Below are 57671 nucleotides of genomic sequence, written 5' to 3' on the forward strand. Positions count from 1 at the left end.
GACGCGACCGACTCTTTCCCACGGGTGATTTGCTTGAGCGACCCACCATCCGGCGGAACCGACCACAACTGAATCACACCGTGGTCATCTCGCATTAAAAAACAGACTTCGCTGCCATCCGGTTTGCTTCGCGGCCAATGCCGCACATCCGTTGCCACGCCTGGATACGGCCGGTCGGTGGTGCGGGTCAAACGCCGCTGCACCGTTCCGACTGGCGGTGCCGGCCGCGTGGTCGCGGTGCCCTGCAAAGGCTCCGATCCCGCAACCGAACAATCAACCGGCAAATCCACCACAAACAATTCCGGAACCGTCTTCCGCAGATGCTCTTGCGCCCCGAGCGCTGCCCCTCCTCTTTGCATGGAGTCCGTCTCAATGACCACGTCGCCTAAAAACGCCAAGGCCTTTGCTGAGGTCTTGCCGCTTGGGACCTGACCTTTCTTTTTGGCCACCCAAGCGTCTTCGTAGGCTTTGCAAATCTGGTCGGATCCTGGTTCGGGTCGATCGTGTGTCCGTGTCGCCAAAACACTCCAGAACGCCCCCTCGTGATTGCGGGGATGCGTGCTCGGCACCGACACAGGCTGGTGCGGAATCGACACCCCCACATTGCGTTGATTCTTCTGACCGCCGGTTGGCTCCATCGCCAACACATGGTCCTCATAAGTGAAACTGACCCACTGGCCTTCATCGTCAAAGACGTGCACGTGACTGCCGCCACGAAGTGCACCCGGCGTGAAAGGATCCACGATGTCGCGAGCGTCTAAGTTTTGCACCGACGAAGCTTGCCCGGGACACATCACGACGCCACGGCGATGAGAAGCCGAGTAATTCCAATCCGATGTGGGATCCTCCGGCCCGTGAATGAAAACGAGCCTGTCTTCCGTGGGACTGGCGGTCGCGACGCCAACGCAGGCACCATGCGAGGCTTCGTACACGACTTCCACTTCGCTGGTCTTCGTGTTGACACGCTCAATTCGCGGACCATCGAAGACGGCCCCGTCGGCATCACTGCGAATGTCGTAGTAGACCCATCGCCCATCCCAAGACCAAACATGCGTGTTGGTCAGATGATGATGCTGTTGACGATGAGTGAGCTGGGAAATCATGCCGCCACCCATGACTTGCATTGCCATGAGCCCAATTGTTTCGCCTGCTTTGAGTCGGTCGTCCATGCATCGACTTCAGCACGCTCATAACGCTGCCTGTCATCTATAGACGCATAGGACCGATGTTGCCTCGCTGTTAGAATGAGTGACCCGATCGCGTTCCGACGCATCGGCCCCGGATCCATCTCGTCCCTCCCCACACCCACTCCACGACAATGACTCCAGGGCGTCACCAAGTCGAAACGCACGCCAGCCGTGCCTATCATCATCTGCGTCAAAAGCTGATCTCGGGTGAATTCAAACCCGGCACCAGATTGCTGTATGGACCGATCGGCAAAGAAATCGGCGTGTCGGCAACCCCGATTCGAGAAGCCGCCGGACAGCTCGCGACGGAGGGCATGGTCGAATTGGTGCCTCAAATCGGGGCCGTCGTGCGATCGATCAACGAACCGGAAGTGCAAGAGCTTTATGAGGTTCGAAATCTGATCGAACCCTTCGCTTCCGCGCGTGCTTCGGAACGCTCGACGTCGGAAGACATCCAGCTGATCGCGAAGGAATACAACACCATGCGGGAGTTGGTGGAACGCCAGAAGCAAACCGACTCGCCGGAAGAAAGCCAGGAAATCGCCTACCAATTCAACCAGGCGGACCACAACTTTCACTTGCGAATCGTCGAAGCGACCGGCAACCACACACTCGTTCGAACCTCCACTCAGTCCAACATTCTGACTCGCGTGTTTGGTATTTGGATGCACCGCCAAGGTGCTGACGTGATGGAGAACACTTGCAACGAGCACGAAAAAATCTTCACCGCCATTCAAAACGGGAATGCAGAAGCGGCGCATGAAGCGGCATCGAATCACATCTTGAAGGGACTTCAACTTTCGCTCCAGTCCTTTCGCGAAGCCTGATCACCCGTCAGACCGATCGTCGTGAACAGCAATCCCAAACCGATCATCAAGCATGGGCCCACCACGATCGTCATGAATTTGTCCATCGGGTTGGCATATGTCTCCCATGCTGCGGGCCAGACACTGGTTTGAGAAATCGTCATCCAGGCGATCGCCAAACCACCAATCGCGAAAGCGGTGATGGCCGGCGCCCCGTGCAAACGCGGCACCGTGATTCCGAGCAAGAACAAACCGACGATCCCGGCGCCCAACACACCCGACAACGTCCACCAAACATCCAGGGTGCTGTCGGTCAATCGAACCAGCGCCAGTGCCATCGCGGTTCCCATGGCTCCCCAAGCAATGGTCGACAATCGCAACACACCAATGTTCTGGGCGTCCGTCGAATCCCGCCGAAACAACCGCCTGTAAAAGTCGCTCATCACCAACGTCGCTGATGAATTGAGCGACGTCGAAACAGTGCTCATCGCGGCCGCGAAAACGGCTGCGATCAACAACCCACGAACACCTTGTGGCAAGTGAGCCGCGATGAAGTGTGGGAACACCCGATCGCCCAAGTCACCTTCGGACAAACTCGAAGACATCTCCGTCAACTGCGTCGAATAATCTGGGGCGTCCAGGGAGACACCTGCCTGCATCAGTTTTTGTTCGGCAACAATCCTCCGGACTTCATCCAGGTCTTGAGGATGCCCTTCGTAGTAGGCGTACAACGACGATCCAATGAACAGAAACAACGCGCTGACGGGGACATACAACAACGCGCCCACCCAAACGCTCTTGACCGCTTCGCGATCCGACCGAGAAGCGATGTAGCGCTGCACGTAACTTTGATCGATGCCAAAGTTACGCAGGTTGTCGAACAACCCAAATGCCAACACGACCCAGATCGTCGATTCTGACACCAGGAAAGAACTGTCGCCCAAAGAGAATTTGTGGTTTTCGTTCGCAACCGACAACACTTCGGCGGGTCCACCTGGCATGCCCAGCAACAAGATTGCCAACGCCAAAATCGCTCCGGCCAACAACACGATCGCCTGGATCGCATCCGCCCAGATCACGGCGACGATCCCGCCCACAAACGAGTAAATCGTGACCACCACTCCGGTGCACGCAATGACCAATCGGATGTCCCATCCAAACAGTACCGCCATCGGCAACGCCATCAGGTACATCACGACACCGATCCGAGCGATCTGAAACAGCAGGTAAAACCCGCTGGCAAAGAGCCGAGCCCAAAGCCCAAAACGCCGCTCCAACAGCGAATACGCGGAGACTTCACCGCTCTCTCGGTAAAGCGGCAAAAACCAACGCACCGCGATCGCAGCCGCGATCGGAATCGCCAGCGAGTACATGAACGCATTCCAGTTGTCGACAAACGCTTTGCCGGGCAGCGCCAGATAACTGATGCTGCTCAAGTAAGTCGCGAAAATCGACAGCCCACACAACCAACCGGGAAGGGATCGACCACCGGCGGAGAAATCATCCGCCGATCGGTTGCGGGCCCAGAAGTAAAACCCCATCGCCATGATGGCGACGAAGTAAACAACCAGGACCGTGTAGTCCAGGCCCGTGAACGCCATCGCCGCAATCATAGGATTCCCAAGTCACGCAGGACCGCGGCCACTTTCTCCCGCTCGGGTTCAAAGAAGCGATGAAATGGATCGGCGGGAAGATCGCTGCAGATCCCCAATAACGACGCAGCGCACTTGGTGGCTTTGATATGACGTGACGCATACTTGCCAACGTCATAGATGTCTTGGAAACGCCGAATTTTGACCATCGCCGCTTCCGTCTTGGCCGCGTCATTCGTTGTCAGCCCTTCGTAACAATCCACGAAACAACGTGGCATCACGTTCGCTCCCCCCGACACACCACCATCACCGCCCAATTCATGAGCCTCTGGCAGCAGGGCTTCGGGGCCCAGCAAGACCGACCAATCATCGCGGACTTCGTTTCGCAATTCGCACAGACGGCGGAAGTAATCCAGATCACCGCTGCTGTCTTTGACACCCACGATGGACTGAATTTCTGAAAGCTTCTTCAAGGTTTCAATTTCGTACCAAACCTTGGTCAATCCAGGCATGTTGTAAAGCATCAACGGCAACGGAATTTCAGGAGCGATGTTCTGAACATACGCCGTCAGTTCCGTCTGGCCGGCTGGGAAATAGTACGGCGTGGTCAGGACCGCCGCATCCGCTCCCGCATCCGCCGCATGACGAGCCAGTGCGGTCGATTCCACAAACGCGGTGTCGGTCACTCCCACCAACACAGGCACGCGTCCGGCGACCAACCGTGTGGTCATGGTGATCAAATCACGCCGCAATCGATAGCTCAGGCTGGGTGCCTCACCGGTTGTTCCCAGGATAAACACCCCCGAAACGCCACCGTCGATGACATGCTCGATCAAGCGTTCCAATCCCTCCTGGTCCAGCTCGTCACGAGCGCTCAGGGGGGTGATCAAAGGAGGCACGATGCCTTGCAAGCGATTGCCTGCAGTGAACAGACGGGACATATCGCGAGCGGCAGAATGGGAGGGAGATTTCATCTTGTGGGGACAGACGAAAAGCGGGGGGATGGAGGCGGGGTTGGGCACGACACCCAAAAGTGAACGACCGTCCAGAAACGGCCGGTCGTTCACGAATTCGTTTTTTTATCTTTCACGAACCAAATGGAATCCGATCGGCGAAAGAGGGCAACAGTCTATACGGTCGTGCGGGCCGCCGCATCCACCGACCAGCCCTCGCGGTAGTTTTTGCTCAACAGCGAGGTGGCCTGCTCGTCGCCCGTGCAAACCATGTCCGAAGCATTGAATTTCAACTCCCGCCCGCATTGGTGAGCGACGGTGCCCAGCAAAACCGTTTCGGTCAACGGTCCGGAATAATCAAATTGGCAAAGCGGAGTGCCCTGCCCTCGGATCGCTTGCATCCATTCCATGTGGTGACCGATCGAATCAGCAATCCGCGGAGCCGCTGGTTTGAAGTCCGCGAACTTGTCTTTGGGAAGCAGCGTGTAACTGCCGTATGTCGCGATCATCATTCCCTTGTCGCCCACAAACAGAACGCCACTGCCTGGCACCGAGATGCCTTCCAGTTCTTTGGGCGAACGGTCACCGTCGTACCAAGTCAGATCCAACTCGTCATGCTTGTCGGTTGCATCGAAGTGATAGCGGACCTTCAAACCGGTTGGGCAGTAGTCATCCGATGGGGGTGGCCCATCCGCAACAACACTCGATGGAAGATGCAAACCCAATGCCCAGAATGGCAAGTCAACGTAGTGACACCCCATGTCTCCGAGTGTGCCAGCACCGTAGGCACGATAACGGCGCCATGAAGCAGGGTGCAAACCTGGCGTGTAGGCGATTTTGGGTGCGGGGCCAAGCCACAGATCCCAGTCAACGTTGTCGGGTGCTTCACCTTGAGGCACGGGCAACTCAGTCGCGCCCCAGCCCTTGCCAACCCACACGTGAACTCGAGTGACGTTGCCGATCACCCCGTCTTGGATCATCTCCACCACACGGCGGTAGTTTCCACCGGCATGAATCTGCGTTCCCATTTGAGTCACCACCCCTGCTTCCTTGGCCGCCAGTCGAATGGCGCGAGCCTCAGCAACGGTGTGAGTCAAAGGCTTTTCGCAATAGACGTTCAGCCCTTGCTCAATCGCTCGAATGGTTGCGGGTGCGTGATGATGATCCGGCGTGCTGATCACCACCCCATCCAGCTCGGTTTCTTCCCGAAGCATTTCGCGGTAATCGCGATACAGCTTGGCTTTTGGGAATCGTTCTCCGCCCGCCTTCAAATAGTTTGCATCAACATCACAGAGCGCGACCAAGTTCTGAGACTGCACCCCAGCCACGTTGGCAGCACCGCGATTGGCGATCCCAATGACGGCCAAGTTCAACGGCCGGTCGGGGTCAATGTCCTTGGCGGCTTTCGCCACCGGTGCACTCAGGTGTGACGTGGCGGCCAGTCCCATGGTGGCCCCGGTCCACTGCATCCATTGACGACGATCGACCGTCGCTCCCAATTTCGGCTGTGATGGCGTGGGGGTGGCGGACGAGACGACAGAGCGGGCGGATTTCATCGGTGATCCTCGTGTGTCAAATGCATTGAGTCAGCCGGAACGAGCACCTTCAGCGCGTGCCTGCCCCGGACCGAACGAGCCGACATTGTAATGTGTCATTTGAGCATCTGTGACACTCAGACCTCCGACTCCCCCTTCCTGGGCGACGAAGGCGTCTGAGAAGACATTAACACCCCACGCCGGATCAAGATGGGTTCTTTATCGCCCCAATCGACGCGACACGGCTCGCTGGTCGCCACTTCCGAATCGCACACCCCGAGCGCCAAACGCATGATCCGGCGGTGCTGACGTTGATCATCGACCAGCGGGATACTGCGGTCAGGAACGACCGGCAAAGCAATTTGTTCATCCCGGTGGTAGCAAGCAATCCGGTGCAGCGTCACGACTCGCAACCAATGCCAAGGTCGTTCAACACGAACGTGATCGCGGCACCAACGCCAATCCGCAAAACGAAGCAATTCATCCTCCTGGAACAGGAAGCAACGGATGCATTCTTTGCGAACCACATGGCGGTCCTCGCACGTCATGCAGAACAACCAAACCTTGCGGGGCATGGAGGAGGTCGCGAGCCATCCGGTCAGAATGCTGGCAGCGTCATTCAGGATCTCGAATCCGACTCGACCTTCCGTCGGCACGATCGGTGCGTTCAAGGTTGTCGAACGAGCCAACTGACGCAGTGTCTCCCGAGCGGAAGGATTGTCGTAAGCATCGTCGATCGTTCGCCTGGGAGCAACGTTGCGAAAGACCAACTGCACCGTCCCATCTTCCTCATCGACCGGCAATAAATAGTGGGCCTGAAAGAGCAGTTCGTCCGAATCGCCACGACGAAGCCGGTCCAGGTATTTCAAACGCTTGCGAAACAGCACCCACCAACTGATCGCGATTCCCAGCAGAACGCCCACCGCTTTGCCAAACACTTCGGGGACGACACGTTGCCACTCCATCTCGGAGAGCCATTCCATCAACGCTTCCATTCAAACCAACCCCGCAAAGGCATCAACCAACAGCAAACCCAAACAAGCAATCTGGTTGCACAAGTTAGCACAACCTCAACCGAACACTGGCGTCACGTGCTCCTGAGGGGACACTCGTCTACGATTGGTTCTGCGCCGCATCCAAACGGGTAGCCCCAGCCACAACCCAGGGCGTTGCCTGGGCTGATAAAAATGAAATCAACCAGGCGGTTTGGGCGGTTTTCAATGAATGGTATTGATACGACGTTTGTCGTTATTGAAAAAGTCAAAGTGTAAATTGACAATTGTAAAATGCCGGAATGCGTGGATGAAATCGCATCAATTTGCATTTTTCAATTGTCAATTTAACTTTTTCAGTGAGTTGCATTCGGTTCGCACACTTACCACCCTACCAACATTTCCATCAGCCCAGGCGTTGCCCTGGGCTGGCATAGGGCTGCCCCGTTGGGGCGAAGTCGAGGAACAAAACCTGCGCAGTTCAAAGCGGTGTCAAAACCAAATATTTCGCAGCCCAGGCTAACGCTGGACTGGCCAAGGTTTGGTGCTGACGCTCCGATAGCGGATGCAACTTTCCTTCCGGCTCGCTGTCTTTCTTCACAACTCCTTTTTGAATGCCATCACTTCATGTCAGCCACGTTTCGCGTCGACGTCTCCAAAGAACAATTCATTTTCTCCGCTGCACACTTCATCACGTTCGCGGGCGACATTTGCGAGCGCATTCATGGGCACAATTACGGCGTCCGAGTCAGCGTGGAAGGGCCGCTGGATGAGAACCGTTACGTCGTCGACTTCATCGCCCTGCGCGATGCCGTGCTGAAGCAAACCCAGGCACTCGACCACCACGTGATCCTGCCACGCGATCACAAAGAGATCTTGATCACGCAGGACGAGACCGAAACCACCGCACGTTTTCGAGAACGACGCTGGGTCTTTCCCAACGAGGACTGCATCCTCTTGCCGGTGATCAACACCACGGCAGAGGAGATCGCTCGTGTGATCGCAGAAAACGTTCGCGAACAAACACGAGAACAATTCGGCGATGCATTGTCATCGATCGAAGTCGCCGTCGATGAAAACGCTGGCCAATGGGGCATCTGCAAACTGCCCTGGAACGAATGAGAAATCATTCAGCAGTCAGCGTCCCTCGGGCATTTGTCTCCTCAAGCACTTGGTGAGGTGGCACCGTCCCGGGCGACGGCATCCCCAATCGCTGGAACCACAATCTGCTTGGCAGGTTTCCCGCCGGGCAAGTCGTATCGCTGATTGATGGGGACCACCACGCCGCAACTGACGATGAACTGCAAGGCTTCGTCGATTGTCAAATTCAAGTCGATCGCTTCGCTGCGGCGAACGCTGACCGTGAACCCGGTCATCGGCATCGGACTGGTTGGCATCAACACGCTCAACATCGGTTCGCCAGCCGCTTCGGAAACCTCACGCATGCCATTGCCGGTCACAAACCCGAGCGACCAGATGCCATCGCGCGGGTACTGAATCGCGACCACGCGATTGAACTCGATTTGCCGATCGTCAAACGCGAAGTCCGTGATCTGCTTCACGCTTCCGTAGACCTTGTTGACGATGGGGATCCGCAGAATCGCGGCATCAAACGTCGTCACGAACCATCGCCCAATTCCCCCGGTGAACAAACGCCCGAGGAAATACAGCAGCATGAAGAACACGATCAAGAAGACCGGGACGACCACCGATCGCGGCATGTACTGAAGCTGGACGAAACGATCCCAGTACCCCATCGCACTGTTGGGTGGAACCGCAGCGGGTCCAAACGCATCGATCTCCGAATCAACTCGCTGGACAACGTACCCCGGCAGGAAACGTCGTCCGGTTGGATCGGGAACGTACGACAAACCTTTGTAAGTGAAGCCGCGTTGATTGAGTTTTCCCTGGGATCCGTCCGGCGAATCATTGATGATCGAACCTTCCGGTGGCTGTTCGTATGTCTCGCTCACCGCTGGAATCAGCACGAAGCGTCGAATGCCAGTCTCGACCGGCAACAACACGTAGTTTTCGATCGCATTCCAAGCCCAAATCAAGACCACAATCGTCAACAGGGGAGGCAGAACAACCCCCAACCCGCGAACGATCGCGCGGCGGGCACCACCTTTGTGGTGTCCGGAGGTTTCGCCTTGGCTTTCGAGAGAAGTGTCGGTCGATTCAGTCATCGTGCGGGAAAACCGGATGAGAAGATCATTGGGACGATCGCTCGCCAAAAGGACTTCGCCCAACAGGAAGAGAAGTCATCGTGAAATGGGACGTTGTTTCCGCCGCCGCGTCCAACCGCACGACAGACTTTAACACGGAATGTCGATCCACGAACCCGCATACTCGCCCCAACCAACCCAATCGGCAAGGAAGGATACGCTCATCGATTCATTTTGGTGCGTCACGAATCGCACGAGCAACCACCAGCAAATCCACTCGAGCAGCACCAGCATCCAACAACACCCGAGAGATTTCATCGGCGGTCGCGCCGGTTGTCATCACATCATCGACCAAAAGAACATCTCGCCCCAGCAGTCGTTTTCTCCAGCGTCGTCGAACCTGAAACGCTCCCCGCACATTTTCACGACGAGCCATGTCGTCCAGGAACGCCTGCTTTTGTACTGCACGCGTGGTTTCCAACAGCGATCCAAACGAGAAATTCATCTCTCGAGCGAAGCGACTGGCCAGCGAACCGGTCCCGACACCGCCCCGCCGAAACTGACGCCAAAACGGGCTGGGCACATGCGTCACGACCCGCGAACGCCCTGATTCCGCCCGCGCCTTCGCCCCGGGCACCTCGGGGCTGAGGACTCCTGGGCCGCCGGCTTCAGGCTCGGGGGAGCCAGACTTGTCCGCCAATCGGCGGGATTCTCCCACACGGTAGCGATCCGCCAACCGGACCGCCAATTCGCGAGCGATCGCTGTGTTGCGAGGGTACTTTGCCGCGATGATCGCTTGGCGAACCACCTCGTGATACCGGTAAACGGCCGTGGCGGACGCGAATGCAAACGGCGATTCTCGTCGCACACATTCTGGGCACGGCAACTCGCCCTGCCCCGAATCGCCCTGCCCCGAATCGCCCTGCCCCGAATCGCCCTGCCCCGAATCGTTGTGTCCCGAAGCGGGCCAGGCACACCGCAGGCAAGCCGACTGCATCGTCGGAGCGGACTGAACCAGCGAGGTTTCGCAGAGCTGGCAAAAGGACGCGAATCGCCGCCTTGTGACAGACGAATCCACTGAGGAATTCCTCCGCACCGAAGCCGGTCCGGTCAGCTCGCCACACAACACGCAGACCGGTGGAAACAGCAGCGGGGCCAGCAATTCGCCGGTATTTCGCACGCCTTCGATCAAAAAGTTGGTGCTTTTCACAAAATAACTTTGTGTTCCCGCGAACCTTCTGCTGAAATAAAGCTCTAACCAGTCAGCGACATTCCGCCCCGTTGAGACGGGGAAGTTGCATGAAGCGTTCGGCCCTGGGTAACAACCCGTTGACCGATTCGCGATTGTAACGAATTCTGATGTCCTTACTTTCCGTTTTTGAGCTCCATCACCGCACCGAGAAAATCGGCGCAGGGAGGATTCGATGCGTAACCTGATCTCGACTCAACGTGTTGTCCGCATTTCCCACATCGTGGGTGTCATGCGTACCAATGCTGCCGAGACTCTGTGCGTCGTCATCCATTCCTGCTCATTGCAGTGGGAGGGCCTCGGTTATCCGGGGTCCAGCGCCCCGGAGCCTCTGGCAGCCAGTTTTGCGGCAATAAAACCCTGGCGGTTTTCTTTTGCCACCGACCAAACGTGTCACAGGTCCATGCGATAAGGCTCCCGCCTTTTCCTCGCATTGAACTGAAGCACGCCGCGAAAAGTCTCTGGCACGCCTGACCCATTGGGTCACGCCGTTGATTTTTCGTATGCCGCCCATCGCGTTTCGCGTCGGCAGCGCCCCGCTCGGATCAGAACCTCGCCTGCACCCACGTCCATCGCTCACACCGATGGCAGAAGTCTTCCTCACAGACCTCTGACAAAAACGTCGTGCATCGCTGAAGTTCTCGCTTCCGTCCACGGGGCTCGCTGACGAAGTTGATTCATCGATCGGGTTTTCCAACTGGTTTGAAACAATTCAGCAGGCAGCCGCTTGGCTGACCTGAACAGGAAAGTATTCCCGGAACCCCGGGAGGATGGACACCATGAAGATCACCCCTGATTTCACGACCACCGTTTCGCCGACTGACGGCAACGCTATCGTTCGCAACTCCGCGTCCCCATCTGCCTCGGGTCAAACCGTGGCCCAATTGGTGATCGCCGCTCAAGGCGGAGACCAATTGGCATTTGGTGACTTGTTCGAACGGTACCGACCCATCATCGTCGCTTTGGCGATCAGCCGCGTTCGCAACTTGCACGAAGCCGAAGAATTGACCCAAGACGTGTTCATCCAAGCGATGCAAAAACTGGATCAACTTCGCGTGCCAGAAGCGTTTGGTGGATGGTTGCGTCAGATCGTGCACCGCATGGCGATCAATCGGTTCAGCCGACAACGAACCGCCACCGCGTGCGATCCAGAAACCCTGGAAGCGACTTGCGTCGATGACACCACGCCTGAAAACGTGGCGCAAGATCGAGAGCAAGCTGCGGCGGTACGAAGCGGGATCGCACGCCTGGGAACCTTGGACCGTCAAACGCTCAATGCGTTTTATCTCAATGGACAATCGTTGATTGAGATGAGCGACGCGTTCGATGCCCCGGTCGGAACGATCAAGCGTCGTTTGCACACCGCGCGACGTCGACTGGCAGAAACGCTGCAAGACGAAATGGCTTTTGGGGATTCGGCGGACGACCGTGCCGACGAATCCCCGGCCGTCTTGCCGATGCCATCAGCCCGCGACCGGTCGGATGACACCCTCGGTGACTCCGCCCTGATCGCGCAAGCGGTCTGACTGGCCCGGACGCCTCTCTTGGTAGCTGGATTCGCCAGAATTCAGAGGCACGAACTGGTGAGCCTCCGAATTCTTGGCGAATCCGGCTACAGTCTTGCAACTACGTCAGCTTGTGACGGACGCGTTGCTGCTCGTAGGCCAGGTCCCACCTGGCACTGGCTCTTTGCCAAACAACATCACTCTTGTGATGAAAGCTTGCCCGGACGCCTCGCTTGGTTCCCAAGCATCGGCTCGGTGCCAGGTGAAACCTGGCCTACGTCTTAAGAACCCCGCCCGTTGCAAACGGGAGGGGTCGGAAAGCGAGCGTTCAGCGAGATTTCCGGGGGAGGGCATCCCCTGCGGCCACAACGTCCTACCGAAGAACGAATTCACCCTCCTGGCAGGAGGGTCAAGCGAAGCGAGGGGAGGTCGAACGCGAACACGCGGGTCCATTGAAAAAGTAAAATGGACAATCACAAACATCCACCTCACCCAGCCTCAGCCAATCCCCTGGTTTGCATCGCCCCAGCGAATCGGGCAAACTGGAAGTCTCCCAGCGGGGGGAGGCCCCGCTGAGAACAAGTCCCGGTTCACTGAGAACAAGTTTCCGCGGAGTCAAAACGCTCGACTTGTTCTCACCGCCAAACCGGCAAGAACACCGCTCAAACACCTCTTCTCAGTCGGTACAACTGCTGAGAAACAAGTTCGGCCAATCAAATCCTCTGAATACGTCATATGAAAATCAGGATCTGCATCCTCGCGATTTGTGCAATCCTGGTCTTGGGTTGTCAACGGAATATCACGGTCAGCAACCCAGACGGGGATACTGCTAGTCTTGGGGGATTCTGGCTCGCACCAATGTTGATCGTTCAGTGGGTGGCTCCACTCGCATACTTGATTTTAGCGGCGGCGGCATTCGTCGCGTGGAAACGCTATCGAACCACTGTTCTGTTGGTCCTTTGCCTTGCCGTTACTTGCATGCTTGTTGGTACTGTCGGTAGCGCGGCCGCAGAGAGCCCTATGAGAGGCGCAACAATCGACGAGTTGCGTTCCGGAACTGCACTGCCCATCGCTTGGCTGCTAAACCTTTCCAACTCGCTGATTGCCGCCGGTTATTCACTTGCTGTACTTGGGGGAGTGGTATCATTGCGGTATGTCATGCGAGCCGGAAGTATCGGCAGCGAGGCAGAACCATGAAATGCACGGGAGAACGGGTGGTCCGTTTTCTCGTCTGCTTGCAAGTCGTTCGCCCGTCCCCCGTGATTTCTACCGTTCTGCCAATAAAAGCCATGACGCAATTACCACTCATCCCAGACTCAGATGGCGGCATTGTGCTTGAAGGCTTGGACGCGAACGGAGAGTCATACGAGCAGTTTGTATTTCCTACCTCTCAAGAACGAGTGACAATTCGCAACTGCTCATTTGTCAATTGCTGCACAACCATTGGAACTTGCCAAATTGATTTTGGCACACGAATTGAAAACGTCGTCTTCGAGAACTTCGCGTGCGGAGATGCCATTCACATTGATCGCAGTGTACACCTGAGCAATTTGATCATTCGCGGAAAGAAGCCGAGTAAGGTATTCGTGAAACCGACTGGTAACGAGGGGCAGGCAGTCGCCAATCACGGCCCTGATGCAATTGCACTCGACATCTCGGGCTATCAAGGTGATGTTGAGGTACTGGGCCTGCCGGCAACCACTGTGCTTCACAATCCAGAGAGACATATTTGTGTTCATGGCAACTGGAACGAACGGTCAGGTGAATGGAGAGCTGCTGGCGTAGGCCCCTTGAGTTATTTGGGCATTTGCCTGAAGAAGGTCACGCTCGGCGGTCACGAATGTGGCTTCTTTGGATTGCCCAAGCGTCGGAGCAAACTGTACGAAGAAGTGACGACAGAGATCCAAATACTCACCGACGAACTAGGCCTATCCTTCGGCTGACCGACCTAAGGCAGAACAAAGCGATGAACCGAAGTCGCGGAGTTGCCGTTTTTGACAATTGAGAATCAATCGCCGCGACTCGGTTATCGCGGTCGTTATTTGATTGAAGTTCAAGATGCATGATTGCCGTCGCTCGATTTACTACCGACGTTGACGTTGTCGACATTGTCCGCCGCATCAGTGCCGCTTATCCCGGAACCGCTACCGTGTCGGACGATTATTACCGCGACCGCATTGCATCGGCCGAAGCACTGGCCACCGAAATTGGTTACGACCAAAATTCACGTCCGTTACAATGCTTGCGAGATGTCGCTTCGCGAGTTGGATTGCAATACCATTTGCGGATACCACTTACACGCAACACTTGGGTAGATGCTAGAATTGACGGCAAAGGCGCACTCGTAACCGGCGACGGCGGCATTCCAGACTCGTTGAGAATCAAACTGCTTGACCTACTTGCTGCGATTCCAGCGACAATTGACACTGACTGACGCTCGTACGGCAAATAACCATGACATGCACGGGAGAACAGCTTGCGTGTTTTTTGAAGTGGAACGTCTTCCGTCCGTTCCCCGTGATGTCTACCGTTGAATTCAATTGCCCCCTCCGGTGCAGTCACTGAACAATCCTCCTGAACCGGCGATTTGCTCCTGCCGGCATGGCACGCATCATTGCGTGAACCGGTGTTGGCTCCCTTGCCAACTTGATTCCGCCAAAGGGATTAGGCCTCGTTGATGAGCCAGTGCCCGGCAAAAGTCTCTGGTCCCAGGACTGCTCCCTCCGGTAGCCACCAGGTGAACTGGCCTGCGAAACGCCCAAGATGTTTTCCACCCAAACCGCAGAGCGGTGACATTTGCTAGCCTCGGGTTTCAACCCGAGGTCCCTGTTGACCCTGCACCGGCTCCGAGCCGCGGAGCGGCGACAGGTGGGTTCGCACTTGTTGCCAACTGTCGTCGCTCCGCGACTGGGGCTGTGTTTCTGGTCCGAATGAACCTTGGGTTGAAACCCAAGGCTGTTCCAATGCCGTCGCTCCGCGACTCAGAAGCGCCGGTTCGAGACCACCTGGAGTCGTATTTCGCAGACTCGTTCGAGCGACCGGGAGCGTCCCGCCCGCTCGGTTGCCATTCGACTCAGCGAAAATTCGCTGCGTGGAACTGCATGAGCTCAACACATCGCTGCTCGTAGATTTTCAATCCCGAGTGTGGCACCTCTGGGACAACGATACGTTCAAACGGGATCCCCAGCGAGGTCAGAAACTTCATGTACTCCAGATTGTTCTGGTAGTTGAAACCTTTGGTCCCAACGTAAATCATCCAATCCACCTTGGGCGTCTTCGTTTTGGAATAGGCTCGTGCCAAATCCCAAGTGTTGTCGCCTTCTGCAAAAACAAGAGTCGCTGACTCGCGACCTCCTGACTCGCTGATTTTGCGTTCGGTTTCATAACCGCCACCACCTGCCGCCGCACTGCAAAACAATTCCGGGTGACGCAGCGACAATCGCATCGTTCCGCGCCCGCCCTGCGAGAACCCTTCGATTCCACGGTGCTCACGGTCAGCGATCGTTCGATAAGTTGCATCGATGTGCGGGATCAACTCTTTGATGAACACGTCCGCACCCTGCTTGGCTGGTTCACCAGGGATGTTGTAGTGGCTGACCGGCCCACCATTGACGAAGACGTAGATCATGCCCGGAACCTGCTCTGATTCCATCGCGGAATGGATCAACGGAACCAACGCGAGTGACTTTGTCTCGCTGCCTGGCCGTCCACCATGCAAGTAATAGACAACGGGAAAACGCTTGGCCGATGCGCCACTGGAATACCCAGGCGGCAACAAAACCGCGTACCCCACGTCTCGCTTCAACGATGGACTTTGGAACGTTCCATGCTTGAGCGACGGGTGTTGCCTTTGCTTCGGAATCGGATTCACCCAAGCAAACGGCGCCGGCTTCTTCTTCGCCTTCTTGGGCGTTGCCTTGTCATCGGCTTGCACCACAGGCGATTCAGCGAACAAGGAGGTTTCTGCCAGCAATGACAAACAGGCTACCAAGCAAATGACGCGGTGCATGGGCAATCTTCTTGGGGGACGGGATTGAGTGGGAATGCAACACTATACTCATCCAATGCGTGACCAACGCCGCGCTGCCGTTGCCAATCCCTTTGCTCCCTGTCACCACCGAGCGACCCAAAGATGGATCCGTTCTTACAAGCCGCGTTCGATGAAGCACACCTCGGCCTCCAAGAAAATGGGATCCCGATTGGCTCCGTGCTGGTGATCGACCATGAAATCGTTTCGCGTGGCCACAACCGACGCATCCAAAGTGGCAGTGCAATCTTGCACGCCGAGATGGATTGCCTGGAACGTGCCGGTCGCCTGACCGCAAGTGACTACTCACGATCCACGCTGTACTCGACGTTGTCGCCGTGTGACATGTGCAGCGGCGCGGCCCTGCTTTACAAAATCCCGCGAATCATCGTCGGCGAGAACCAAACCTTCCAAGGACCGGAATCCTACGTCCGCAGCCGTGGCGTCGACTTGCAGATCGTCAATGATCCGGATTGCATTGAGCTGATGCAGAACTTCATCCGAAACCGCCCAACGCTCTGGAACGAAGACATCGGCCTGCCAACGGAAGATTGACATCACGCACCGACCTCTTGTTCAACCTCCGCGCCTGCCCCACATTTTTCACAGGCGGGCAAGAGCGAGTGACGGACGCCGCCGCATTTCTGACAGGCGTGAAAGAGCGTCGTTTCGCAACTGGGGCAGGTGTAAGGTTGGTCGAATGTGGCCGCATCGCCGTCGACCGTGACGGGAGTGCGTTTCTTCAAACTCCGCCGCGTCCACACCGCGAATTTCAATGGCCCACGTTGGATCGGGTGGTCGCATATCGGGCAGAAGAAGTGAGCGTACGCTTCCCGGTACTGACGCAGCAACCAATCGCGACTGGGTCGGGCGATCAGTCGCAGCAACCGCACCAAGACTCCCGTCGCAATGGCCAGCGACAACAAGATCAAAATGTACTTGAAGTAGATCGTAGGAAAGTGATCGTGCATCACCAGCAAAACACGAGCGGCGACGGCGCCACTGAGTGCATACACCAGCATCGCGTACGTTCCGCCGGCTTGACGCACGAACAACCAACTGCAGAGAAGCAACATTGGAATCAACAACGCAAGCTTGTACGCCGCCAGTTTCCATTGATGTTGTTCCGCAAGCGTTTCGTACTCGTCCGCAATGGGCCGACTCTCACGCGTGATCACTTGCTCGTTCTCTCGCCGCAACCGCTCCACATCATCCAACTGATCGTTGAGACCAGACAGCTCGGCATTCAGCGTTTGTGTTTGACTCTGATTGGCCAAAAACAATTGCAAGCTGTCTGTCAAAGCCGTCTGCTGACCATCGCTCAGTGACGTTGCGTTCTCATCCGCATTGCGTTTCAGTTCCAACAGTTGATTGATCGTCTGCTGCGAGTCGCGGGTCGTTTGCCCGGTCAGTTGTCGCCGTCGTTCGGCCGAAGCGATCTGCTGCTTCAAATCCGCCAACTGCGCCGCGAGCAATTGCCGCTCGTCCTGCAATTCCTGTGGCAAACCCTCGTCGAGCATCTGGCTGTAGTTCGGCCCCTGCACACGATCGATGTCGCGAACGATGTAGCCGAGCAACCAAAACGCCAGCAAACCAACCGCGACGCTGAATCCAAAAACCATGAAGCGAAGCATGAACGATCCGCGGTGTTTCTTGGTCTTCATTTGTTCGCCTCAATGCCAACGTCGGAGAATGGAATTCCTTAACCTAGAGCCCACGCTTTCAATATTCTTCGCGAAAATCCCACTTTCAAACGTTCAGAATAGCGGTCCTCTCACTACCAATGGATGTGAGCGGAACCTTTCAGCTTTTTGCTTGGTGTACACTGGATCGTAGGAGGAGCAAACATGTCGCTCGAAAATATGCTGTCAGCCTTGACGCCCAACGAAAAAATCGCCGCAATGGACATCCTGTGGCGGGATCTGTCTGCTACATCGACGCAAATAGTATCGCCCGATTGGCACGGAGACGTTCTGGCAACTCGGAGCCAGAACCCGTCTTCGGAACCACCATTGGGACTGGATGCCGCATTTGACGACGTCAGGGATCGGCTCGATGCACGTCGAACTCAGGGCTGAAGCTAGAATTGACCTCGTGGACGGGGCCGAATTTTACGAAAACATCTCCCCTGGGCTAAGTGAGCGTTTTCTTGATTGCGTGCGTGAAGATTTGGCGTTGCTAGGATCCACGGCGGGCATGCATGAGTTGTACCGTGGATTTCACCGCGCACTCGTGAAACGCTTCCCGTTTGCAATTTACTACCTCGTCACGTCAGATGCAGTGCACGTGGTCGCCATACTCGACTGTCGTGTTGCCCCCAAGTCAACAGACGAGAGACTGAGACGAACCGTGTGAATCGGGCTCCGTGTCGTCGTGCCTACTCGCTTCGCAAAATGGCCAGGCACAGGGCGACCATCACGCTGAAACTGGCGATCAATCCGAGGAAGCCCAGAATGCTGACTCGCTGGATCCCAAACATTGGTTGATCGGGGAACAAGACCGGTGAGACCTCGTAAGACAGCATCAACGCGGAACCCAAGAACACCGCGCTTGTCATCAGCCCCACCACCAAGCGGTTGACCACCGGGGCAAAGCGTTTGGGCTCCAAGCGAATTTGCAATTGCCCAAGTCGAGCTTGGTTCATCAACGACAGCAACTGCTCCGGCGCGTTCTCCATGAAGGCTTCGCTCTCCAGATAAATCCGCCGGGCCTGCCGGATCCGGCGTGCCGGGGTCAAGCGGCGGATCATCACCCGTCGAAGGTACGAGCGAACGATATCAAGTGAATCAAACCCGACGCCCATCTCTCGCAAGGTTCCCTCCAACGAGATCAACATTTTCAACAGCAGCGCGGATTGATTCGGCAAGCCGATCCCGTGGCGGTGAAGAATCTCGCTGAGTTGATTCAACGCCCCAGCGAGATCAAAACGATCGAGTGATTGACGACCGTAGGTGTCGATGAAATCAGCCACATCGATTTCCAACGCCGACTGATCCAGGTCCACTCGCGGGTTGCCCACCCGACGAATCAATCGCGTCAGCCGTCGACTGTCACCGGCGTTGATCGCCGCCAACATTTCTTCGATCGACTCACGCATCGATTCGTCGATGCGCCCCGTCATGCCGAAGTCCAGAATCGCCAAGCGACCGTCTCGCAAGCAGAACAAGTTGCCCGGGTGCGGATCGGCGTGGAAGAATCCATCCTCGAACACCATTCGCAAATAGGTTCGAGCCAGCGTCCGGCCCAACTCGGGTGGCAGGTCCGCACGAGTCATCTCGGTCGACTCGCCGGTGGGTTCGCGATCATCTCGCTCAAAGATTTTCGCCAGCGGTTCGCCGATCATCTCTTCCATGACCAAGATGCGCCGCGTGCACAAGGGATCCAACACGGATGGAATGACAATCTCAGCTTTGTCCGACTCAAGAATCTGAGCGAACTGTTTCAAGTTGCTGCGTTCGCGATGAAAATCGAGTTCGCGAAGGATCATCGGCATCAATTGCCGGACCATGTCCGAGGGGCCCCACACGGCGAGTGCCTCCACGTGATCCGCCCACTGGGCCAATCCTTCCAGCACATCCAAATCCTCACGCATCATCTTTTCGATGCCGCGGCGTTGGACCTTCAAGACCACCCGTCGTCCGTCCATCAACTCCGCCCGGTGGACTTGTCCAATCGAGGCGGTCGCCAGCGGCACCGGTTCGATGAGCCGGAAGTGCTCGCGGAAGTTCGGACCAAGCTCTTCTGCCAGCGTTGCTTCGACGACTTCCATGCTGTCGGGCGAGACTTCGTTGCGGAGCTGTTTCAGCTCCTCGGCGATCTCGTTGCCGACGAGGTCAGGACGAGCCGCGAGGACCTGGCCGACCTTGATGAACGTGGGCCCCAACTCGGTGATTGCCATCCGGATTCGCTGGGACCGTGTGTACTGGGTCAGCGGGACGCCCGAGCGATCTTTGATCCAGTTCTGCAGCGGCAACCGACGGGTGCGACTGATCCAATCCGCCAGCCCGTACCGGCGCAGCACCCTCAGGATCTCGCGTCCTCGGCGCAGATTGCGGTACAACTGGGGGATCGATGTCAGCTTCATGAGTTTCCGTGGAGGTGGTTGGTCGCACCATTGTGATCGCCGGTTCGGCAAATCGTCGAGCAGGACGAATTTTCGGCCTCGAAAACCTTCCCTTTATGCCCAATATTCCGCTCGCAGCGTTGGTTCCGCCCGGATTGCCGGCCCCCGATCCGACATTTGCCGATGATTGGGCGACCGCCATCACCACGACGATCGAGCTGATGCTGGTGTCGGCTGGAATCGCGATCTTGATCGGGGTGCCCACGGCATTTTTCGTCAGCCTGCTGCGACCGAACCACTGGCTGGTTCGAACCTGGACCTTTTTCGCGTTCGTGACCTTGGCCATGCCGCTGATCTTGCTGGCGGCAGCCTGGGAATCCACCGCTGGCAAATTTGGTTGGTTGGTCACCACCATGACGGGAGGCAACCTGGGCTGGGTCGGGTGGATCCATGGGATGCACGGAGTCGCCCTGGTGTCGCTGGCAACCGTTTGGGCGACCCGCCGCATTTCTCCCATCGCCATCCAACAGGCCAGCTTGGATTTTTCGCCCAGCCAGAGTTGGTGGCGTGTCCGGTTGCCGATCGCGATGCCCTGGATCGTCGCGTCGGTCATCGGCGTGATGGTGCTCGCATCGACCGAAATGAGCGTCGCGGATTTGCACAGTGTCCGCACCGTGGCCGATCAGTTCTACCTGTTCTACTCCGTCGATCCCAACACAACCTCGGTGCTGGTGTCGACGTTGGTTCCGATGGCGGTCGGTGGCGTCCCGGCGCTGCTTTGGTTTTGGTTGCGACGTCGTCGCTGGAACGTTGCATCCGACAGAGGCCTGGAATCCACCCCCACGTCAACCAGCTCAAAGAATGCTGCTGGGGAAAACGCAGCAACGCGAGGAATGAACACCATCGCGTGCGTCGGCGTGAGCCTCTGCACGTTGCTGCTGTTGCTTCCACTCGCTGGATTGGTCGTTCAAACGGGACACTCCGTCGAAGTGGTCGACGGCCAACGGCAAGCCACCTTTCAATGGCAAGCCTCCCTTCGGGCGATCACGGAAGCCCCACGACTGTTTCAAGACGAGATCGCCTGGACGATTCAGCTGGCCCTGTTCTCGATCCTCTGGACGCTCCCCATCGCGTTGGGACTGGCTCGTTGGGCGCGTGCCTCAAGCACGGCCGGCGTGATCATCGATGTCTTGGGAACGATGTTGTTTTTAGTACCTGGCCCCGTGATCGGAATGACGGTCGCGGCTTTCTTCCGCCTGCCATTTCCGGGACTGGATTGGCTGGCAACCCACACACTGGTCCCCACTTTGATCGCGGTTGGCGTGCGCAGCGTCCTGGTCGCCTACGCCATTTTGCGGAACGCCTACGGTGGCATCGACGACGCGACTTGGCTGTCCGGGCGGATGGATGGACCCGTCGCTTGGCGATGGTGGCACCTGGAACTCCCCTTGCTGCGACGCGGGTTGGGCATTGCCGCCTTGGCCGTGGCGATCGTGTCGGCAGGAGACGTCCCTGCCGCCATGCCAGCCCTGCCTCCCGGTGTGACAACAACCGGCACCCGACTGTTTGGTTTGTTGCACAGCGGAGCCCGATACCAGGAGGCCTCGTTGGCGATGGTTCACACCGGGATGGTGATCCTGCTGTGCGGAGCGATTCTGGCCATGCGACTCCACTTGCGTCGTTCAAGCAAAGGCGTAGATTGAAGCGTTTCGCCGCGTCCGTGCCCCCGCTTCGGCAATTGCCTTGTTTGTCCCCGAATCCCTGCTCGCGGTGTACTGTGTGCTGATCATCACGGCCTCGGTCAGTGGTGGCTGGTTGCCATCTTTGGTGCGGATGACACACCTCCGCACCCAGCTCTTGATGAGCTTTGTCGCTGGTTTGATGCTGGGCATCGCGATGCTGCACCTGCTGCCGCATTCGCTGCACAAAATCAGCTCCGCGTCCCAGGCCTGCGGAGGCGTCTTGGTTGGCATCATCACGATGTTCATCCTGCTGCGAACGTTCCACACGCATGTGCATGGGCACGGAGAATCGCACGATCACCATCATGCTCATGGGCATCACGACGCCCACGATCACGCTCACGATCACGATCACAGCCATGAAGGGCACGCTCACGACCACGCCCACTCCAATGCCAAACGCGTCAGCAGCAAACCGCTCGGTTGGCTCGGCATGTTGTTTGGTTTGGGGCTTCACACCCTGATGGACGGGGTGGCTTTGGCGGCCAGCATCGCTGCGGAATCCCAGCATTCGCCGTGGCTCGGACTCGCTGGCCTGGGAACCTTCCTCGCGGTGGCACTTCACAAGCCTCTTGATGCCTTTGCGATCACATCGGTGATGAGCAAAGGTGGCTGGACATCGGCTCAGCGAACCATGGTGAACCTGACCTTTTCCATGGCCTGCCCCATCGGCGCGATCGCGTTCTACTTTGGTGCCACACAGTTTGCCAACACGGATATTCTGCTCGGGTGGGGGCTGGCACTCTCGGCTGGGTTCTTCATCTGCATCTCGCTCTCTGACTTGCTTCCTGAGGTTGCTTTTCACGACCACGATCGCCTGAAGCTGACCACCGCGTTGCTTCTGGGCGTCGCCCTGGCCGTTGGGATCGAAAGCCTGCCAGGTCACAGCCATTCCGTGGCTCCGACGGAAACCCCCGTCGTTTCGACCAGCGTGAATCCCTAACCCACTGCCCCAGAACCATTCCCATGGGAAGTTGCGACCACCATCATTCGGGCGACTCGGCTGGTGAATCCGAAAGCTGTGGAAGCTTGCACCATCACGGGCTGACCTCCGCTGGCCAGTTCGACACTGTCAGCGATGCGAGGTTGCTGTGGTCGGTGTTGCTGAATCAATTCCTGACAGTTGCCCAAGTGATCGCGGGAATCTTCTCGGGCAGCGTGGCCTTGCTGTCCGACGCGGCCCACAACTTCAGCGATGCCAACTCGTTGCTGATCGCCTACATCGCTCGGCGAATCGCTCGCAAAGAAGCCAACCAGCGGTACACGTTTGGTTACCGCCGCGCTGAACTGATCGGGGCCACGATCAACCTCACTCTCCTGGCGGTCGTCGGCTGCTACTTGATTTACGAAGCCATTCATCGATTCTTCGACCCGCAACCGATCATCGGTTGGTTGATGGCCGCCGCCGCAGGAATCGCCTTGGTCGTGGATCTTGGGACGGCGTTGCTGCTGTGGGCGATGAGCAAGGGCTCACTGAACGTTCGCGCTGCCTTCATTCACAACTTGGTGGACGCCGCTGGCAGCGTTGCCGTTTTGATCGGTGCTGCGGCCGTCATCTACCTGGACTGGCTGTGGGTGGACGCGTTCCTGACGCTGTTGATCGCGTCCTACATCCTCTACCAAGTCTGGCAGATGCTTCCCGAAGCGACTCGCATTTTGATGGAAGGTGCGCCCGCCAATTTCAAACTGGACGAAATGATTGCTGACCTCAACAAGATCGAAGGCGTCTCCGGAATCCACCACGTGCACCTCTGGGAACTGGACGAATCGCATCGAGCACTCGAAGCCCATGTGGTCATCGAACCCACGAGGTATGAAGACCTCGAACCCATCAAACGTCTCATCAAGACCTATCTGATCAACGAACACAACATCCGCCACTCCACGCTGGAGTTTGAATTCGCGGCCACATCCGACTGCCACGATGCCGATGGCAACCTGATCCACGGCAACTGCCCTTAGAAAACACGGGCCACGCGTCCGGCAGGTACACTGGGAACCCCCACTCCCCCCTGCCTCATCGACACAGATTGCCCCATGACGCGTTTTCTCTCGACAGTGCTCGTCCTCGCACTTGCGGTTCTGGCCTCGGATCCTTCCACCGCCTCAGCCCAGCGTGATCCCAATCGGATGACTCACGGCCCCATGCTAGGCAGGCCGTCCTCGACCGGCGTGGCCGTGTGGGCTCGCACGTCGGACGCGGGTGAGTTCACCGTTCACTTCGGAACACGACCACCCGAAAACCATGGCGGGGATTTGTCGGACCGCGTCAGCGAACCTGGCCGAACACGCATTGAACATGACAACACGGGCGTGGTGATGCTCAGCGATCTCCAACCCGACACGCGCTATCACTACCGCATCTACGTCAACGATCGCCCGCAAGGCGAGCCAGGAACATTCCGCACTCTGCCTGACCAAGCAGGATCTGAATCGGAGCACAATCCTGATGGGCTGTTCAACTTTCGTTTCCAGATTGGTTCGTGCGCCAATCAAAATCCGCTTCACGGAATCGGACACGACAGCCCCACCTACAAACACCTCAATCAAGACTGGGCGGACAAAGTCCACTTTCACATCATGAACGGGGATTGGCTGTACGAAGAACTTCGAGAGTACCCGGCCGAAGCTTGGCGACTGACGCAGGGAATCGACGAGCTCCCGCAAGTGGTGGAAGCCATGCCAACCGTGACCGGCGTTTGGGAGAACTACAAACTCTACCTGACTCGCAACCACGCGCTGTCGACCTGGCATCGCAACGTGCCATCACTGTTCACCTTCGATGACCACGAATTGGTCAATGACATTTGGGGAGCTTCCGAGGCGGGCAAACGCCACCGCCGAACCGTCTTCCGCGACATCGGAACTTACGCCTGGAACGACTACCTGGGCTGGGCCAACCCCGTCGAATCCAAACAGCGATTGCATGTTGGCACAGCGAAACTGACCGCGGGCAGTGACTTGCTCATCGATCGCCAAACCAACTTCCGGCAACTGCCACTGAATGAGATGCTGAACCTGCACGTGCACTGGGGAACCGACACCGCAGGCGTCAATGACATGATCTACGACACCGACGACGGCGAAGCCAACTCGTATGTCTATGACATCGTGGAAGTGGTCGATGAACACACGGTCCGACTTCACATGCCCGCCAAAGCCGACGGCCAAGTCAGCTACTCCATCGGACAACGCAGCTATGGAAAATTCAGTGTCTCCAACTGCGACTTTTTTTTGCTCGACACTCGCGGCGACCGCGACATGCACGATGTTTCGCAGCGGGACAAACCAGGTGTTTCGATGCTGGGCAAACATCAACGCGAATGGCTGCTGCGTGAGATGAAAGCCAGCGATGCCAAGTTCACCTTTCTGATTTCCAGCGTCCCGATGATGATCCCACACAGTGGTGCGGGCGGGTTCGAAGCCGACGAAGCCAACAAAGAAGAAGCCTGGACAGGCTTCCTGGACGAACGAGAAATGCTGATCGATGCCTGGGACGAAATGGACAAACAAGTCTTCGTGATGACGGGCGACCTGCACAACAGCTTCGCGATTCGAGTGACCGACAACGTCTGGGAATTCTGTTGCGGCCCGCACAACAGCGTCAATCACGTACCAGAACTCGACGAAAGCAATCGCCCTGCGACGGGGCGGTTTCAATTCGGACCGCGTGAATGTGACATCCGCTGGAGCAGTTACGTGCTGGCCGACCTGCCACGATTGGAACGGCTGTACCCGCATTTCTGTGTGGTGCAGGTCAACAACGTCTTCAACATGCCGGTCAAACAAGGCGACAAACGCTTGGTTGCCTACCCGCATCCGCAGGTGGTGTTCCAGTACTACGACGGCTGGACAGGCGAACTGGCTTACGCGGAATCCGTCTCGTTACCGCGAGAGTGAATCACTGCTTGGAATCGGCTTCGGATGCCGTGGACACTGGCTCCAGCCATCCATCCACGCTTCCGGCGAGTTTCCAATCGGGCGCAATTGGAATCTGCAGGTGAGTCAACGCGAGAGCGACCAGATCCACCGTCGCGGGGAGTGCTGATCCAACAGGTCGATCAACCTGGGCACCCTTCTTTGCAGAAGCTCCACTGACGATCATCGGCACCGTGTAGACATTCGGATTTTCGCGTCCGCCTCCGTGCCCGGTTCCTTCGCCACCATGGTCCGTGCTCACCAGAATCAACCAGTCCTCAGCGGAGTAAGTTTGTCGTTGCTTAACTGCTTCGAGCAGTTCACCCACCATCCGGTCAACGTTCTCAATGGCGGCGACATAAGGTGGCACGCTGGGATGAAAACCATACGAGTGGCCGGTTTCGTCTGTCGACCCAAAGTAAATGAACGTCCAATCAGCGTCATCGTTCTGCAAGACAGGGATTGCCGACCAAGCCAGTGACTGGTCCGCTGCTGTCCAGACAGTCGAAGCGGTGGCATTCTTGCCAGGTGTGACAACGACATCGATGTCCGCATCGGTTGTCACGTGCGTTCTCAATGGTGTCCAACAAAGATAAGAGGCCGTTCTCAAGTTGGGTTTGACTTGCTTGGCCAACGCAAACCCGTGCGGCGCGGCCTTGGCATCGCGTCCCTTGAAAGAGTTGTCGAGCACACCGTGTCGATCCGCCCAAACGCCTGTTAGAAACGTGGTCCAACCCGGCCCGCTGACGGTGTCACTGTCCGTGACATCGTCCGAGGTCACTCGTGTTTCGAGACACAGAGTGCCGTTTTCAGCCAGCGAATCCAAGTGGGGTGTCTTGGCCGCGACGAACGCGTCACGACGCAAACCATCGATGCCGATGGTCAACACCTTGGGCTCGCCAGCACTCAAGATCCCCGCAAGCAAGGAAGCCGAACATACCCAAGCAACGCCAACTGAACTCAAACGCAACCAATTCATAAACCGACCGTGTGGTGTGATCTGGATTGTCGAAACTGAAAGTCGGCGTCACCATAATCCAATGAAAGCTATCAAACAAATACGGAAGGTCGTTCGCTATCGAGGCGATGTGCAGGGAATTGGATTCCGAGCCAACGCGATTCATCAAGGACGCGGTCTCAACGTGGCCGGCTTCGTTCGCAACGAACCCGACGGAGACGTCCTTCTGGACGTGCAAGGGCCGGAAAAAGACGTGCGTGAACTGCTTCGCCGGATCGGCGACTCGATGGAAAGAAAGATCAACGAGACGTCGATCGATGACCGCGACCCGCTGCCGGATCGCGAAAAATTCGCCATTCGTTATTGAGAAAGAAACATCAAACGCCAAGGTTCGATGAGCTGAGGAGGGCGAGCATTGAACCCAGCGTATGGCTGGGCTGTTCAATCTTTAGGGTTGCAGCGTTTCTGGCGTGCGCAAGTCTCTGCCTCGCATCAACAAGTCACCTCTCCCTCAGCTTTGCTGGGGGAGAGGTCGAACAGGCCGATGGAGGCCCTGTTCGGGTGAGGGGGCGATTCACAGCAAACCGGCTTTTTGGCCTCGTTTCACACATCGCGTGCCCCCTCACCCGGATCTCGCTGAACGCTCGCTCCGACCTCTCCCCAACTTCGTCGGGGGAGAGGTAACGGCCAAGAAACTGTCCACAAAAACGCTGTGTCAACACCAAAGATTGAACAACCCAGGCTAACGCCCTTCGGCTCACATAACTCAAGACGCTTGTTTGCCGGCTGAACTCGCGGACAGCAACCAACGACTCTCACTTTTTCGACACTCTAAGCAGGTACGCAGGAATGATTGGGTTTCACCTTGTGAGCCGTTTGGGCGTTAGCCCCGGTTTTGCGTGGGAACCGTGGCTAACGCCAAACGGCTCACATACCCGATGACACCTGCGTACCTGCTTAATAATCAATGATCGTCGGAGGATCCGACGCTCTTTCCTCAGCGACCTCAGATGAGGTCCGACCTAAAATTCATCTCCATCACCAACTTTCAAGGTGCTCTCATGAAACGTCTCCTACTTGCCTTCGCTCTTTGTCTTGGGTTATCCGTTTTCGCTTTGCAAGCCTCGCGTGCCGATCAGCCAGCGATTGGAACTCCGCCCGCAAAAATCGATGTCGCTGCTTCCCTTCATCCAGAGTGGAAGGTTCAGTTTGCTCCTGTCCCTGAATTGCTGCGGGTGCACTGTCCGATGATCGCACCCGGCCACGGTTTGGTCGTCGAACAAGTTGTCGAATCCAAAGACGCTCCCTTTCAGCTCCAGCGAGGTGATGTGCTGATGTCTGTCGATGGGAGGCCTGTGTTGGAACGCGAAGGTGCACCGAAGCTGGCTCGAATGACTGTGTTGGTGATGCGGCGCGGCCAGATGACTCCTGTCAGCAGCCCCGCCCAGTCGCAATTCGCTGTGCCTGTTCCGCGAATGAGTCAGTGGGCATTTCCCGGGCGAACAGGGGTGGCGGTGTCCTCGTCCGCCTTTTCTGGCAGCAACGAAAGCGTGTCAGTCAGTCAAAATGGCGATCAAGTTTCGCTGGATTTGGATCTTCCGGATTTGCATCCGGCCCGGCTTCGCTATCAAGGGACACGCGACCAGATCGAAGACGAAGTTCGCAGCAGCAACCTTGCTCCCGCTGTTCGACGCCGCGTCTTGGAAGCGATCGGGCGATAGCCTTGCGGCTTCGCAAAGCGAGTATGCTTTGGCTGTCGTGGGATTGCACCTCCCGACCTCGCTTTCCGTTGTTTCCGTTCTCGTCTGATCGTTGGAGTTTTGTCTCGTGGGCCAACCTGAAAGCGAAGTCTCGATGCTGTTGCAGCAGGTGAAGAACGGCGACGAGGAAGCACGCGAAAAGTTGTTCGTGACGTTGCAGTCCGAACTCAGAGACATGGCCGGTGCCTTGATGCGAGGCGAGCGTCCGGATCACACGTTGCAGGCAACGGCACTGGTCAACGAGGCTTGCGTGCGATTGCTGGACACGGAAGCACTGAAGAACGTTTCCGATCGCCGGTACATGTTCGGGATGGCCAATCGAGCGATGCGGCAGATCTTGATCGATCATGCTCGCCGTCGACGGACCAACAAGCGAGGCGGAGACTACCAGCGAGCTTCGCTGGATGTGGTGCTGGATAACTTCGAAGCCAACAACCGTTGCCAATACGAAGACCTGGAATCAGCGTTGGAAGGATTGGAAGCGACGTCCCCCCGTCAACGCGAAGTCGTCGAGTTGCGGTTCTTTTCCGGACTGACGAACGAAGAGGTCGCCAAGGTGCTGGAAATCAGCGTCGCGACCGTGGAGCGGGATTGGCGATTGGCGCGTGCGAAGCTGTTCGAGCAACTTCGCAATGACGACGAGTAGACTCGGCGGTGGTCCGGCGAAACATCTCGGTGTTCGGCAACTCAGCGATTGAACCGATCAGCGATTGAACAATTCTGCCGGGGTAATCAAGGCTTGCTCGATTTCAGGTTGTTCGGTGTCGGGTGTCTCTTCGCGGCCGTGGCTGCGAGGCGGACGTCCCGAACGCTGCCAAAGTTCGATTTGCTTGCCCTTGGCTTCCCCCAAGCTGTCGCTCATCTCGGACGCACTCTGTTGCGCGTTGGCGAGCAGTCGGGAAACGGAACCCAATCGCGGGTCGGCTCGATTGGACGAAATGTTGGCGATGGATTCCAGTTGCGATTGAGCCAGAGCGAGTTGAGTCTCAAGTTCGATCACTCGGGATTCAGCGTTCTCGACTTCGGTCAACGTTTCTTCATCGAATTCCACGCCTGCGAAGGATCGGATTCCCGCCTCTTGCAAGATTTCGCGAACGGTCGTGGGCGTGAGGAACAATGCCAGCATTGCCAGGACCAAGATCAGTTCTCGGATGGCGGCAAATCCGTCACGCACGGACGCAAAAGTCGAAGGGGTGGGCTCGTCCATGGAAAATCCTTTTCCAATCGATGAAATGGGACAAGCTCTTCTTTCGTGTTTTCCGGTCGTCCGAGTCTAGATCGGTTCGCCGTTTTTGAGCTGGAGGAAGACGTCTCTTCTTTCATCGATTGGCTGTTGGTAGCACCAAAATGGGTAGAATCAACGGCTTTCTCACCCCGACCGTTGGCTGCTGCCATGTCGAACTGGAAACGATTGTCCGTGTTGCCGCTGATGGTCGCGAGTTGCGAGAGGACGTTGAATCGATCGTGGAGTCTGGACGAGGAAGCTTTGGTTTTGTGAAGCCCTGAGCCGTTGCAATTGGATTGGGCTATCCTTGGCAACTTCGAAATGAGTCTTGGGAATTGAAATCAGGAAGGAAGCGAAATTGAAAGAGCGCCTTGGAAATTGGGATCGGTCGGCAAAGTTGGCCTTGGCGGTGGGCTTGGTTTTGGGAGCGGGGAGCATCGCGGTCGGCCAGGAGAACAACACGGCATCGTTTCAGTCCGATTCCATCTTTGCGGGTGAGCTGAGGTTGGTTCAGGAACACGGAGCGGGGGAAGGCCCGGCGTGGCATCCTGAAAAGGGGCTGTTCACCAGCGGCGAGGGAAACATCCATCTGCGAAGCCCCAGCGGTGAATTGTCTGTGTCTCAGACGGACGCCGGTTCGAATGGTTTGATGTTCGATCGAGAGGGCCGGTTGATCGTCTGCGAAGCCGTGCGGAGGCGGATCGTACGATGGGAACTGGACGGCAGCCAAACCGTGCTGGCAGATGGTTTCGAAGGGATGAAGTTCAATCAGCCGAACGATTTGTCGATGGATTCCAGTGGCCGGATCTATTTCACCGACCCGCAGTATGGCAATCGCTCGGCGATGGAATTGGTAGACGATGCGGGCAAGCAAGTCGAAGGCGTCTATCGGATTGATCCCGACGGAACGGTTGCTCGCATCATTGCCCACGAAGTGGACCGACCCAATGGATTGGTGGTCACGGCGGACGATCGGTTTCTGTTTGTGGCCGACAACAACAATGCGTTGGGCGGGGCCAGGAAACTATGGCGTTTTGACTTGAAGGCGGATGGAAGCATCGACCTGAGCAGTCAGACTCGGATCCATGATTGGGGCACGACCCGTGGACCGGATGGAATGAAGCTGGACCAGCAGGGGCGTTTGTTCGTGGCTGCGGGACTCAACCAACCGCATTTGCCACAGGAGACCGCGGAGCAGCCCACGGCAGGCATCTATGTGTTCTCACCGGAAGGCAAGTTGCTCGAGTACCTGCGGATTCCGCGAGACGAGACGACCAACTGTGCATTTGGCGGGAGCGATTTGAAAACGCTCTATGTGACCGCGGGCGGAACGCTTTGGAGCATTCCGACCCACGTTGCCGGCGCTCCGGTTTTCCCGCCCCGTCCGGCCAACTGATTCATTGCGGCCACGAACGAAGTGGCCCGGGATGGATCTGCCATTGAAAAAGCCCCACGTTTCGCAGGGTGCGAAACATTGGGCCTGATGTTGGACGCGGGAGCAGAGATTTCGTGCGAGATCCGTGTTGGATCAATCCTCGCTCAGCGCTCGATCCATTCGTTTTCGCTGTCGCTGACCGGCACGTTGGCTTGGATGAATTTGACGATGTCCGAAGCCGCCGATGGGACCTCACTGATCAAGGCTGGGCCGCTCAGGCTGGTGCTCTCCATTTTGACTTCCAATCCACCGATCTTCAAGCGTTTGCGAAGAGCGGTGATTCGGCCGCCAAGTCGTTCCGCTTCCTCCGCTTCGGGGCTGTCCTTGCCAGCGACGATCATCGTTGGCAGAAGCCCGACGTTGCGATCACGCAAGGTGGAGTCGATTGTCAATCCGTTGAAGTTCTTGATGGGGGAAACGTAGACGAGTGCCTTGACGTCTTGGCCCTGCTTCAAACGGCCGACGCTGGGAAAACCCCAGTCGCGAACGGCCCAGTGAGCAGCCATGATTGCGCCTTCTTGGACACCGACGACAGTCAATGCATTGAGGTTCAGGCGGCCCTCGTTGTTCTCGCCTTTCAGAAACTGCTTGGCTTCTTCCAGGTCATACTGAATGATCGCCTGAATGTCGCGTTTGCCCATGGTGTTGACATTGAAGTCCTTTTTGTCGCCACGAGGTGTCGTGTATTGGCGGCTGTTGCCATGCCCCCGGTACTCCACCAACAACACGGCCAACCCGGCCGAACGCATGGACAGGCAGAGTTTTTGATAGGGCGAGCCTTGGCCTTTCCATTCATGGATCAACAACACGGGAATGGCATTCTTGCCTTCCGTCGACGGGAAGTAGAACGCGGTCAACTCGATGTTGTCTTTGGTGTTGAGTTTGACCGGACGCGGTTTGAGGGCCGGGTCGTCGTCCTTCTTTTTTCGCTGAGCGGAAGCGGGAACGGCCAGCACCGCCGAAATCAAAATGGCGGAGCATCCGATCAGTAGCTTGCGAGTCGATGACGAAGCTTGTGACTGAAAAGCATTTGCGAACATGGGGATGCAGGACTTGGGTGGGAGTCAACGAGGATGAGAGGAGACCTTCATTTTAACCCAAGCCCAACGTGACTGCACTCATCCAATTGGCAATCGTTTTCGACGCGACATCCCTGTGTGTGCGAGCACCAGGAAGGCGATCGCGGTGGCACCGACGTAAAAACCAACGCCCAACGTCTGATAATCGCCAAACAAAATGGCGCCGAGAATCATCCCGTAGACAGGTTCGAGGTTGTTGGCGAAGTTGATCGTGAACACGGAAAGGCGTTTGAGAAGCGACACGTATTCGCTGTAGGCGTAAACCGTGCACACCACCGCCAGGACCAGCAGCCAGGCAAAATCGCTTGGGGAGGGCAGCAGGTCGAGCCCTTGGCCTTCGCTGAGATAAAGTGCGGAGATTGGCAGGCATGCCGCGCAGAAAACGCAGGCGCCGATCATTTCGTACAGCGAGATGACGCGGTGGGGAGTCGTGACGGCAAAGCGGCCGTTCAGGATGGAGAACACCGCCGCGGCCAGCGCAGCGGTGATCGCGATCAGAAATCCGCCGGCGTATTGAAGTTCGCTTTGGAAGATGACGGCGACAGCTGCGATCACCCCCATGCCAAAGATCAAATCCATGCGGCGGAGTTTCCGGCCGCGGATCATCAGGGGCTCGAGCAACGCGGTCCACAACGAGACCGTCGCAATGCCCACCATGCACACCGAAACGTTCGCCACTTTCACCGCGAAAAAGAACAGCACCCAGTGGGCACCGATCAAGCATCCGGTCGCCAGCATGGCGAACGCTCGCCGGGTGGGAACCCGCCACGACCGTCGGACCATCCAGGCCAGCACGACCGATGCAATCGCACTGCGAAACAGCACGATTTCCACGGCCGGCAGTCGAATCAATTCGCCCATGGCGCCCGTGAAGCCCCAGACGAAGACCAGAAAGTGCAACTTCAGGTAGTCGCGAGGTTCACCCAAGTCTTCGTTCAACACATCCCTTTCACATCAGCGACGGAGATCAAAACCAGAAGATTCCACCGGAGATGCTGCGGATTTACAGCAGGTTCAGGATGTCATTGGTGAAGACAAAGATCATCAGCGCCAGCAACGCCAGCACGCCGACAAACGTCAGTCGCATTTCCATCGCTTCGTCGACCTTCTTCCCGCGAATCAGCTCGGCGGTCAGGAAGACCATGTGGCCACCGTCGAGCGCCGGGATTGGCAAGAAGTTCAGGATCGCCAGGTTCATGCTCAGCATTGTCAGGAACATCAGCTGCGCGGACAAACCCTTCTCGGCTTGGTGGCTGGCCATCTGAGCGATTCGAATGGGCCCGCCAACAAATTTGGCTTTCACTTTGCCGCGAACCAACATGCCCAGGAAGCGTCCGACGTCGGCCATCCGGCGTTTGCCTTCGCGAATACCGAGCGCGAGTGCCATGCCCAGCGAATCCGCTTTTTGAATGGATTCCACGGGAGCGAAGTTCAATCCGCGTTCGTACCAGAATCGTTCGGACTGGCGAACGGTCAGGGTTTGCTCGACCACGGTGCCGTTGGGCGGACGCACTGCGGTGACAATGATCTTGGTTCCCAGCGGCAGCAGTTGAACGGTTTCCATCAAATTGCCAAGCGGCATCGATGGTCCGATTTCCCAGCCCTCGGTCAAGGCTTGCATGGCGGTTTCGGACAGCTCGTCCTCGATTGATTCGCGATCCGTGGCGTTGGCGAACTGAACACGAATTTCGCGAAGTTCGTCGCCCGCTAGGATGGTTTCGGTCGAGTTCGCCGTTGTCGCTTCTGCTGCTGGCGACGTGGCATCCCCGCTGGCGAGAATTTCCGATGCGACGGCGGTCGGTTCGTAGGCGAAACCGAGCGAATCAACCGACATCATTTCGCCGAACGCAGACACGGGGGTCATCGTTTGTTCCACGCGTTGCGGTGTCAGCGTCAGTTCGACTTCCTCGCTGGCATTGGCTTCACCGCGTTGCACGGTGATCTTCACGGGTTCGTCGTACTGGACGTCAGCGAGGAGCAATTGATAGGCATCCACGTCGGTGTCGTCGCCGACCGAGACGATTTGATCGCCGACCTGCATGCCGGCTTTTTCAGCCGGTCCGTTTTGCATCAGAGCTTTGATCGGTCCAATTTTGAACTGGATGCCAAAGTCCTTTGCCTGTTGAGGCGGCAAGGTCAGGGAGTGTTCGGTTTCGTCGGTGCGAACCAACCTCAGTTCGATGGGTTGCGACGGCGCGGTGTGAATGCGAGTCAACAAGGGAGTGATCGGCATGATCGCTTCGGGATCGAGCTTTTCCGCATCGAAGCCAATCACTTTGGCTCCCGCGTCGGCATCGGTCACCACGTCGGCGGCGACCGAGTTGGGCATTGCCGGCAGTTCCGGGTACAGCGTGTCGCCAGTGGCACTTTGGATGCCGATCATGCGTCGGTCGGGTTCGATCGGGCTGGCCTGAGTCACCAGCTGATATTCACGCGTGTCTTCGCCGTATTGCAAGCGAACGGGAACCGGGGTCTCAGACGATTCCATGCCGGCTTCCATGATCTTCAACTGCATTTCGCTGAACGGCAGTTGCGAATCATCTTCCAGCGAACCCACGGAAACAACGCGTCCACCAGGCTGGATGCCAGCCTGCCAAGCGGGACCGCCGGGGGTCACGCCGCCAACCACGGCGGGCGTGTAGCCAACCCCGTTGAAAAACGCGAATGCGGCGAACAGCACGCCGGTGATCACATTCATGACCACGCCTGCGCTGATGATGATCATTCGTTGCCAAACGGGTTTGGCCGGGTAGCTGCGAGGATCGAGTTTCTCTTCCGCGTCGGAGGCTTCTCCGCTTTGGCGAATGCGTTGGGCTTCTTCTTCGGCTTTGCGTGGGTCGTCGTCTTGGCCGAGCATCTTCACATACCCACCCAGTGGCAGAATGCCGATTCCGTATTCGGTTTCGCCGTAGGTGAATTTGCCCAGTGTGCGCGGGAACTTGATCGGGCCGATCGAGATGGGGACGTCAAAGCCGACGTAGAACTTCTCGCACTTCACGCCAAATGTCTTGGCGGCGAGAAAGTGTCCGAGTTCGTGGACAAAGATGACCAAGCCGATTCCGAGGGCGACTTGGATCCACAGCCAAGTGGAGAGCAACCAAGCGAGGATGCCGCCGGTGTCTTCGGTGGCCGCCAACAAGGAGGGCAAGAGGGACCAATCAACAGGCAACGACATGAATTCGACGGGGGTGAAAGAGAGTTGAACGGGGGATGCCAGCCCGGCAAACCCACGTTGAAGATATGGTTGGTCGGGCAAACCGGTTCAGTGAACGAGATTGCCCGAGGCGTTTTGATTCAAATTTGAGCCAATTCCCGGGCTCGATCGCGTGCCCAAACGTCTAATTTTAGCAGCCGCTGGAGCGTCGGCGAAGATTCGTGATTGTGATCCAGCAGAGTTCGGCGGCAAATTTCGGGGATGTCAGTAAAACGAATTTGCCGCTTTAGGAACAGGTCGACTGCGGTTTCGTTGGCTGCGTTGACCACCGCACCCGCCGTTCCACCGACGCGAGCGACTTCGAAGCCGAGGGCCAGAGCCGGAAAACGCTCTGGATCGGCGGGGCAAAGCGTCATGTCCCAGCTCTGTGACCGGTCCAGGGCAGGTGCGGGACACGGCAACCGACGTGGGTAGGTCAGGGCGTATTGAATCGGCATCCGCATGTCTGGCGGGCTGACCTGGGCGATCAGGCTGCCGTCTTCGAATTCGACCAGCGAGTGGATCAGCGATTGGGGATGGACAACAACTTCGATTTTGTCCGCGGGAACGTTGAACAACCATTTGGCTTCGATGACTTCGAGAGCCTTGTTCATCATGGAGGCGGAATCGATGGTGATTTTTGCCCCCATTTTCCAGGTTGGATGAGCGAGGGCTTGGTCAATCGTGGCCTCCCGCATCTGCGCGGTTGTCCAGTCACGAAAAGGGCCGCCGCTGGCTGTCAAAATCAGGCGTCGGACACCCGGCCAAGAGGGGGTCGCCGATGAGTTGAGCGATTGGGCTTGGTCGGAGGCCGCGGATCCGGGAGTGGAATTTGGGGACGAAGCCAGCATGGTGGAGTGACTTTGACGCGCTCTTGATTCCGCCAAACACTGAAAAATGGCGGAATGCTCGCTATCGATGGGCAGCAACTCGGCTCCATTGTCCGCTGCCGCTTGCGTCACGACTGGGCCCGCGACCACCAAGGTTTCCTTGTTGGCCAAGGCGACTCGTTTGCCTGCGTGAACGGCGGCGAGAGTGGATTCCAGGCCAGCTCGTCCCACGATGGCGGCAACCACCACATCGACGTCTTTTGCCGTTGCTGCTCGAACCAAGGCATCTGGGCCAACGTCCAATAAACAGCGTTCTGTCAGACGTGAATCGGGTTGCGCGGCCGCTGTTTTGAGTGCCTGGGCGGCTTGTGGTTCATTTTCAGCATTGGAAACGACCACGCTGTGCGGTGCCGTCTGACAACCGTCTGCCAATTGGATCAGGGATTCGATTTGGGAGTGGCCGGACACGCTGGAGACTTCCCAGGCCAATTCAGGATCGCATCGATTCAGGTTTTCAATCACATCCAGCGTGGCAACACCGATGCTTCCGGTCGCACCCAGAACGGCGACACGACTGACCGGGCGGTTGTTCGACCGGAAATCAGGCACCGGGTCCTCGGAGGGGGATTCGGCCGGCACGGTCGGTTCTGATTGGGAGGAGGGGGATGGGGGCAATGTCACAGGAATGATTGTCCAGGGTGTCGGGGCCCGTATCATGGGGGAACGGACCAGCCAGAACAATCCGAATAAGCCATCCAGACGCGTTGCAGAGCCAGATTTTCGGCCTGCAGCGGAGGTGGTGCCTTGGAGAAGTCAGCTGGCAGTAGAAATAGTGGGGCTGTGGCTGAAACAGCCGTCTTCAACGAAACAATGACAATTGGAACGCAATGAGCAACGAACCCAAGTCGAAACGCGGTGGATCGTCCGAGAATCGAGGCGGAGGAAATGTTTGGTTGGTTTTGCTGGCCGTGACCGGCGCAGTCGTGCTGAGTGCGTTCCTTTTCAGTGACAATCGCCGACGTTTGGCCTACCCGCATTTGAAAGAATTGCTGGCGAAGTCAGCGGAGCGGCAGCAGGCGATGGAGTCCCAGCAAGCGATCGCTCCTTCGGATCCGCTCACTGACCCGGCAGAAGGGCTACTGGCCGATCCATCGGATTCGACCGCTGTCGGGGATCCAACGGAGGAATCCGTTGAAGATTCCACCTCGGCAACCGTCGCGAGTTTGATCAACGAAGACCCGGCCAACGAGCCTCCCATCTCAAAAATCGTTGTCCCCAGCAGCACCAAAGAAGACGTGCTGCACGAATTCAGCCGCCTCAGCGACATTCGGGTGGCCGACGATCGCATCACAGGAAAAGTCTATTTCAAGGCGTTCACGCGAAATCATTCCAGCGAGAAAGAACCGGCCGAGGAAGTCCAGTTCCTGACCATTCGGGGGTATCCCAACGACGTGATCGCAGCGGAGCTGGAAACCTTGCTGGAGCAATCTGGTGTCGATTGGGACAACGATCGCCCCAGCCGTTTTCTGGAGAACCATTGGCCTGAGTTGCTGATGATCGGTGTGTTGGTGGCACTCGGGATCGTGATGCTCAAACGCATGGGGGGCGTCGGTTCGCCGATGTCATTCTCGCGCAGTCGCGGCAAGCTGTACAGCGAAGACGATCTGCCAACCACGTTTGAAGATGTGGCAGGAATTGAAGAGGCCGTCGACGAAGTCCGTGAGGTCGTGGACTTCCTCAAAAACAGCGAGAAGTATCAGAGCTTGGGCGGCCGGATTCCCAAAGGTGTCTTGCTTGTCGGACCTCCTGGAACGGGAAAAACGTTGCTGGCCAAGGCGATTGCGGGCGAAGCGGGAGTGCCGTTCTTCAGCCTGTCTGGAAGTGACTTTGTCGAGATGTTCGTTGGTGTGGGTGCGGCCCGCGTTCGTGACATGTTCACCCAAGCCGTCAATCGTGCCCCGTGCATCATCTTCATCGACGAACTCGATGCGCTCGGCAAGAGCCGCAGCGGCAACGCCGTCGGTGGGCATGATGAACGGGAGCAAACGTTGAACGCGTTGCTCGTTGAGATGGACGGTTTCGATTCCAACTCGGGCGTCATCGTCATCGCCGCCACCAACCGTCCGGAGACCTTGGACCCGGCGTTGTTGCGTCCAGGTCGGTTTGACCGACATGTGTTGGTGGACCGTCCCGATGTGGCGGGTCGCGAAGAAATTCTGGCAGTGCATGTCAAAAACGTGAAGCTCGACGAGACCGTTGAACTGAGAAGCATCGCGTCGATCACCAGCGGTTTTGTGGGCGCCGATCTGGCCAACCTGGTCAACGAAGCCGCTTTGTTGGCCGCTCGAAACGGCAAACCCGCCGTGGCAATGGAGGAGTTCAACGAAGCCGTCGAACGTGTCACGGCAGGCTTGGAAAAGAAAAAACGGGTGATGAACGAAGACGAAAAAATCCGCGTCGCCTATCACGAATCGGGCCACGCGCTCGTCGCCGCGGCACTTCCCAACACGGATCCCGTGCACAAAGTCAGCATCATCCCGCGCGGATTGGCCGCGCTGGGGTACATGATGCAGCGTCCGGAATCCGAGCGTTTCCTGATGACCAAGAGCGAGCTTGAAAGCCAGATGAAAGTCATGCTGGCGGGCACGTTGGCGGAGGAAATGATTTTTCAGGACATCAGCACCGGTGCTCAGAACGACCTGGAACGCTGCACCGAAACGGCTCGCAGCATGGTGATGGACTACGGCATGAGCCGGCTTGGCCGAATCAATCTTCGTCGCAACACGCGCAGCCCGTTCCTGGCGGGTTCGGGTGGCGGCGACTACCAGGTCATGCACAGCGATGAGATGGCCAAGATGATCGACAAAGAGGTTTCCCGGATTGTCGAAGACACATTGGCCCAGACTCGAGAGATTCTGGAACAACGTCGTGATGTCTTGGAGGCGGTCACGCAGCGGTTGTTGGAAGTCGAGGCGATCGACAACGAAGAATTGACGCGTTTGATCCAGGAGCACAGTCGCGGACCTTGGTTGGTGCCTGGAACCGTCACGGAGAAACCAAAAGCAAAAATTGTCCCACGCAAAGATTCGGATTCCTCGCAGTCCAATCACTCCTGATTGCGGGTGATTCTCGCCTCCTAAGAGGACCTGGGGGACGCCGCAAAAAGTGTGTTCGATTGGAATTCCGGTCTTTCGAAAAACTTCGAAGTTTTGTTAAAGCCCGATGCGGCAAGCGACGACATGCGTCCGCCTTGCCGTTTTTTCATAGGCAGATGACACGCAATCGGGCGTTCCAAGATGCGATTCAATTGGATGGCGAAGAATACTATCGGGCGGACCTGGGCCGGCCTTTCGGCAGTCACCGCGCTCGGTCTGTTGACTGGTTGCCAGCAAACCAACGGGACCACTGGCGCTCCGATCAGCATGCTTCAGCCCGGTCAGGCTGCGGTTCAGAATCCAACGTTGCCGTCGCTTGGTCCATTTGGTGCCTCGGCTCGTGTCCCGCCGCCAGCGACGGGATCGTACGGTCAAGTCAGCGGAAGCCCGGCAGGGGCGTCCAACTACGCTCCGACGGGGAACTACAACTCCACGTCCGGCAATGTGATCCCGATGAGTCACAACTCCAGCGACACGGTCGGATCCGGAATCGCTCAGGCAGGCGGTGCGATGCCGGGCACGATGTCGCCCATGGCGCAAAATGCGAATCAACAATGGGTGGAAACCAACGCGGTTCAACCCCAGTCAATGATGCCAGCCGCAGCGGATTCTTCCGGTGGCGTTCGCAGCGGCGGGATGCAAGTGATCGACCTGACGGGAGCCCCACCGCCACCGGGCTATGTCCCCCAAGCAACCAACGGCTACTCCAATTCGGCTCCGTATCCATCCGCAAACACGATGGGAACGAACAGCGTCGCCGCTCAAGTGAACGTTGGCACGTCTTCGTTGCCTGGCCAATTGCCGGTCAGCCAGTTGGTGCCCTCGACTTCACCTGCCGTCCAAGCCTTGCAGTGGAACACCGCGTCCGCGCCCGTCCAAGCACCTCAGGATTCATTCCAGGGCAACGTTGGGATGCAGAACAACGGCATGAACGCTGCCTCATCCGGACAAGCCGCTGCCAATCAGCCGAGTTTTTCCACGGCGGATCGGCCCGTTCAGTGGCGTGCCCCAAGTCGTTGAAGTGGATCGGTTCCGCGAAGCAGTTAGGCAGGAATCACTGGGTTTGATCCTGTGAGCCGTTTTGGTGTTCGCCCCGGTTGTGTGTGGGAACCGGGGCGAACGCCAAAAGGCTCACCTACCCGAAAACACCTGCGTACCTGCTGAACGATGTCGTGCAGTTTTGCAGTGCCGTCTTGCGAGCCCCGCCCGCGCGGGACGTTCGAAAAATAAATGGTGGCTGGCGTCTGGGTTTCGCCCCGGATGGGGCCGTCGTCCTTAGCTCGGGGCGGAAGCCCCGAGACACCTCGAATGGCCAACGGCCTTGTTCAACATAGCCAGGAACATCGCCCCTGGAGCAGGAAAGCACCGCCCAATTTTGGCCAACGGCCAAATTCAATTCAAAACGTATGGGTTGATGTTGGCCGTTGGCCAACAATACCGATTGCAAAAGCGCAACTTCAAAACTCACTTGCCACTCCCTGTTCAACGCCGCCGCGCCCGCAAGTCGGCCGCGCGTAGGCCAGGTCCCACCTGGCGCTCGTTCTGTGTCAAACAACACCACCCTCGCGATGAAAGGTGCTCTGAACGCTCCTCGTGGTAGCTGGATTCGCCAGAATTCAGATATGACGATTGGTGCGTCTTCCACTTCTCAAGGCCCCTGTCGCATCAACCACCTCCAACAACCTTGTGACGGACGCGTTGCCGCTCGTAGGCCAGGTCCCACCTGGCACTGGTTCTGTGTCAAACAACACCACCCTCGCGATGAAAGGTGCTCTGGACGCTTCTCGTGGTAGCTGGATTCGCCAGAATTCAGATGTGACGATTGGTGCGGCCTCCACTTCTCAATGCCCCCATCGCATCAACGACCTCCAACAACCTTGCGACGGACGCATTGCCGCTCGTAGGCCAGGTCCCACCTGGCACTGGTTCTTTGGCGACGCTCGAAAAATAAATGGTGGCTGGCATCTCCGTTTCGCCCCGGATGGGGCCGTCGTGCTTAGCTCGGGGCGGAAGCCCCGAGAGACCGATGCCGAAAAACAAACGGTCGCCCCGGATGGGGCCGTCGTAGAAGTTAGGTGGCGTCCCTCGCTCACGCGTCGCGTTGTGATGGACACTCATTTCCGTCGGAGTTTTGAATGACGGCCAAGAACGGCCAACCCACAACAAACTCAACGCGTCCAAACGGAACGGTCGGAAAGCGAGCGTCAAGCAAAAGAACCAGTTCACCCTCCTGGCAGGAGGGTCGAGCAAAGCGAGGGGAGGTCGAACGCAAACACCCCCGTCCATTGAAAACGACACCGTGAGCATTGCAACCAGCCGTCTCACCCCGCCTCAGCCGAGTCCCCCTCCTGCACCAACCGATCCAACGGACTGACCACTTTCGACTCGTTCGGATTCCGCACGTGGGTGTAAATCTCCGTCGTCTTCACATCGTTGTGCCCCAGCAACTGATTCGATCTTCGCCCAACGTTGCTTCTGCTCAGCACTCGCAGGCTTCGAATACATCCCCATCCAAACTCAGCTCCCGCACGTCAACCGTGTCAATCCAATTCGCGTCCTCCAACCTGCCACCTCAGCAAGTCGCTCACCCCGTCGTTTTGCAGCCCAAGAGGCTTAGGCTTCCAGCCTGAGAATCCTCCCTCCCAACCCACAGCGTAAGCGACGCGTGAACAACAAGTGACGATGTTAGCGGTGTGGCGCAAGCCGCCCGGTGAGGAACCGGAGGGCTTGCGCCCTTCCGCTACGTCACTTGTTGTTCACGTGGTTCTAAGCAAGGCCTCACAGCATCTCCTCCTCCTGCCGATCGGGCATAAGCAAATCGGCAGGAAGGATCGGGCAAAACCATGTGAGCCGTTTGGGCGTTGGCCCCGGTTGCACCTGGGAACAGTGGCGTTTGCCATCACAGTCCAAATGCCAAAAGACTCCCGCCGACCTGCATGGAACTCTTCCAAATCGCTCAACCGCAACCTGAATCAGGACCAGCCACCAAAGCTGCCTCACGTGCGTGAACAGGCTGGTGGTCTGTCAAAGTTAAAAGTCAGCGTTGTTCGTAGTGGACGAGGCGACGAGTCCTTGGTTTTGACGCCAGTTCAGGACTCGTCGCCTCGTCCACTACCCTAAAAACAGGGCGAGAAAAGGGGACGGGGGTCATTGTTGGGATGATACGTCTACTTATGACCCCCGTCCCCTTTTCTCGCCCGTCCCCTTTTCTTCGTCGCCGCCGCCGACTGTCGTCGCTCCGCGACTGGGGCCCGTGTTTTGGCACGGATGATCCTTGGGTTGAAACCCAAGGCTGTTCAAGTGCCGTCGCTCCGCGACTCAGAGGCGTGGGGGCGAGACGGCCAAGCCCTCTTGCTAAGAATTGCTCTGGCGGGAAGACGGGCGTTCCACGAGGACGTCCGTTGGGTGTCACCCACCAAACCTCTTTGTCAACGCGGCACGGCATCCGCAGTTGGGGAGGAGCGGAAGGGGGCGATTCGAGGCTGGATCCATCTGGATCGTCAGGCGGATCATCGCGAGAATGCCGACGACACGGCCGGGGTTTCGGAGTCGCAAAGCGACGTCAGGCACCAGCCTTGGACGCAAGTCCCAGAAATCGATTCCTCCGCCGCTCGGTAGTCGCGAAGCGATGGCAGGTGTTGGTCCGGGCGGTGGAACGCCTGCCGTCGCTTTGCGACTGGTGTCTCGGCTCCTCTCGCTGCCCTCGGGCTTGCGTCCGTGCCTTTTGGCTGTCATCGCTTCGCGATTCATGCTGCTCTCCGGGGCAAAGGTTGGTGGATGGCACCATCCGAATTCTCGAGGCAGAAGCCCGCTAAAACGCAGCACCAGAAAGCTGCACAACCGTCGCAGCGGGAGGGGGCGGAAAGCGAGCGTTCAGCGAGATTTCCGGGGGAAGGCAATCCGCGCCGTTTCCCATGCTCGGCCCTCACCCTCGCGTACGCCTGAACGGGGTCGCTCTCCCCAAACTTCGTTGCGGGAGAGGTGGATCGTGCGGCAACCAGCTACAAAGCGGCCGTGATCAACCGGATGACCTTCCCAGGGGGGGCGAAGCCAAGCGGCACGCCCGCTAACAGGGCAAGTTGCATCGGGACCGTGTCAGAAAACGTCGCGTCGATCGCAAACGTTTACGCAGCGTCGATCGCGGATCGCAGGGAACGGCAGAACTCGCCCGCTTCCTCAGCGGCTGCTTGGACAGGATCGGTTCCCGATTCGTTTGCCTTGGCCACCGCAGCGGCTACTCGCCGGACAATCGCGGAGCCAACAATCAAGCCATCAGAAACAGGTGCCAACTGGGCTGCGGTTTCAGGTCCGCTGATTCCGAACCCGATGCAGATCGGCAGTTCGGTTTGTTCACGGAGCCAGCCCACATTGTCAACCAAATCGGCCGGCAACGCGGTTCGTTCACCTGTGATTCCAGTGACGGAAACGTAGTACAGGAAACCGCTGGACAGTTCCGCGATGCGGCATTGGCGGTCTCTTGTCGTGGTGGGTGTGACGAGCTGGATCAGGTCGAAACCTTTTTCCTGGCAAACCTTGCTGAACTCGTCTGCTTCTTCGACCAACAAATCAGGCACGATCGCGCCGCAGTAACCCGCTTGCATGGCTTGCTCGACGTACTTGGCCATTCCGATTCGGTAGATGATGGAATAGCTGACCATCGTCACGCGTGGCATCGCGGCAACATCGGCGTTGTCCGTCAAATGCTGGCCGAGATCCCAGACATGTTGCAGCTTGAACCCCGCGTCGAGTGCACGTTGGTAGGAGGCCTGGATCACCGGTCCATCAGCAATGGGATCGCTGTAGGGGACTCCGATTTCGCAGAGATCGGCACCGGCGCGGCGAGCTGCTGCGATGACGGCTTCTGTTGTGTCAATGTTCGGGTCGCCGGTCGTCAAAAACGGCATCAAGGCTTTGCGGTTCTGACCACGAAGCGATTCAAACAGGTTTTGCAGAGGCGTCATGGATGTCGGATCAACGTCGAAATGGGCGGACGAAACAGGTCTCAGTGAATTCTGCCGCCAAGCCTAGATTCCCGCGTGCGGATCGGCAACCAAGCCGCCACCAAAGACGGGGCGTGTCGGGACGGGATGGAACCGGGGCCAAGGCACCTCGGGCGGCGCTTCTGGCTCGGAGTGAACGCCCCCGGTGATGGGATCCAAGTCCATCGGCAGGGCTCCCTCCATCACCCCCGATCCGACTTGACCGGAGGCACCCTGGTGGGGTGTCCCGGTGCGGTCGCACATGACCCCATGACCGTCGGTGGGGACAATCACGGCACCGTCTTCGATCAGGCTCTGTGTGTGCTGAGCGGCGGTGTGAGGCCGTCCGCGACGCCAATCGCCGAGCAATCCGCCATGATCGTCCGGGTCGTGGGTCCGCTCGCTGGGGACGCCGAGAGCCACACATCCGCTTGTGCAAGCCAGCAATCCAACCAGCAAGCATCGCGTCAGCGAGCGGGCGGTCCAAAGGCGACGGTCATGGCAATGCGAATGTGGCATAGCTCTTGGATCGGTCGGCAGAATCGTTTTCTTTAGAAAAAATTGCCTGACCGGAAAAGTCGTCCGGTGGTGCAGACCAGCGCTCAAGGGAAAAACGCCGCTGTCTTTGCGAGTTCAACGCAGGCCAACCGAGATCAAGTATTCTTGTCGTTGATCTCCATGGCCCACCCCGGTCCGAATCAGCAGTCGGTCGTCGACGGGGACCGGTGTGGCGAAGAGAGAGTCGCCGGTTTTGTTTTCTGCCTTCAGTTCGAATCGATCCTGGCTGGCTTGGAAGACGAAGACGGTGCCGTCTTCGGCCGCAACGTAGATGCGGCCATCGACCAACAACGGCGAGGCGCTGATGCCACCGCCGAACAAACGTGTCCGCCACATTTGTTTGCCGTCCATGGTCCGCCAGCAGTAGGCAACGCCGGTGTCCGCGACGCCGAACAAGTAGTTGGGGATCGTCAGCAGCGATTGTTCGTAGCACTGGACGTTGTTTTCCCACTGCACACTGTTGGAGCTGCCATCGCCCAGGATGCACCAGGTGCCAGCTCTGGGATTTCCGCCACTGGTGATGACGCGGCGGTCGTCCCAAACAACGGTGCCACAGATCGCCTCGGTCGCCGTGTCCACGCCCCAGAGTTCTTTGCCTGTGACGGGATCGTAGGCATTGATCATGTCGGCTCCTGAGATCAGCACCATCGGCTGGCCCCCAATCGTCGCCGCGATCGGCGTGGCAAAGTTCAAATTGGACGGCCGAGCAACTCGCCAAACGTCGCGGCCGGTTTGAGTGTCCAAGGCCGCGAGACAGCTTTCAGGCCCGTCGTACTCTGCTGCGACGACCAGCAGGCCATCCACCAAAATCGGGCTGGCTCCATACCCAAATTGGAATTGCGAAGGCCGAAACGCCGCGACTTTCCTCTGCCAGTTTTGTTTGCCTTCCAAATTCAACGAGGTCACGACGATCGCGTCATCGGTGTGGAAGGAAACGTAAATGTTCTGACCGTCCGAGGCGGGGCTGGGGGAGGCAAACGAATTGTTCGAGTGGATTCGCTCGGGCAGCGTCCCGCGGTGAATGATCCAGTTGTCGACCATCCGTCCATCGGAACGACTGCATTTGATCAGACGCTGGGTTTCATCTTCGGCCACCGCCGTGGTCAGGAAAATATGGTCCCCGACAACGATGGGAGACGAATGCCCGCGACCCGGAATCGCCGTTTTCCAAACAACGTTTTCGCTTCGTTCCAAATCCCAGCGAAGGGGAGCTTCCGCGTCAGCCGGTGCGTGATTGTTGCCTTCCGGGCCTCGCCACTGCAGCCAATCCGCGGCGGCGCAGGTCGAAACCGGCCCCATCGCCCCGCCTGCCAACTGGACCAACCCAGCCCACAACAGCCATGCCAATGGGACGAGCATGCGGTGGAGCGGACGCTGGGGGCACAACATGGGGGCAGATCGATTCATCTTTCAAATCCATTGTCAGAGAAGAGTGCGAGAAGAGACGGTGCAGGCTGATAAATCGCACGTGTTGGAATCGCCGAAGGCGTGCCGCCATTGGAACACCAAAGAAAAAAGGCTCAAGATCCGTTCGGCAGAGTTGAGAACCATTCGGCTCTGTGGGACCCCGATGCGTCAGTTTTGAAGTGCAAGGGAAATCGATTTGAGGGGCTCATCTGCCGGAGCAGCGTCGAAGCGGCTCGATCCGGCCTACCTCGCAAAGCCATCACTCATCCAATCGATGTCCCTCCGAAAGGAGGGAGGTGGAGAGCACTGAGGGGATGAAATTCCATGCTCACCGAGATCGGTGAGCATCTTTTTACCTATCTCGCGATGGAACCATCCTGCTGACAACGGGGTGTCAGTTTGCTCCTGGCAGATCGCCCGCTGGCAGTCCTGCATCGGGTGCGTCGCCAGCAGGCATGCCGCCAGGAAGGTCACCCGGAAGACCAGGGGCTTGATTGCCTGGCAAGCCGAACGTCGGCAAACCACCAGGGCGACGGTCATCTTGGCCAGCGTCTTCGTCACCGTCCAAGAGTTCAACACCAGCCAGTTTGGCCAGGGCAACACGTTGTTCTTCCAGTGATTCCATCCACTTCTTCTTGTCGTCCAACAAGTCATCGTTGATGGCCTCCGCGACGGGACGAACGTCGTCGACCCAGGAGGTCAAGACTTTTTGGTCTTCCTCTGATGCGGCGGAGATCAGACCTGAAGGGGTGTCGGGAATTTCAGCCAGAGGTGAACCAACCGCTCCACGGAGCAATTGTTGCAGCACCGAAGTGATTCGACGTCGGGAAAGTGAAACTTCAGGGGGCTGAGGTTTTGCGGCAGGCATGCGTCCCATCATTCCCATGCCGCCCATGCCCATGCCGCCCATCATGTCGTCCATCCCCATGCCGTCCATCCCCATCCCCATGTCCATGCCATCCATCATGCCGTCCATTTCCATGCCGCCCATCATGGCATCATCCATTCCCATGCCACCCATCCCCATTCCGCCTGCCATGCCACCACCGGCGCGGCTCTTGTCCTTCTTTTTCTTTTTGTCTTCTTTGACACCCAGGAAGGTATCGGGGCTCGGGGGTTGCTTGACGGCCATCGCGCTGGTTCGGTCGAGAGCTTTCAGGCGTTTCAGTTCGGATTCAACTGTGTCGAATGCACGACGTGACCAACTCTTCAGCACACCCTGAGTATCAACGACTTGCCCTTCCAGCTGAGTGTTCATGTCACCCAGTTGCGAAGCCGAATACAACGCGATCAAGTCAGGTTGCTCTTCGTTGGTGCTGATTGAAATCAACTGCTTGCCAAGCGTGGTGTCTTCCGGCGCGCTGACGTAGTGCAGGATATCGACCGCGAAACGTTGCAGGTAAGCATGTGCCTTGGGGTCACGGTCTGCGGGCGCGGGTGCGTCCAGCAAGTCGGTCATCAATTGGGTCAGTTTGGCTTTGTTGTCCGCCGACATGGTTGGAAAGCCGTACATGGCGACTCGGTGAAGCGACTGCAGGGCAGCCGCTCGAACGCCATCGACTTCTTCTTCGTTTTCGTAGAGTCCCACCAGTGTGTCAAACAGCGCTGGGTAGGCGGCTGCCAAAGGCTTGGGTGGCCGGCCGGTGGCTCCGTCATACGGAGCACTGTCGAGCCGCCCCAAAACCAAAACCGCGTTGATACGGGCGGCGGGGATGTAATTGCCTTTGGCGACCTTCGTCATCCCGTTGTAGATGTTCTTCAGGAGATCCGTCTTGCCGGGGTTGTTGATTCGTTGGGCGCCCGAGAGCGATTTCTCGAGCGACGCCAACATCGGTCCCATCTCGTTTAGTTTGTCTTTGCTGACCATGGTGTAGGGAACGATGTGTTCGATGTAGATCATCGCGTTTCGCTTCACATCCGCCGTCAGTTGCTCCGGTTTGCGAGAAGAGGCCAGCGTTTTCGCTGCGCGTTCGTACCCTGAGATCTTTTCAGGCGTCACTGCGGCGGCGGGCAGATTGATCACCTCGTATTGCTGAGCGGAGGCGATTCCGCTGAGCAGCCAACACAACACCATGACCAGACATAGGATCCAAATCCGTTTGGCGCGTTGATGGTTGGAAGCCTGGCCCCCGTTCGCTGAATCCATCTGCGGCGAGTCAATTTGCGCAGCGGCAGCAATTGGGCCAGATGACTTGGACGGGGACGAGGTCGTAGTGGCGTGTCGCAAAGGAACACCTTCGGAGAGAAGAGCACGGCCGAATAGGATCGAAACGCGAACGTTTCGCGGACTTCCATTATTCACCGACTGACCGTCTCCCGTCAACGAAAATCCCGAATGACAGCGCATTTGCAGCCCTGGCGAAGGCATTGGGAGGTCTTGCCAGCCCGCTCGCCGCTGCGGCTTGTTGATTTTGTAGTGGGTTGCCCACTCTTGGCCGACATCCACAACACTGACGGGCAAGAGTGCCCATGCTCCATGCGTTGAAACGACTTTGACGACTCAATCGACAAGCCGGCTTCCGGCGGGCGTTTCGGGCGGTGAGCCTGCATCGCAGAAAGCGTGAGGGCATAAAAAAAGGCGAGGCCGGCTCCGAAGAACCGACCACGCCTCGCACGGGGGGACGCTTAATATTTGGGTAAATCATGGTGCAGGGTGCGTCCCTCTGACACAGGTAACCATAGTCCCGTTCCTGCGAATTTCGAGCAATTCGGTCGAGGAATCTGGGGTTCTGCCGCAGTCCCTTGGGAAGCGTGATCGTCTGTGCCAATCGAAACGATTCTGCCGATTGGAGCCCTCGGGGGGGCAAGGGATGCGGGCTGCCCAGAGCAAAACTTTTCCAGGCCCAGCGGGATCGATTGGAGTGCCGGTCAAAATGTGCCGATTGTTCCGGTTGGAGGGGGGCCTCCGTCATGGATCATCGTTTCGCCCACGACACCGTCGTTCAGGCCGCGATCCATGTCCATTTCAATCCTTTGGGAACGGAAGTGACGGAAGAAGCCATGCAGAGCAACACCAACCGTTGGGTCGGCCTTTTCGCACTGCGAACTGTGGAGCCGGTGGGAAATCAGGAGCCGGTGGCGCGTCGTTGGCAATTTGCCTTCGTCGCTGGCGTCGCAGTTTGGACGAGTGTTTGGGGGGCGGGCACAGCCGATGCGCAGCGTCCGGTCGTTCCCGGAACCGGGACTGAACTCGTTGGCGTCGCCGATGACTTCGAAGACGAGTCGTGGCAATATGTGCCAAACAATCCCAAGAGCACCGAGGACATTGATGAAAATCAACGTTCGCCCATGGGAAAGAGCACCAACGGACGCTGGTACGAAGGCATCAAACGGGGCCATCCCGATGTGGTCCAGCGAGTGGCCACGCCAACCGGCGGCTTGTCCGGCAGCCAAGGCGCTCTGCTGATGCGGAGCAAGTTCACGGGGATTCCCGGGAACGCCAGTGGCACGATGCACCAGGATGACTTCATCGCGAATGTTCAGTATCGACTGAAACGTCGCATCGATGTGTCCGAGGTTCCCAGTGTCACGACGCGAGTGTTCTTGCCACCGGTGGCCGAGTGGGAGCAACGCAGCGGACCTCACTTTGGATTTCGCTTGGCCCTCGAAACGACGGCGATGATTGAAAAAGAAATTGGGCTGTTCAAGCTCAAACGCAAAGAGATGGGCAACGAGATCTACTGGCCGGGTTTGTTCATCGAATTCGAAAGCAAGGCTGACAGCCGAAGTCGCAGCGACGACTACGCATACCTTCGAGTTCGTAGCAACCAACGTGGCGCCGACTTTCGTGGTCCGCAGATCACCACCACGGGTTGGTGGACGTTGGGCATGAGCGTCACACCGGATGGCATGGTGCACTACTATGCATCGCCCGGCGTGGATGACCTGACCGAGGAAGACTACATCACCAGTCAGTTCCCCTACGGTTACGAAGCGGAACGAATGCGAACGTTCTTCTACAACATCTGCAGTGCGGATGACGGACGTCGTTGGAGCACTTCGTTCATCGTCGATGATCCGAAGGTCTTCTTGGTTCGCCCCAAGGGCAAACAGATGGCAGGTCGCTCCAGCAACCCACGTCGCTGAGTCGTTCAGGCCAGTTGCTCGACGCGGCACGGATAGAACGGCCGCGAATGTTCCACCAAATCCAACATGGTTTTGGTGTTCAGAGAATCGGAGGCAGTGGGGATTTCGTTGCGAATCGCTTTTCGGTAAACGCTGAGCAATTGCTGCCTTTGGTTTTCCGGCCCGTATTTTGTCGCCACAACGTTTCGGTTGTGAGCGATCGTTGCGGGATCGCTTGCTGTTCTCAACGCGTCGCACAACGTGGCGTTTCGTTGCCGGATTTCTTTCGCGAACCCGGAATCGGTGGCAAAGCGGTGGATCACCTCGGTCTGCAACTCCGGCGTCAATCTCGCGAAATCGATCCAGTCGCAATCGCGAGAGACGGCGGCGCCGCCTGGGGATCGGACTCCCTTCCACGCGTTGACTTTGGCGGCCGCGAATTGGCGTTCTGCTTCCGCGAGCCAAGACGCAGAGCTGGGAATCATGACGACGTCATAGAGCTGATCCAGCTGCATGCCTTGGTCCATGAAATCGCGGGTCACGCCGGGAAGGTTTCTCGCAACGACAGGGCGTGAGGCGAGCCAGGGTTCGAGAAAGACCATCCCAAATCCTTCCGCCACGCTGGACGAAACGACGACGCTAGCGGCTGATAGATTGTCCACGAATTGGATGCCTTCCTGATGAGCGGCATCGAAGACGACGTTGTCCACACTTTGCTTGGCAATTGCTCGCCAGCGTTCGTAGGATTTTCTTTCCATCGGGGTGTCGGGGGCAAGCGTCATCGCGCCCACGGTTGGGCGACCGGCCATCTGGCACAGCAGCAAGAATTCGCCCAGGTTCTTGCGGCGGATTCCACGAACGGGATAGAGCATCCAGCGGAAATCAGTGGGCAACTGGAACGCTTTCGCGACACGCTGCGCTGCGGTTTCGAAATCAGGCAGCTCATCGCTTGGGAGGCGAACGCTGTTGGGCAGCACATCGATGCGGGAGTTCGAAATTCCAAACTTCGACAACGTTTCCGCATCGCCGGTGGTCAAGGTCGCGTAGGACAGTCGTTCGCCACACGGGTACAGGATTTTGTCGAGGTCTTGAACGTGATCGCAATCGTGGGCCGTTTTGAGATGCGCCCAGTTTTGTGGCCGTTGGTCTTCTGCAAAGTCATGGATTTGCATCACGCACGCATAACCAAGATTCGCCAAACGCTGGATCACCAGTGGAGCGGCCGCGTTTTTGCCGAGGCTGTGATTGTGCCAGTGGATGACCGTCTGCTCGCGAGTCCAGCCCGCGCGTTGGCATTGCTCGTCCAACTCGCGAGCCGTTTGTTCGGCTTGTTGTGAAACGCTCCGCGAACAATCACGCAGCGAGTCGTATTCCAGGGACGGGAGAGTCCACAGGGAAGCCGAAGAGCGGGTTGCTGCGTGCAGGCCTGACTGACGAGGGCCGCTGACCAGAGCAACCTCGTCAATGTCATTGGATTGATGCAGGCAATGAACATGATTGTCGACCACCTGGGTCACACCGCCCCGTTCGAAGTGGCAATGCACAATGAGAATTTTCATCGCGGAAACTTTCACTGGCTGTCAGTCTCGAAGGGGCAAGGCGTTTCAGTGACTGAGGTGGTTGTGGCATTGCTTCACGCTCCCCTCGCTTCGCTCGACCTTACCAGGGGACGTTCGAATAATAATTGGTGGCTGGCGTCTGGGGTTTGTCCCGGATGGGGCCGTCATGCTTCGCTCGGGGCGGAAGCCCCGAGAGACCGATGCCGGAAAACAAACGGTCGCTAAGAATGGGCCCGTCGTGGGAGTTGGGGGAGTCCCTCGCTCACGCTTCGGGTTGTGATGAGGGGCTTGGCCGACTCGGACGGGCAAGAGTGCCCATCCTACTTGTGCGTTCTTTTTCACAGGCTGGAAGCCTATGCCACACTTCGATCAGTGCACGCGTTGGCCGGGCAGTGCACCGTCGTCGATGCCCAGCACGAAGACTTCTTCGCCGCCGGGACCGGCGGCGGTGACCATGCCTTCGCTCAAACCAAACCGCATCTTTCGAGGTTTGAGGTTGGCGACCATCACGACCAGGCGTCCGACCAACTTTTCGGGGTCGTAAGCGGCTTTGATTCCGGCGAAGACCTGGCGAGTTTCGTCGCCGCCCAAACCGAGTGTGAGTTTCAGAAGTTTGTTGGCGTCCGGCACGTGTTCGGCCGACAGAACACGAGCGACCCGCAGGTCGACCTTCATGAACTCATCGATGGTGATTTCATCGGCGAGCGGTTCATCCTTGAGTGGTTGATCGCTGTCGTTGAACGGGTTGGCGGCGACGACTTCATTTTCTTGAGCCGCTTCGTCTTTGCTTTCTTCCATCATTGCTTCGAGATCCTCGAGTTTGACACGGTCCATCATACGTTGAAATTTGTTGACGCCACGGTCAGTCAGTGGCGTTTGACTTTGTTCCCACGACGTGATCGGTTCCCCGAGCAAGTCGCCACATTTTTTTGCCAGTTCGGGAAGGACTGGGGCCAAGTAAACGGCCAGTTGCCGGAACAGATTCAGTGCGACCGTGCAAACGTCTCGCAGTTCGTCTTGTCGCTCGGCATCTTTGTTCATTTCCCATGGCTTGGCGTGTTCGACAAACGGGTTGGCCGCGTCGGCCAATTCCATGATCAAACGCATTGCTTTGGAATACTCGCCGTCTTCGTAAGCCGACGCGATCTCGTCGCCCTTGGCGGCGGCGGTTTGGAACAGCCCTCCGTCATCGGGATACGACGGTGACAATCCGGTTCGGCTGGCAAACTTGCCAACGCGACTGGCCAAGTTGACCACTTTGCCGACCAAGTCGGAGTTGACCTTCTCGACGAACTCGTCGACTCCCAAGTCCAAGTCTTCGACTCGCGACGACAACTTGGTGGCGTAGAAGTAACGCAACGCGGAGGGATCGATGTGTTTCAAAAATGTTTCGGCTTTGACGAAGGTGCCATCACTCTTCGACATCTTTTTGCCGTTCACATTGAGGAAGCCATGGATGTGAACTTTGGTTGGCAGGGAGAACCCGGCCGTCTTCAGCATCCCTGGCCAAAACAGCGTGTGGAAGTAGGTGATGTCCTTGCCGATGAAGTGGTGGACTTCGCAGTCGTCGCTCTGCCACCAATCGGCCAGGTTTTCATCGTTGGCATTGCACCACTGTTGCGTGCTGGCGATGTAGCCGATTGGCGCGTCGAACCAGACATACCAGTAGTTGCCGGGAGCGTCGGGGATTTCGAATCCAAAGTACGGGGCGGGGCGACTGATGTCCCAGTCGCGAAGTTCTTCCGCCAGGAAGTGTCCCTTCAGGTAGTTGGCCGTTTCCGATTGCAGGGCACCGGAGTTGGAAACCCATTCGGAGAGAAACCCGTGCAGCTTTTCCAATTCGACGAACAGGTGTTCGGCTTCTTTGAGGATCGGCGTGGCACCGCTGAGCGTGCTGACCGGGTCGATCAATTCAGTGGGGCTGTAGGTGTGCCCGCAATTGCAATTGTCACCGGCTTGGTCCGGCGTGCCACATTTCGGGCACGTTCCACGCACGAATCGGTCGGCGAGAAAGGTCTCGGCTTCTGGATCGTAGAGTTGCTCGACGCTTCGCTGGACCACCAAGCCCGCGTCCCGGAGAGATTGCCAGATTTGATGGCAAATCGTTCGGTTTTCTTCGCTGTTGGTGCTGCCATAGTGGTCGAATTCGATTCCAAAACCCGCGAAATCACGCTGGTGAGCTTCGCTGGTTTCTTCGATCAATTCAATCTCGGACCGGCCTTCGCTGCGGGCCCGAATCATGATCGCGGTGCCGTGCGTGTCGTCGGCGCAGATGTACAAGCAACGATTGCCACGCAGTTTCTGAAACCGGACCCAAATGTCGGTTTGCAGGTATTCCACCAGGTGGCCGATGTGAATCGGGCCGTTGGCGTAGGGCAAGGCAGCGGTAACGAGCAGACGACGCGTCATGAAAGCAGTTGTCGGTGAGTGGATCGAGGGCTTCAGCGATACCCACGACCCATTTTTGCGACGTGGGGTTCACCATCCAAGGTCGCGATTGTGACAAACCACCGCTCGATCGAACAGGACCAGCCACTGAAGACGACTGCGACGCGCTTGGCGTCAGAGGTTCATGACCGTTTTGACCAGGTCGCTGATGGAATACGGGTGAGCCGATGCAAACGCCTCTCCGGCCCAACAACCGGCTTGCGAACCGGTCACCAACGCGGCGGCACGCACTCGGTCGGTAATTTTCGGTTTGTGGGCAAACTGACTTTCGTAAGCCGTGATCGAGGCGAGTTTTTGTTCCAAGCAATCGCCAATGTCAACGATCAGGTGATGGGACTCACCGGGCATCACATCGGATTCAAATGCCAATCGAAAATAGAGTTGGCGAGCAACCGCGTGGACGGGAACCCCGTCAAAGTGTTCGTCCCAACGGCACAGACGACTGTAAAACACCGCTGCATCGGTGATCTGCATTGCTTGCCAATGGTCCGGGGAAGCCATGGGCGTTTTTTGCCCGAACCCGATCACGATCCGGGGACGAAATCGACGGAACTGGCGGGCCAACGCGATCCGCGGGACAAAACCGTCCATCAGAATTCGGTTGGGAAGGTTCAGCTGGACTCGCGCGTGAACGCCAAGGCACTCGGCGGCTCGGACCGATTCTGCCATCCGGGTATCGACGTCGGGGCAATGGGGCGTCGGTTCGCCATCGGTCAAATCGATGATGCCGACGCGATAACCCTGGCGGACCATCTTGGCCAGCGTGCCACCACAGGCTGATTCAACATCGTCCGGGTGAGCCCCCACCGCAATCACGTCCAGTGACTGCGTCGGGTCGTCGGGGAGAAGGAGATCGCTCGGTTCTGGAATGGCTTCATTCATGGAACCAGCTTAGCAATGAGCGGGAGAGATGTGTCAGGTGCCGATTGCGCGAAGCATCGTTGGGACCGTTCCGGCGGAAGGTGCCTGAGACTTCTCTCCCAGCAGTTCCTTGAACCTGCGGGCATCGTCGAGACAGGTCCCAACGATGCCCGATTCTCTTCCGTTCGTTCTCGGGCGGTTTGTCCTAGAACAATTCTCGCATCGCGGCATCCAACTGCGATTCCATCGAATCGGAATCATCGCCATCGCGTTTGGATTGCTCGTCGGCGATCAAGTCGATCACGTCCACCTCGGTCTGACTCGAGGTCAATCCAGTGACCTTCGACGATCCCGATTCAACCGATTCGGCTGCAATCGAGGTCGAAGCATCCAGGCCGGCGGAACGGTAGTCGTCCACCAACAAGTCAGCGGCCTCACCGGCGGGTTCGCCGAATCCAGACTGGCTTTGAGCGTTGATCTCGTTGATCACCCGCAAGGCATCCAACGAGGAGATGAAGCCGTCACCACTCTGGTCGTAGTAGAACTGCTCCTCCACGCCGTTGTTGGTCCCAATGCCGTAGTCCGCATCGGTGACCGGGATGTTCTCACCACTGGAACTGCCGCTGACTTCATTCAGTCGGTTGATGACCAGCAGTGCGTCGAGCGCGGTGACTTCGCCGTTGCGGTTGACATCGGAGAAGTTGACCGGGTTTTGCAATCGACTCTCAACCGTGTTGAGGTTCATGCGAGTCGGTGCACTGCGGTTTCCGTTGATGTCGGCGACTGTGAAGATCAAGAAGTCCGGGCCGGTGTAACCAGCCTCTGGCGTGTACATGATCTTGCCATCGATGACTTCCGCGATGCCATTGGTTGGCTGGGTCGTGATCAGAATCGAAGCCAAGTCCAAATCAAACGCGGTGTTGAAGCTATCGGAAATGTCGATCGCACCAGTTCGGCCCACGGACGTTCCCGCTGACAAGTCATCCGCGGTCGGACGGCCTTGAAGTTCGACGGTGGCTTGAGCACTGGCTTGGCCCAGGTCGTCCGCGATCGTGTAGGTGAACGTGTCGACGCCGGCGAAATCAGGACCAGGCAGATACGTCAGCACCCCGTTGTCATCCGACAGCGTGCCGAACTCAGGCTCGACGACCACTGTCAGCGAGGTTCGGTCCAGGATGCCATCCACGTCGAAATCGTTGAACAACGGATCTCGCATCTGATCCAAAACCGTCGTGCCAACCGATTCGATGAACACACGGTCATTGATCGCGATCGGAGCGTCGTTGCGACCTTGGATGGTCAAGGTGACATTCGCGGTCACAACACTGGTCACGCCACTGTCGTCTTGCAGCCCGTACTGGAACGTGTCGGTTGCTGTTTCACCGGGACGCAGCGACTGAATGGCAGCCGAGTTCATCGGTGTGTAGGAAATTTCGCCGGTCGTTTGATTGACTTCGACGGTGGCACCCAAGGCGGTGGAGGTTTGCAATTCCACGAAGCTGAGGATGTCACTCAAGTCAGGGTCGCTGTCGTTGGCCAACAAGTCTTCGATGGTGAAGAACAGCACCGCGTCTTCGGTGGTCGTGAACGAGTCATCCACGGCGACCGGAAGGTCGGGCTGGTCGGTGATCGTGATTGGCAGCGAGACCGATTGGGAACTGCCAGCAAAGACACCGTTGTCAAAGTCTTGCAGCGTGACGGTGACGTCGGTGCTGCCTGCGGCATCCGGTGCCACTGTGAAGGTCAGCACGCCGTTTTCGTCAATCGCAGGTTGGACCGAGAACAGATCTTGGTCTTCGGATGGAACCTGAACGAGGAACGCCACCGTTTGATCGCCTTCGTTGCCTGGTCCCGTCGAAATGTCGGTGGCCCAAGGCTGCGAATACATTCCACTGTCTTCCAAAACGGTCACAGCGGGGCCAGCCGTGAAGGTTGGCAAGTCATTCACGTTGGCCACGGTCAGAGTGAACTGAACCGGAGCACTTTCCTGAATGTCGCCATTGGCCGGGTCATTGGGGCCACTGTCGACGGCCACCAACTCGTAGGTTGCTGAGCCACTGTTTTCGTCCGAAGTCATGAACTGCAGCGAGCCATCGGCCAGGATTTGCAACCCGGTTGGGTTTCCAGGCGATGTCGTCAGCAGGTCGGTGTCACCACTGACGTACGAGAATCGATACTCCGTGATCGTTTGGGGACCCGCGGTTCCGGTTCCGTCGAATTCATCACTGGCGCGACCGCCAGTTCCAGTTCCGGGAGGTCCAACTAAAACGTTCCCGAGCCAATCGGGAAGTGTGACGGTGCCAGCACTTTCCTCCACGACGATTGGTGCGAGTGGGGAAATGATGGGGGCATCGTTGACGGGGGCCACGACCAGCGAAATCGTTGCCGGCGTGGTTCTCGATAGATCACCGTCGCTGACTTCGTA

At 57.7% G+C, this 57671-nt stretch carries 41 protein-coding genes and 1 pseudogene (2 of these 42 only partly in view); 18 read left to right on the forward strand and 24 right to left on the reverse strand.

Translation table 11 applies throughout. From position 1 onward, the window contains the following. Nucleotides 1–1169, reverse strand: the 5' portion of a protein-coding gene (locus tag RISK_RS19075; protein WP_236696455.1) for a DUF3748 domain-containing protein. 241 nt of this gene lie to the left of the window's left edge; the window shows 1169 of its 1410 coding nt (coding positions 1–1169); the start codon lies at nt 1167–1169; its stop codon lies off the left edge, out of view. 149 nt (nt 1170–1318) lie between these two features. Here RISK_RS19075 and RISK_RS19080 point away from each other — a divergent pair, with 149 nt between their 5' ends. Beyond that, a complete protein-coding gene (locus RISK_RS19080) occupies nt 1319–2014 on the forward strand; it encodes a GntR family transcriptional regulator (RefSeq protein WP_047815891.1) in 696 nt (231 codons plus the stop codon). Here the strand turns inward: RISK_RS19080 and RISK_RS19085 are convergent. The 4 genes from RISK_RS19085 to RISK_RS19100 form a co-directional block, all read right to left on the reverse strand. Beyond that, nucleotides 1981–3594 carry a sodium:solute symporter gene (locus RISK_RS19085; RefSeq protein WP_236696456.1) on the reverse strand — a complete coding sequence of 538 codons (1614 nt, stop codon included), beginning with the start codon at nt 3592–3594 and terminating at the stop codon, nt 1981–1983. The two genes, RISK_RS19080 and RISK_RS19085, sit on opposite strands and share 34 nt — an antisense overlap. A gap of 8 nt (nt 3595–3602) precedes the next feature. After that, nucleotides 3603–4526, reverse strand: a complete 924-nt coding sequence (locus RISK_RS19090; protein WP_047815893.1) for a dihydrodipicolinate synthase family protein — start codon at nt 4524–4526, stop codon at nt 3603–3605. Nucleotides 4527–4714: 188 nt separating this feature from the next. Continuing rightward, on the reverse strand, nt 4715–6094 hold the full coding sequence (locus tag RISK_RS19095) for a Gfo/Idh/MocA family protein (RefSeq protein WP_236696457.1): 1380 nt from the start codon (nt 6092–6094) through the stop codon (nt 4715–4717). A gap of 116 nt (nt 6095–6210) precedes the next feature. Then, entirely contained in the window at nt 6211–7056 is an 846-nt protein-coding gene (locus RISK_RS19100) for a hypothetical protein (protein WP_236696458.1), read from the reverse strand. Between the two features lie 636 nt (nt 7057–7692). Between RISK_RS19100 and RISK_RS19105 the strand changes: the two genes are divergently transcribed. Then, a complete protein-coding gene (locus RISK_RS19105) occupies nt 7693–8187 on the forward strand; it encodes a 6-pyruvoyl trahydropterin synthase family protein (protein WP_047815894.1) in 495 nt (164 codons plus the stop codon). A gap of 41 nt (nt 8188–8228) precedes the next feature. Here RISK_RS19105 and RISK_RS19110 read toward each other — a convergent pair. Both RISK_RS19110 and RISK_RS19115 read right to left on the reverse strand, forming a co-directional pair. After that, nucleotides 8229–9412: pseudogene (locus RISK_RS19110) on the reverse strand (DUF502 domain-containing protein). Between the two features lie 47 nt (nt 9413–9459). Continuing rightward, on the reverse strand, nt 9460–10440 hold the full coding sequence (locus tag RISK_RS19115; RefSeq protein WP_047815895.1) for a ComF family protein: 981 nt from the start codon (nt 10438–10440) through the stop codon (nt 9460–9462). Between the two features lie 809 nt (nt 10441–11249). Here RISK_RS19115 and RISK_RS19120 point away from each other — a divergent pair. The 3 genes from RISK_RS19120 (at nt 11250) to RISK_RS19135 (ending at nt 14418) form a co-directional block, all read left to right on the forward strand. After that, entirely contained in the window at nt 11250–12005 is a 756-nt protein-coding gene (locus tag RISK_RS19120) for an RNA polymerase sigma factor (RefSeq protein ID WP_047815896.1), read from the forward strand. A gap of 1268 nt (nt 12006–13273) precedes the next feature. Further along, a complete protein-coding gene (locus tag RISK_RS31760; RefSeq protein WP_150122628.1) occupies nt 13274–13927 on the forward strand; it encodes a hypothetical protein in 654 nt (217 codons plus the stop codon). 119 nt (nt 13928–14046) lie between these two features. Continuing rightward, nucleotides 14047–14418 carry a hypothetical protein gene (locus RISK_RS19135; RefSeq protein ID WP_047815899.1) on the forward strand — a complete coding sequence of 124 codons (372 nt, stop codon included), beginning with the start codon at nt 14047–14049 and terminating at the stop codon, nt 14416–14418. 639 nt (nt 14419–15057) lie between these two features. On the opposite strand, the gene RISK_RS19140 is transcribed toward RISK_RS19135, so the two are convergent. Continuing rightward, nucleotides 15058–15993, reverse strand: coding sequence for an alpha/beta hydrolase (locus RISK_RS19140; protein ID WP_047815900.1), 936 nt, complete (start codon nt 15991–15993; stop codon nt 15058–15060). A 123-nt stretch (nt 15994–16116) separates the two neighbouring features. Between RISK_RS19140 and RISK_RS19145 the strand changes: the two genes are divergently transcribed. Beyond that, nucleotides 16117–16566 carry a nucleoside deaminase gene (locus tag RISK_RS19145; RefSeq protein ID WP_047815901.1) on the forward strand — a complete coding sequence of 150 codons (450 nt, stop codon included), beginning with the start codon at nt 16117–16119 and terminating at the stop codon, nt 16564–16566. A gap of 2 nt (nt 16567–16568) precedes the next feature. Here the strand turns inward: RISK_RS19145 and RISK_RS19150 are convergent, their stop codons facing one another. After that, on the reverse strand, nt 16569–17675 hold the full coding sequence (locus RISK_RS19150) for a membrane protein (RefSeq protein ID WP_047815902.1): 1107 nt from the start codon (nt 17673–17675) through the stop codon (nt 16569–16571). A 198-nt stretch (nt 17676–17873) separates the two neighbouring features. Between RISK_RS19150 and RISK_RS33650 the strand changes: the two genes are divergently transcribed. Continuing rightward, nucleotides 17874–18089, forward strand: a complete 216-nt coding sequence (locus RISK_RS33650; protein WP_390173950.1) for an addiction module protein — start codon at nt 17874–17876, stop codon at nt 18087–18089. A 299-nt stretch (nt 18090–18388) separates the two neighbouring features. Here the strand turns inward: RISK_RS33650 and RISK_RS19160 are convergent, their stop codons facing one another. Next, complete coding sequence (locus RISK_RS19160; protein ID WP_047815903.1) at nt 18389–20095, reverse strand: ABC1 kinase family protein; 1707 nt, start codon at nt 20093–20095, stop codon at nt 18389–18391. Nucleotides 20096–20190: 95 nt separating this feature from the next. Between RISK_RS19160 and RISK_RS19165 the strand changes: the two genes are divergently transcribed. The 4 genes from RISK_RS19165 to RISK_RS19180 all read left to right on the forward strand — a co-directional run bounded on the left by RISK_RS19165 (nt 20191) and on the right by RISK_RS19180 (nt 25716). After that, complete coding sequence (locus RISK_RS19165) at nt 20191–21777, forward strand: ABC transporter permease (protein WP_236696460.1); 1587 nt, start codon at nt 20191–20193, stop codon at nt 21775–21777. 40 nt (nt 21778–21817) lie between these two features. Next, nucleotides 21818–22759: a ZIP family metal transporter gene (locus RISK_RS19170; RefSeq protein ID WP_047815905.1), complete on the forward strand. Its 942-nt coding sequence runs from the start codon at nt 21818–21820 to the stop codon at nt 22757–22759. A 23-nt stretch (nt 22760–22782) separates the two neighbouring features. Further along, complete coding sequence (locus RISK_RS19175) at nt 22783–23778, forward strand: cation diffusion facilitator family transporter (protein ID WP_047815906.1); 996 nt, start codon at nt 22783–22785, stop codon at nt 23776–23778. A gap of 75 nt (nt 23779–23853) precedes the next feature. Next, nucleotides 23854–25716, forward strand: coding sequence for an alkaline phosphatase D family protein (locus RISK_RS19180; protein ID WP_047815907.1), 1863 nt, complete (start codon nt 23854–23856; stop codon nt 25714–25716). 1 nt (nt 25717) lies between these two features. On the opposite strand, the gene RISK_RS19185 is transcribed toward RISK_RS19180, so the two are convergent. Then, on the reverse strand, nt 25718–26713 hold the full coding sequence (locus RISK_RS19185) for an alkaline phosphatase family protein (protein WP_047815908.1): 996 nt from the start codon (nt 26711–26713) through the stop codon (nt 25718–25720). Between the two features lie 61 nt (nt 26714–26774). Here RISK_RS19185 and RISK_RS19190 point away from each other — a divergent pair, with 61 nt between their 5' ends. From RISK_RS19190 to RISK_RS19200, 3 genes are all read left to right on the forward strand, one after another. Further along, nucleotides 26775–27059: an acylphosphatase gene (locus tag RISK_RS19190; protein ID WP_047815909.1), complete on the forward strand. Its 285-nt coding sequence runs from the start codon at nt 26775–26777 to the stop codon at nt 27057–27059. A 694-nt stretch (nt 27060–27753) separates the two neighbouring features. Beyond that, nucleotides 27754–28413 (forward strand): hypothetical protein, encoded by a 660-nt coding sequence (locus RISK_RS19195; protein WP_047815965.1) that lies wholly within the window; start codon nt 27754–27756, stop codon nt 28411–28413. Between the two features lie 106 nt (nt 28414–28519). After that, nucleotides 28520–29098 carry an ECF-type sigma factor gene (locus tag RISK_RS19200; RefSeq protein WP_047815910.1) on the forward strand — a complete coding sequence of 193 codons (579 nt, stop codon included), beginning with the start codon at nt 28520–28522 and terminating at the stop codon, nt 29096–29098. A 57-nt stretch (nt 29099–29155) separates the two neighbouring features. Here the strand turns inward: RISK_RS19200 and RISK_RS19205 are convergent, their stop codons facing one another. Then, entirely contained in the window at nt 29156–29659 is a 504-nt protein-coding gene (locus tag RISK_RS19205) for a hypothetical protein (RefSeq protein WP_047815911.1), read from the reverse strand. Nucleotides 29660–30035: 376 nt separating this feature from the next. Here RISK_RS19205 and RISK_RS19210 point away from each other — a divergent pair, with 376 nt between their 5' ends. Further along, nucleotides 30036–31073 carry an SMP-30/gluconolactonase/LRE family protein gene (locus RISK_RS19210; RefSeq protein ID WP_047815966.1) on the forward strand — a complete coding sequence of 346 codons (1038 nt, stop codon included), beginning with the start codon at nt 30036–30038 and terminating at the stop codon, nt 31071–31073. A gap of 143 nt (nt 31074–31216) precedes the next feature. On the opposite strand, the gene RISK_RS19215 is transcribed toward RISK_RS19210, so the two are convergent. The 4 genes from RISK_RS19215 to dxr all read right to left on the reverse strand — a co-directional run bounded on the left by RISK_RS19215 (nt 31217) and on the right by dxr (nt 36853). Continuing rightward, a complete protein-coding gene (locus RISK_RS19215) occupies nt 31217–32152 on the reverse strand; it encodes an alpha/beta hydrolase (protein ID WP_047815912.1) in 936 nt (311 codons plus the stop codon). 78 nt (nt 32153–32230) lie between these two features. Further along, nucleotides 32231–33130 (reverse strand): DMT family transporter, encoded by a 900-nt coding sequence (locus RISK_RS19220; RefSeq protein WP_047815967.1) that lies wholly within the window; start codon nt 33128–33130, stop codon nt 32231–32233. 64 nt (nt 33131–33194) lie between these two features. Then, complete coding sequence (locus RISK_RS19225; RefSeq protein WP_083435048.1) at nt 33195–35447, reverse strand: site-2 protease family protein; 2253 nt, start codon at nt 35445–35447, stop codon at nt 33195–33197. 38 nt (nt 35448–35485) lie between these two features. Beyond that, nucleotides 35486–36853, reverse strand: coding sequence for a 1-deoxy-D-xylulose-5-phosphate reductoisomerase (gene dxr, locus RISK_RS19230; protein ID WP_047815914.1), 1368 nt, complete (start codon nt 36851–36853; stop codon nt 35486–35488). A gap of 248 nt (nt 36854–37101) precedes the next feature. Here dxr and ftsH point away from each other — a divergent pair, with 248 nt between their 5' ends. Together ftsH and RISK_RS19240 are read left to right on the forward strand one after the other, a co-directional pair. After that, on the forward strand, nt 37102–39330 hold the full coding sequence (ftsH, locus tag RISK_RS19235; RefSeq protein ID WP_047815915.1) for an ATP-dependent zinc metalloprotease FtsH: 2229 nt from the start codon (nt 37102–37104) through the stop codon (nt 39328–39330). 195 nt (nt 39331–39525) lie between these two features. After that, the gene (locus RISK_RS19240) at nt 39526–40389 is read left to right on the forward strand and encodes a hypothetical protein (RefSeq protein WP_236696461.1); all 864 of its coding nucleotides are present in this window, start codon (nt 39526–39528) and stop codon (nt 40387–40389) included. A gap of 3104 nt (nt 40390–43493) precedes the next feature. Here RISK_RS19240 and trpA read toward each other — a convergent pair. From trpA to RISK_RS19275, 4 genes are all read right to left on the reverse strand, one after another. Further along, a complete protein-coding gene (gene trpA, locus RISK_RS19260; RefSeq protein WP_047815920.1) occupies nt 43494–44330 on the reverse strand; it encodes a tryptophan synthase subunit alpha in 837 nt (278 codons plus the stop codon). Between the two features lie 63 nt (nt 44331–44393). After that, nucleotides 44394–44867 carry a hypothetical protein gene (locus RISK_RS19265; RefSeq protein WP_047815921.1) on the reverse strand — a complete coding sequence of 158 codons (474 nt, stop codon included), beginning with the start codon at nt 44865–44867 and terminating at the stop codon, nt 44394–44396. A gap of 114 nt (nt 44868–44981) precedes the next feature. Next, nucleotides 44982–46313 (reverse strand): outer membrane protein assembly factor BamB family protein, encoded by a 1332-nt coding sequence (locus RISK_RS19270; protein ID WP_102017629.1) that lies wholly within the window; start codon nt 46311–46313, stop codon nt 44982–44984. Nucleotides 46314–46707: 394 nt separating this feature from the next. Continuing rightward, nucleotides 46708–48459 (reverse strand): hypothetical protein, encoded by a 1752-nt coding sequence (locus RISK_RS19275; RefSeq protein ID WP_236696462.1) that lies wholly within the window; start codon nt 48457–48459, stop codon nt 46708–46710. 764 nt (nt 48460–49223) lie between these two features. On the opposite strand from RISK_RS19275, the gene RISK_RS19280 reads away from it, so the two are divergent. Further along, nucleotides 49224–50399, forward strand: coding sequence for a hypothetical protein (locus RISK_RS19280; RefSeq protein ID WP_047815922.1), 1176 nt, complete (start codon nt 49224–49226; stop codon nt 50397–50399). Nucleotides 50400–50404: 5 nt separating this feature from the next. Here the strand turns inward: RISK_RS19280 and RISK_RS19285 are convergent, their stop codons facing one another. The 4 genes from RISK_RS19285 to RISK_RS30065 form a co-directional block, all read right to left on the reverse strand. Further along, nucleotides 50405–51937 carry a hypothetical protein gene (locus RISK_RS19285; RefSeq protein WP_173442704.1) on the reverse strand — a complete coding sequence of 511 codons (1533 nt, stop codon included), beginning with the start codon at nt 51935–51937 and terminating at the stop codon, nt 50405–50407. A gap of 369 nt (nt 51938–52306) precedes the next feature. Beyond that, nucleotides 52307–54346, reverse strand: a complete 2040-nt coding sequence (metG, locus tag RISK_RS19290) for a methionine--tRNA ligase (RefSeq protein ID WP_047815924.1) — start codon at nt 54344–54346, stop codon at nt 52307–52309. A 153-nt stretch (nt 54347–54499) separates the two neighbouring features. Beyond that, a complete protein-coding gene (locus tag RISK_RS19295) occupies nt 54500–55267 on the reverse strand; it encodes a PIG-L family deacetylase (RefSeq protein WP_047815925.1) in 768 nt (255 codons plus the stop codon). 184 nt (nt 55268–55451) lie between these two features. Next, a protein-coding gene (locus RISK_RS30065; RefSeq protein ID WP_236696463.1) for a tandem-95 repeat protein crosses the window boundary here: on the reverse strand, nt 55452–57671 show its end. It continues 5964 nt past the right edge of the window; 2220 of the gene's 8184 nt are visible here — the last part of the coding sequence; the start codon falls outside the window, past its right edge; the stop codon is at nt 55452–55454.

Source organism: Rhodopirellula islandica (assembly GCF_001027925.1).
In the GTDB taxonomy this organism is placed as follows: domain Bacteria; phylum Planctomycetota; class Planctomycetia; order Pirellulales; family Pirellulaceae; genus Rhodopirellula; species Rhodopirellula islandica.

Bases quoted from the DNA above. Each gene is read 5' to 3' on its own strand.
- RISK_RS19080 (WP_047815891.1), top strand. From the start codon at position 1,319: ATGACTCCAGGGCGTCACCAAGTCGAAACGCACGCCAGCCGTGCCTAT.
- RISK_RS19085 (WP_236696456.1), bottom strand. From the start codon at position 3,594: ATGGCGTTCACGGGCCTGGACTACACGGTCCTGGTTGTTTACTTCGTC.
- RISK_RS19090 (WP_047815893.1), bottom strand. From the start codon at position 4,526: ATGTCCCGTCTGTTCACTGCAGGCAATCGCTTGCAAGGCATCGTGCCT.
- RISK_RS19095 (WP_236696457.1), bottom strand. From the start codon at position 6,094: ATGAAATCCGCCCGCTCTGTCGTCTCGTCCGCCACCCCCACGCCATCA.
- RISK_RS19100 (WP_236696458.1), bottom strand. From the start codon at position 7,056: ATGGAATGGCTCTCCGAGATGGAGTGGCAACGTGTCGTCCCCGAAGTG.
- RISK_RS19105 (WP_047815894.1), top strand. From the start codon at position 7,693: ATGTCAGCCACGTTTCGCGTCGACGTCTCCAAAGAACAATTCATTTTC.
- RISK_RS19120 (WP_047815896.1), top strand. From the start codon at position 11,250: ATGGACACCATGAAGATCACCCCTGATTTCACGACCACCGTTTCGCCG.
- RISK_RS31760 (WP_150122628.1), top strand. From the start codon at position 13,274: ATGACGCAATTACCACTCATCCCAGACTCAGATGGCGGCATTGTGCTT.
- RISK_RS19135 (WP_047815899.1), top strand. From the start codon at position 14,047: ATGATTGCCGTCGCTCGATTTACTACCGACGTTGACGTTGTCGACATT.
- RISK_RS19140 (WP_047815900.1), bottom strand. From the start codon at position 15,993: ATGCACCGCGTCATTTGCTTGGTAGCCTGTTTGTCATTGCTGGCAGAA.
- RISK_RS19145 (WP_047815901.1), top strand. From the start codon at position 16,117: ATGGATCCGTTCTTACAAGCCGCGTTCGATGAAGCACACCTCGGCCTC.
- RISK_RS19150 (WP_047815902.1), bottom strand. From the start codon at position 17,675: ATGAAGACCAAGAAACACCGCGGATCGTTCATGCTTCGCTTCATGGTT.
- RISK_RS33650 (WP_390173950.1), top strand. From the start codon at position 17,874: ATGCTGTCAGCCTTGACGCCCAACGAAAAAATCGCCGCAATGGACATC.
- RISK_RS19160 (WP_047815903.1), bottom strand. From the start codon at position 20,095: ATGAAGCTGACATCGATCCCCCAGTTGTACCGCAATCTGCGCCGAGGA.
- RISK_RS19165 (WP_236696460.1), top strand. From the start codon at position 20,191: ATGCCCAATATTCCGCTCGCAGCGTTGGTTCCGCCCGGATTGCCGGCC.
- RISK_RS19175 (WP_047815906.1), top strand. From the start codon at position 22,783: ATGGGAAGTTGCGACCACCATCATTCGGGCGACTCGGCTGGTGAATCC.
- RISK_RS19180 (WP_047815907.1), top strand. From the start codon at position 23,854: ATGACGCGTTTTCTCTCGACAGTGCTCGTCCTCGCACTTGCGGTTCTG.
- RISK_RS19185 (WP_047815908.1), bottom strand. From the start codon at position 26,713: ATGAATTGGTTGCGTTTGAGTTCAGTTGGCGTTGCTTGGGTATGTTCG.
- RISK_RS19190 (WP_047815909.1), top strand. From the start codon at position 26,775: ATGAAAGCTATCAAACAAATACGGAAGGTCGTTCGCTATCGAGGCGAT.
- RISK_RS19195 (WP_047815965.1), top strand. From the start codon at position 27,754: ATGAAACGTCTCCTACTTGCCTTCGCTCTTTGTCTTGGGTTATCCGTT.
- RISK_RS19205 (WP_047815911.1), bottom strand. From the start codon at position 29,659: ATGGACGAGCCCACCCCTTCGACTTTTGCGTCCGTGCGTGACGGATTT.
- RISK_RS19215 (WP_047815912.1), bottom strand. From the start codon at position 32,152: ATGTTCGCAAATGCTTTTCAGTCACAAGCTTCGTCATCGACTCGCAAG.
- ftsH (WP_047815915.1), top strand. From the start codon at position 37,102: ATGAGCAACGAACCCAAGTCGAAACGCGGTGGATCGTCCGAGAATCGA.
- RISK_RS19240 (WP_236696461.1), top strand. From the start codon at position 39,526: ATGGCGAAGAATACTATCGGGCGGACCTGGGCCGGCCTTTCGGCAGTC.
- trpA (WP_047815920.1), bottom strand. From the start codon at position 44,330: ATGACGCCTCTGCAAAACCTGTTTGAATCGCTTCGTGGTCAGAACCGC.
- RISK_RS19265 (WP_047815921.1), bottom strand. From the start codon at position 44,867: ATGCCACATTCGCATTGCCATGACCGTCGCCTTTGGACCGCCCGCTCG.
- RISK_RS19270 (WP_102017629.1), bottom strand. From the start codon at position 46,313: ATGAATCGATCTGCCCCCATGTTGTGCCCCCAGCGTCCGCTCCACCGC.
- RISK_RS19275 (WP_236696462.1), bottom strand. From the start codon at position 48,459: ATGGATTCAGCGAACGGGGGCCAGGCTTCCAACCATCAACGCGCCAAA.
- RISK_RS19280 (WP_047815922.1), top strand. From the start codon at position 49,224: ATGGATCATCGTTTCGCCCACGACACCGTCGTTCAGGCCGCGATCCAT.
- RISK_RS19285 (WP_173442704.1), bottom strand. From the start codon at position 51,937: ATGAAAATTCTCATTGTGCATTGCCACTTCGAACGGGGCGGTGTGACC.
- metG (WP_047815924.1), bottom strand. From the start codon at position 54,346: ATGACGCGTCGTCTGCTCGTTACCGCTGCCTTGCCCTACGCCAACGGC.
- RISK_RS19295 (WP_047815925.1), bottom strand. From the start codon at position 55,267: ATGAATGAAGCCATTCCAGAACCGAGCGATCTCCTTCTCCCCGACGAC.